Below are 57,671 nucleotides of genomic sequence, written 5' to 3' on the forward strand. Positions count from 1 at the left end.
CGGAGAGCCTGTCGGCTCTTGAGTTGGCCTGTCGGCCAACTACGGACCTGACGGTCCGTAAGGTGACGCGTCGTCATGCCTGACGGCATGACTGTGTGTTGACTGGGCTGGCCCTGACGGGCCAACAGACAAACGAGGCGGGGCCTGGCGGCCCCGCTGTCATGTGCTCTGAAGGTGTCATGCCTGACGGCATGACAGTGGGGTTCGGAGTGGGTTGAGGTTCCCTGCCCTGCCGGGCAGGGATTGGGCACGTGTCGGCGCCTACGGCGCCGTGATGTCGTAAGGGTTTGTTAGACATTTATCCGGTTCCCCTCCCCTCCCCCAGGGCTTTGGCCCTGACGGGCCAACAAGACGGAGTGAGGCGGGGCCTGGTGGCCCCCGCAGCATGCCTGCCGACATGTCCTGTTTCTTGTGGTGCCCCGCTGTCGCGGGGCCCATCTTCGTTGCTTTTCGAGGACGTTGTCAGACCCGGCGTGTAGGTTCCGGGAGTTGTTGGCCCGTCTGGAATGGCCCCGAATACCGCTGGTGGGGCGTGGAGGGGTGATGAGCTGTGCCTGAAAGCCAACATGTTGTCGCTCGGAGGATCATTACCGCTGCTCTGCGAGCCGGTGCAGCGTGGATCAACCGGGTTGAGGAGCCTCGTGCGTGGCGGGAGCTGTCGCGTATGCATGGGGTGCTCTTGTCGAGTCTGCCGGTGGGGGCCGGTCCTTCGACGCCTGCCGAGATGACCGACTTGCTGCCGGTGCGCCTGCGGGAGTGGGTTCCTTTGGCGTGGGACGAACTGCCTTCTGCGATGGGGGATTTGGTTGTCCTGACGGACAACGGTGAGCTGACGGAGGAGGCTCACGAGGCGGGGATGAATTATCTGGAGGCCCTGTATGGGGACGACGGGTACTTCGATCTCGGTGGGACGTGGCTTCCGGCGTGGGTTCGACAGACGGCTGAGCAGACGGAGCGGGCTGCCTTTCGGCATATCCGCTCCGGCGGACAGGCCGGCTATGTGGCGGCGCGGACGATGCTGACCGAGGTGCCGTACGGGGCCGAGCGGGCGTTGGTCGAGGAGTACTCACGGCGTGGCGCGGCGCGGATGGACGTGTATTGGCCCCTTCCCTCGGACCGGGTGTGGGTGGGGGCGTCGTCGTGGTTGTGGCCGTGTCCTCAGTGCCGGTATCCGATGGTGCTGCGGGGTGGGCAGTTGCGGTGTGAGTATCCGCCGCATCAGAGCCGGTTCGGTCTGGTCGCGAACGGTGGCAAGCGCGATGAGCCGCCTGTACTGACGGGTGGGCGGGGCCGGTTGGTGACGGCTGCGGAGCCAGCGGAGGGCGTGTTGTGCCTGGACTGGGGGGTGTGGCGGTACATCACCTGTCCCGGGCTGAGTGAGGTGGGCCTGATGCAGTGGCTGGAGAAGCAGGAGGGGGTGCGGGTCGAGCGCTGGGAGAACCTGGACGAGTGGGATATCGGCGTCTACCTCGCGGACGGGCACTGCTGGCGAGTGGACGTCAAGGACCACCAGGACCCACAGACGATCATCGACCGGCCGCCTGCCGGGGAGACGGTGGTCGTCCCCAACTACCGGCGCAGCCAGGTACATCAGCTGCAGTCCGGGCTCGATGCGCTGCGGACTGCTGACGGACAGCGCTACAGCGTGTTCACGGTCAGCCGTTTCAAGGCGGCCGTGACGAAGCGGCTGAAGGGGGTGGGGGCATGACGTCGCCGAAGAACGCGAGGTACTCCGTCAGCGTGCCGCTGACGCTGCGGGCGGCGATCCTGCTGGCCGCGCGGGTGTTCCCCAACCGGGCGCCGCAGGAGCAGGCGGCCTGGCGGCGTGTGGTGGATCTTGCTGACGCGCACTTCCTGGCCACGGGGCAGATGCATCTGTGGGACGGCTGGCCTGTGCTGGCTCTGGCCGATCAGGTGCGGATCACGCGGATGCTGCGGCAACGGCCGGCGGTGCTGGCCTCCCATGCGGTGTTTGTCATGGAGACGGCAGCGGTCCTGGAGGGCGGTGAGGCGGTCGAGTTCGCCCCAGGCGACGGGGAGGAGCAGGTGCTGATACTCCCTTCAGGCGACGAGGAAGCCCTCATCGATGCCGTGCTGGACGAGCTCGAGGACAACGCGGCCAAGGGGCAGTCTCAGCCCAAGCCTGCGCCGCCCGGCTCCTACGTCAGCGACCTGCGGATCAGGGATCCGCTCAGCCCGTCGGGCCGGGTGGTGGACGTCTTCTACGACCTCGACTACCAAGGGGCCCCTGCTCCCAGCGTGGTGCAGGAACTGGGTGAGGCCCCGGTCGCGGACGAGGTGGAGATTCCCTTCGCCGACCTGGACGAGATCGCGGGCCGGCTCGATGCGCTGCGCGGGCAGGACTACCGGCGCAAGGCGGTCGCCGACATCCAGCAGCACGCCCGCGGCCGTGACGGCACCAGGGTGGGCGAGTTCCTGCGCGTTGAGGCAGGGCCGCTGCGGGTCTTCCACGCCCCCACCGGCATGGGCAAGAACGTCCTGAGTGAACTCGTCGCGGTGTGGTGCGCCCAGCAGGGCCGAGTGATCTCGCTGGTCGTTCCGCAGAGCGCGCAGGTCCTGGCCACGGTGTACCGGCTGGAGCAGGACCTGGCCGCCCTGGATATCTCCGCACAGGTCACGCCGGTCGTCTCCCCCGCCTCCATGATGGAGCTGGCCGAGCAGACGGCCGGCAACCCTCAGGACGACGCGGACTTCCGGACCTGGGTGTACCGGGAGATGTCCTACAGCTGCCCCCTGACCGGGCACGCCACCACCTCTTCCGAAGCGGTGGATACCTGGACGCCAGGCCAGGAGCCGTGCGACCAGCTCAAGCCCAACGGGCCCGCAGCGGACAAGACCCTGGCCTGCCCGTGGCGCGGCGGCTGCGGGAAGTTCCGCCACCACCGGGCCGCAGGTTCGGCGGACATCCTCGTCACCAACCATGCGAACTTCCTCACCGGGCACATCCACGCGCCGGTGGCGGGCCGGCCCGCCCCGGGGCGGCGCATGACGACCGAGCAGCTCCTGCTGCACCGCAGCCATCTGGTCATCATCGACGAGGCCGATGCACTGCAGGCGCAGGCCTTCGACCGGGCGGCCCGTCAGGTGCTGCTGGCCCAGGACGGTGCGGAGCACACCCCGGTACGCGATCTCGACAGCCAGTTCCGGCGCCACTGCCACCGGCTGCCGATGAGCCTCGAACAGCATCTGCGGCCGCTGATCAACCATCTGATGTGGCTGGCCGAGTCCTACGTGTCCCACCTCGTCGGCGGTGTCATCCAGCCCGACCGGGAACGGCGCAACATGGTTGTCCCGCGGCGCTGGGACGCCATGTTCGCCTCCCGGATCTTCCACCTGGAGGCGGGTGAACGGCCCACCGCTCAGCAGATGCAGGCGGTCAACCAGCTCTACAAGCGGGAGGGGCCGCTGGAGTTTGCCGATGAGATCGAGGGGCTGGCCGGGCTGAGGGAGCTGCTGTCCTCGGTCACGGACCTGGCCGGCGGGCAGGACCGGCTCACCCACGCCACCTTGCAGCGCATCGGGGAAGCCTTTGCGGGGATCACCGGTGAGAGCGGCGACAAGCGGCTGTCCTCACTGGCGCTGCTGGCGGCCCGGCGGGCGTATCTGGAGGAGATGGCCAGCATCCTGCACCGCATCGTCGGGGTCGCGGCGCCGCTGCAGGGAGCGGGGATCTCCGCCGGCAACAGCCTGGTGGACGCGCTGGCTTCGCACGTGCCGTGGCGGGCCGCCCCCTACGGCCCTTTGGGGCGTGCGCTGTTCGCGTTCTCCGAGACGTTCGACCCGGCCGACCGGCACCAGACAGCGCTGCGGCTGAAGTCCTATGTCGGGGATCCGCACACCCACCTGGCCTACCTTGGCGAGGTGACCGCGCTCGCCCATACCGGCACCCGCCGGGCGGTGATCGGGATGTCCGCCACGGCGTTCATGCCGTACGCGCCGCGTCATCACCTCCTGCCGGAGCCGGCCTGGTACGTGCCGGACGACGTCAACGGAAGCCTCACCGTCGAGCTGCAGCCCGGCCAGGACGACGGGGCGGGCATCGTGGTGTCCGGCACCGAGGGAACCAACCGTCACCGCGCCTACACGGCCATGGGGCGCAGTGTCGGCAAGGACCTTCCCGCGCAGCTCGACACGGTGGCCGCCGATCCGGCCACCGTGCACCGGGCGTATGCGCTGCTCGCGCCGACCGCCTACAACGCCGGCCCCGCGCTCGCCCGCGGCATGATTGACGCAGGGGTCGCGGCATCCGAGATCTGCGTGGCGGTGCGGCCGCAGGAGATGGCGGCGCTGGAGCGGATGCCGCCCGGCTGGGTGCCCATCCCCAGCAACCGGCTCGAGCAGTTCCCCCACGCCGTGGGCCACGGCCGGTGCCGGTACCTGATCGCCCCCATGGCCCGGGTCGAGCGCGGCCTGAACATCGTCGACCATGACGGGCGCTCCCTGCTGCATGTGGCCTGCCTGGTCAACCGGCCCATCCCGGTGATGGAAGATCCCCCGGTGCTGCTGTCCCTGGTCAACTCCCTCGCCTACCGTCGGCGGCGGCCCGGTCCGAATCCTGCGGCAGAGCTGGAGCGGCTGCGGATCGCGGCGGGCCAGATCTTCGACGACATCCGCAGCGGCCAGGGCTACTTCAAGACCTTGGGCGAGGACATCAAGCTCGCCGTCGTCGCGGAGATCCTGACCCGGCTGATCCAGCTGGGCGGCCGCACCCGCCGCGGCGGCGACCCGGGGCGGCTGCGGTTGCTGGACGCCGCCTTCACCCACACCGCCGCCGACTCCACGCTGCCCGCCCTTCTGAAGCAGCTGCGCGGGAAATGGCAGGACGAGGCCCACATGCCGCTGATCGATGCCGTCTACCGCAGCACCATGACCGACGCCCTGCTGGGCCTGGCGGTGCACTCCCCCAGCGGATACGCGAACGAGATCGAAGATGAGATCGAGGATGAGGAGTTGGGCGAATGGTGAGTGACGACCGCGGCCGCCTGTTCACCCTGTCCTTCCCGCTGGATGACCGGCTGCTGGGCACCGTGCACGTGTACCCGCAGGACGAGGCGTTCGCGCCGTCCTGGCGGCGGCTGCCCCGGCCTCGGGGCAGGGACGCCGTGCAGCCGATCGCGTCCCTGCAGACGGCGGCGCGCGCCGTGACCGGTGAGCGGCTGGTGTTCACCAACCCCGACCGGCCCGCCAGGACCGGCCGCTGGGCCGGGCGGAGCGTGATCGTCACGCCCGGGCCGCTGGACGAGGCCGTGGTGCGCACCCTAATGCGGGAGTGGGAGACGCGGCTGGACGGGCATGATGGCTGCGACACCCTCGCCGCCCTGCTGCAGCTGTCCGACGACGGGCCCCAGCCGCTCAGTTCGCTGCTGCACCGCGACACCCTGGGGCGGATCACCGGTCCCCGCTGGGCGTTTCGGGTGGCCGGGTGGCGGCTGGCGAGCATGCTGGCCGCCCAGCCTCTCCCCCTCGACGAGACCCTGCCCGCGCTGCGGTTCCACCTCGACAGCGAGGGCGACCTGCTGGCGTGGCAGGCCCCGCTGGTCCACGAGCGGACGTGGATCGACGAGGAGAGCGGCAAACGCCGGCGCATCGCCGGCTACGCCATGGAACGCATCCACATCGAGGTCGAACCCGCCCCCGGCGGACAGATGCTGATCGCGCATCTGTCGGCGCGGATCTCGCGCGTCGCCACCCACTACAAGGGCATCCGCAACGTCCTGCTGCGCCATCCCGTCAACCCGGACATCATCCTCAAGGCCCCGATCACCACCCGGTGGGAGAAGGGCCCGGACGGGTTCATGCAGCCCAAGGACGTCTCCTACCGCGGGGCGGCGGCCCAGATCGTCGAGGCCTGCGGCGTCGGCCGGCTGCCCCAGCCGCCCCTGACGGGCCTGGACGAACTGACAGAGGTGCGCGGGGTGCACCGCACGGGCAAGCACCCGATCGACAAGGGCGCCGGGGCGATGTTCCACGCCCGGCTCGAGGAACACGCCGCACGCGTCCTGGGCCAGGAGCCCGTCGTCTACACGGGGACCTCCATCAAGATCAGCAAGCCGGTCGGGGGTCTGCCGCCCTACGTGCCGGCCGGCAAGATGGCCGACGCCATGGCCTCCGCCCGCCTCGATGCGGTGCGCACTGTCGTGCTGTATGAGTCGGCCGCGTGGCACACGCGGGTGATGGGGCAGCTGGCCCGCGACTACGCGCGGCCCGAGCTGGCCGATCTGCCCGACGAGCAGCCGGTGGCCCTGGCGCCCGGCTACGAACTCGTCGCGGTGCGGCTGCCCGAACTGGTGCGCCACGGCAGCCACGACCGCGGCCTGATCCTCAACACCCTGCCCTGGTTCAAGCCCGGTGCCGGGCGGGCCTTGGTCACCGCCCTGTGCGAAACCCGCTACCCCAGCGAGCAGGAGAAGGAGGCAGGGGTGACGGATGCCAAGCACGCCCTCAAGGGGCTCTTCGCCGAGCGCGGCATCCCCTCGCAGTTCATCACCATGGACTCCGATCCGGGCGATCCCTACCGGCTGAACACACCCGAGAAAGTCGCGCGGGCCAAGGCCCGCAACGCCGGTCTGCCGGAGCCGGACATCGCCTACAAGGACGACCACGCGGTACAGATCGGCCTCGGCAGCCTGCACTCCGACTCCGGGATCATCGACAACCGGCTGGCCGCCACCGCCTTCCACCGCAACGCGCGGGACACCGCCCTGGACCGGGAGGCCGTCGCGGTGGGGCTGTGGACCCGCTCCCACCGCTTCGCCGAACGCCCCGGCCGCCCCCGCAAACCGGCCGTGCTGGCCATCACCCTGGTCGCCATGCGCATCCCGCTCGGCGAGGACGCCTACTGGCCCACCCTCATGTACAGCGACCGGGGCTGGCTCCCCCTGGCCCAGGCCCGGGCCCTGCACCATGCCGGGGCCATCGGCAAAAGAGGTCATCACCTGCGGGATGACCACGAGGGCCCGGACAACGTGCGCACCTACGTGGACGGGGCGCTGGCCGCGCTCAGGAACCAGTTTCCGATCATCGTGTTCGCCGAGGAGCGGGAGCGGATCTGGCCCGGGCTGTGCAACGACCGGCTCGGGGACGGCCATGTGCCCGGGCAGAGCCTGATCGCCCAGGGGTGGGATGTGGCGGTCGTCCGGGTCGGCAACGGGCAGGGCACACCCCAGCCGTCCCGGCGTACCGGCGGCGTGGGAAAGCTGCCGGCCAACCCACTGCAGCCGGTCATGCCGGAGAAGATCCTCTACCGTCACGACCACGAAGGTGTGGTGTCCTGGCTGTTTTCCGGGCAGTCCCGCCAGCACGCGGGCGGCCAGCGCACTGGCACCCAGTACACGCGCCGCACCCTGCCCGGCGGTCAACTGGCCCAGATGGGCGCCCCGTTCCACGCCATGACCCGCACCGAGTATGTAGTCGCCCACTGTGGTGGCTGGCGTGAGGAGCAGTTGGTCGGTCTTGCTGCCCGGGTCTCGGAGCAGGCGGCGATGTGGGATGGGCGGACCAATCTGCCTGCGCCGCTGCACCTGGCCAAGAGCGCTGATGAGAAGCATCCCGGCTTCGTCGACCAGGAAGGGCTGAGCGAGTAGCTGCAGTGACGGCGGGCGCGGCGGCTACAGACTCGGTGCCGGCGCAGCTGATGGGCTGTCGGCTGCTGCCGTGCCCCGCCCGGGCGGGGCCGGTGGCCTGTGTCGCTCCCCTCACCTGTCGCGATCCGAGCGGACTGCCCACCTGGGGCTTGTGGTTGGTTACTTGGAGTACGTCTGTTTCCAGCGTGCTCGGTGGCGGGCTTCTCCCTGCCCGCGTCCGTTGACGTCGGCCAGAGACAGCAACGGTGTCCCCTTGTTCCACAGGCCGAAGAAGTCACGGTGCAGGGTGAGGATGTGGTGCTCGACCGCGAACGCCTCGGCTTGGGGGCTGAAGCGTGTGGTGGCGACGAAGATGGCAACATCCGCAGCGAAATGCACCTTCGCTCCCAGGAGATCACGCACTTCGCGACTGGCGATGGTCCGGTGGGGTGCGTACCGCTTGCACTGGATCACCATGCTTCGGCCATCGGGCAGCTGGCCGAGCACGTCGGCTCCGTTGTCCCCGCTCCCGCCCACTCGGCGTACCTGGGTGCAGCCGTCACGGCGGCATAACTCGGCGACTACTTCCTCGAACTCGGTGCCGGACATCGCGTCGATGGCAGTCAGCGTCCGTTGTCCCGCTGCGATCTGTTCCTGTCGCCTCCAGGCGTCGTCCTTGTTGCGCAGCAGCCGGTCGGTTCGCCACAGCCGCCACACCATCCAGCCGATTCCCGCAGCGGCAAGCAGGGCGCCGAGGTACAGCAACAACATCGGCCGCAGCAGGCCTAGCAGGACCAGCGCGGCAAGCGCTCCTGCTGCTGCTTTGTTCCGGGCGGTGCGTCGTCTGCGCATCGCCTTGCCCTTGCGTTTGGCCGCCATTTCTGCCCCCTCTTGCACCGGCCGGGATGGATTCCTCCCTGCTGTGCAGTGTGGGCATGCCGTACGGGTCCGCCAGGGCGCAGTCAGGCCATTGGCTTGAATCTCTCTCGGCTCTGTCGGCTGGCTCAGCCGACCCCGTCGATGGGGGCTCGCCTGCCTACAGGCCGAGTTCGGCCAGCGCCTCCTGTCTGTTCGGGCTGAGCGCCGTACGGCGGCGGCGCAGGTTGCTAAGCCACTGCCCCAGACGGACCGAGTCTCCTTCAACCTCCTCGATATGCCGCTGGGGGACGTCGAGATGGCCTTCCCGTTCGCGGAACGCCCGGGCGGCGGCCAGCCCGCGCTGGAAGGTGCGCTCGCGCGCCGGCAGGCGGTTCCCCTCCGCCGGTACGGCGGGCGCGTCGGGCAGTTCGACGGATCCCAACTCCTTGAGCAGGCCTCTTTGTTCAGGCTGCAGGCGGTCGAAGCGCGCGCGCTGGGCTTCGAGCCATGCCTGTGCCTGGGAGGCCCTGTCGTTGTCTACCAGGCTCTGGCGAGCGGCGTGGTAGGCGCGTTGCCAGGTGATCGGCCAGGGCGGGTTCCACCACCGGTCCAGGGCGGTGAGGGCAGCGGCGCGCTGGGCGGTGAGGGTCTCGGCGCGGGTGCGCTGGGTGGCCAGCCAGCGGCCGAGGGCGAATCCGTCGTGGATCTCGTCGACGGGGGCGGCGAGGTGGCCGTAGCGGGCGGCGTAGGCGGCAGCGTGGGCCAGTGCGCGGTCGAAGGCCTGCTGGCGAGGGTCCCAGATGATGCCGAGGCGTTCGAGGGCCTGGACACGTACGGCGTCGAGCGTGCCCTTGGTGTGCAGGTGGCGTTGCCAGGTCAGCCAGCGTCCCAGGGGGTAGCCGGTGGGGTCTTCGTAGGTCTGCGGGACGTCGAGGTGGTGGTGGGTGTGGCGGAAGCGGCGGGCCGCGGCGAGGCCGCGGCGCCATTCGGCGCTCTTGGGGGCCAGAACGCGCAGGGACAGGGCGAGGGCGATCTCGTCGGCCTGGGTGGGGCGGTCGAAATGCAGCCAGGCTTCGGGGTCTTCGGGGGGCATGGTGGGGCGGTGGGTGCGCGGGTCGGACAGCCGGGCGTCGAGGCGGTCGTCGTGGGCGCGCAGAGCCTGGATGGTGCGCCACAGCGGGGTGTAGGCGTCGGCGCCGAGGAGGTCGTCGGGGTCTTCGTCGGGGGTGAGGTAGACGGGGACGACGAGGGTGGCCTTCTTGCCGGCGCCGGGGTGCTGGCGCAGGGCGCGGCCGACGGCCTGGACGGTGTCAACGGGGCTGTTCTTGGGGTCGACGAAGACCACCGCGTCGATGTCGGGCACGTCGATGCCCTCCCCCAGCACGCGGGCGTTGGACAGGACGGCCGGTGCGTCGGGGCTGGTGTGGGAGGTGAATTCGAGCAGGAGGCGGCGGCGGATCTGCGGGGTGTGGCTGCCGCTGACCCAATCCGCCCACAGTCCCCGGGGGCGCAGGAGGTCGGGAAGGGCGGCGGCCGTCTCCGTGAGGGTGGTGGCGAAGGCGCGGGCGTCGGCGACGCGGTGATGGAAGGTGAGGATGCGGCGCAGTTTGTGGTCGTGGATGGCGCGCAGGGCGGCGACCTGGCGGCCGGCCAGGTGCAGGCCGTCGACGCCCGCGCCGGCTCCGGTGGCGAGCCAGTCGCGCAGGTCGGTGTCGGTGACGACGGGGACGAGGATCTGGTAGTCGGCGAGCAGCCCGAGATCGATGGCGTCGGAGAGGTTGAGGTGGTAGGCGACGGGGCCGAAAAGGGTCTCGTCGTCCATGGAGGCCACTGTCTCTGTCCCGTCGCCGTCCGGGGCATCTTCGGGGTCCCAGATGCGGGGGGTGGCGGTCAGGTAGAGGCGGCGGGCGGCGGGGACCTGGTCGTCGTGGTGGACGGCTGCCCAGGCCTTGCCCAGGCGGCCCGCGGTGCGGTGGGCCTCGTCGACAACCACCAGGTCCCAGGAGGGCAGGCGGTGGTCGCGGTGGGCGGCGATGACGGCGGGCAGGGAGGCGTAGGTGGCGTAGACGGTGACCGGACCGGAACTGAACTGCGCTGCCAGGGCGGCCAGTTCGGCGGGGTTCGTGGTGAGGGGAACGTCGGCGCCGAGCGGTTCATGGTCGAGGGCCTGGCGTTGTGAGCACACGGCGATGGTGGTGCCCTTGCGGCCGGCCAGGCGCCAGGAGCGGATCGTCTGGGACAGCAGATCCAGTGTCGGCAGCAGCACCAGCACCTGTCCGCGTGGGGCGATGCGGGCGGTGGTGCGGGCGGCGATGAGGGTCTTGCCGGTGCCGCAGGCCGCGATCACGCTCGCGCGGGTGTGATTGCCGAGGATGCGGGTGGTCGCCGAGACGGCTTCCCTTTGGTGGGGGCGCAGTTCGAGGGCTGTGGTGGCCATGAGGGGTGCCGCTCCGGGGCGTGAGCTGGTGAGGCGGTCATGGGTGTTGCAGGGGTGTTCTGCTCGGTGGTGTTGCGGGCGGGTGTGGGCGTTCAGCTTACCGATGCCACGCGTAGGGCGCGGCTGAGCAGGATGGGGTTGCCCAGGTGGCGGCGTAGTTCTCTCTCCAGTCCGGCGACCGGCACCAGGTTCTGCGGAGCCCGGGTGTCTTTGTACTCGATGCTGGCGTATCGCGGCAGGAGGGCCTGGGAGAGGTTGGCCAGCTCGATCGCTGCGGCTGCGGGGATGTTGGCGGCACATTCCAGTCGCACGATCCCGGCCCATGGGGCGCCGGGGGTACACGGGAGCCGCAGGTACCAGGCGTGGCGGTCCCAGGAGGTGCCCATCAAGAACACCGGGCTGCGTTCGCCGGGGGCGAGTGTGGCGATCATGGCGTGCAGGTTGGGTGGCAGGTAGGCGGTGCGGTGGGACTTGATGAATCCCAGGGCGCGCGGCAGGTGGGTGCGGCCGCGCAGTGGGCCGTCCACGACCAAGAGGTCCGAGCCTTCGGGGATGCCGTGGCCGGTCAGGGCGGTGCGGGCGTGGGTGGCGACGAGGACCTCGAGGTCGGTGAGTTGGCGTTGCAGTGCCGTGGAAAGGAGCACGGCGAGATTCTGGTCCTCGTCGTCAGGGGTGACGGTGGCTCTGTAGGTGCCGGCGGTGGTGGGCACGTCGGCGGCGTTGGTGGCGGTGGTGAACAGGCCGCGCCGGTAGTCGATGCTCAGCAGGTGTGCGCCGCGGTCGGGGCAGCAGCAGACGGTGCCTGCCGCGTAGGAGGCGCACAGGGCCATCTGGGCGTCCCTGACGGTGTTGCCGGGGCTGGTGGCCGGTTCGGCGGAGGGTGGCTGTTCGATCCAGATGCGGGCTTCGACGCGGCGGACGCCGTCGACGAACAGGACCGCGCCTGGTGCGGATACCTGGGAGGGCGAGATGGGTTTCCAGTCGGCCGACGCGAGTTCGGTGTGGGGGGTGACCTTGGCGGTGGAGTCGGCGATGCCGTGTTCGGCGTTTTCGACGCTGGAGCCGTAGGTGGGGTCCCAGCCGTCGACGTGGAACCGCATGCGGGATGCCTGTGCTGCGATGGTCATGTGCCCTGCCGGGTGACGGTGGAGGTGCGGGTGTCGCGCTGGACGTGAAACTGGACCGGGATCTGTTCGGCGAGTGCGGTGACGTGGGTGATCACTCCGACCATCCGCTCTCCCTGCGCGAGGTTTTCCAGGGTGTCGGCGACGGTCTGGAGCGAATCGGCGTCGAGGGTGCCGAACCCCTCGTCGAGGAAGATGGATTCCAGTTTCGTGGCGCCTCCCAGGCCGGCCAGTTGGTCGGAGAGGGCCAGTGCGAGGGCCAGGCTGGCCTGGAAGGTTTCGCCGCCGGACAGGGTGCGCACCGAGCGTGCGGAGTCGGCGTCGAAGTGGTCGATGACGTAGAACTCGCCCTTTTGGTGGCTGAGGTCGAAGCGGTCGCCTGACAGTTGGCGCAGTGACAGGGAGGCGCCGGCGACCAAGGTGTCGAGGGCTGAGTTGGCGAGCCACTGGGGGAACTTGTTGGACCGCATCAGCCGGGCCAGTTCGGCGGCCACCTGTTGCTTGGTGCGGGCGGTCTCGATCCTTTCTTGTATCACGGCGGCTTCGGCACGGCTGCGTTGGATCGTTTCGACCTGGCCGCGGGCGCGTTCGGCGGCGACCGCGACGATCCGCGGGGCCTGTGCGGCCCGCCCTGGAGTGCCGCCGAGGTCGTGGGGATCCAGGTCGTTGTCGCGCAGGAGTGTCTCCAGGCGGGCCAGGAGCTGGTCGGCTTCGGCGTGGGCGCTCTGGGCGTCGGATTCTGCGCGCGCGGTGGCGGCCTGCCGGTCGCTGACCGACCGGCAGGCCCAGCCGGTCAGGGCGGCCCAAGCGGCGTCGAGGTCATCGGTGTCCAGGCTCGGTGGATTCAGCGCCGCCACCGTATCCCGGCTGGTGGTCAAAACGGATCGGGCTTTCGCGGTGCGGTCTTGCCACTGTGCCTGCTCGGCCGCCGCTGCCTTGGCTGTCTTTCGTGTGTCGCCGGCGTCAGCGGTGGCTGTCTTCACGGCCGCCTCGAGGCGGGCGCATTCCTCGAACAGGGCCGTCAGTTCGTCTTCCGGCGGCGCCTGGTCCAGGAGCGTATCGAGTTCGCTCAGGCGGCCGATCAGCTTCGTCTTTTCGAGGTCGGCGGTTGCGGCGTCCCGGACAGCTTCGGTGTGCGCGGTCTGGGCGTCGGCCTGCGCACGGTCGGCTTCCTCCCGCGCAAGGGTCGCGTCCGCGTGAGCCTTTTCGGCGTCGGTGGTTGCGGCTGCGGCGGCTTCGAGATCGCGTTCTGCGGTGGTGCTCTGGGCGCGGGCCCAGGCCTCCAGGCCGGCCCAGTTAGTGGTGAGGTCGTCGGTGTCGGCTGGCGGCGGATCGAGGGCGGCCACCGTGCCCAGCGTCGAATGCAGGGCGTTGCGGGCCTGGTCGAGTTCGCGCTGCAGCGCGGCCACGGCCGCCGTGGCGGAATCGTGCGCGGTTTGAGCCGTCTGCAACGCGTCGCGGGCCTGCTGCTCATCAGCAGTCAACTGGTCGCGGGATGCGGTGAGTTTGTCGAGTTGGGCGCGGTCGGCGGTGCAGTCACGGTCGGTGCCGGCGAGGCGGCCGGGCAGCAGCGTGGCCAGCCTCGTGTCGAGCAGGGAGCGCTGGGTGGTGAGTTGGTCGACGGTTCGCTGTTTGTCGGCGGCCTTCGATTTGGTGTCTTCGTGTTGGGCCAGCAGGTCACGGTGCTCTTTCGCGGCCGCCGCCTGCGCCTCCTTGGCTGCGCTCAGCGCGGGGTCGGACAGCGGCGGCGGGAGGGTGGTGACGTTCTGCTCGCAGACCGGGCAGTCGTGGCCCACCTGAAGCTGGGGGCGCAACTGGGCGGCACCGGCAAGGGCTTGAGCCTGCTCGAGTGTGGACGTGGCCGTGTTCAGGCGCGCCTGTGCGCCGGCCACCGCCTCCGCGGTCCGGCTGGTCGTCTCGGCGCAGGCGTCCCGTTCGCCGGTGGCGTCGGTGAGCTTGCCGATGACGTCGATGAGTTGGTCGAGGGTCTGGCGCGCGTCCGTGAGGCGGCTGCCGTCGCCAGCGGCGGTCAGTGCACGGGAGGCCTGCTCGTGCGCGTCCCGGGCCGCGGTCAGCTGCCCGGCGGCGGCTTCAACCTCGTCGGCATGGGCGGCCGCGCGGCTGGTCAGGTCGGTGACGCCGTCCGGAGTGCGGACGCCAGCGAGCAGTTGCCGGCGATGCTGAACTTTCTCGTGCGTCTGCCGGGCGTGGTCGCGGCGCTCACGGGTCTCCTCGGCGACGTGGCGTGCCTCTTCGACGGCGTCCTTCGACACCTTCAGCTGTTCTTCGCGCTGCGTCACCTCCCCCTGAGCGCGCTCCGCATCGGCAACGACGCCGTCGCGGCGCCCCACCAGGGCCGCCTTCTCGGTGTACCAGTCGCGGGTGCGGGTCAGGTCGGTGCGCTGGGGGCCAGCCTGGGCCTCCTTGGTGGCATCGGAGAGGGTCTGAGCGGCCGTGTCGGCGGCCTCACGGGCCTGCCGGGCCGCTGTCTGTGCCTGGGTGGCCTGACGTTGCAGCTCTTCGATGCCGTCGGGGGTGCGGAGGGAGGTCAACAGCGTGGTCTCGCCGCGCAGCGTGTCGGCTCGGGCGTCGGCCTCGTGTGCGCGGGCGTGTGCCTCGGTGATCTGGGGCACGAGTTGGTCGACGGTGACGGCCAGTTGCTCCAGCGCCTCGACACGCGCCTGGGCGGCGGCCTCGGCTTCGGGGGTGGCGTCGGCGTGCCGGCTCAGCTGATCGCTCAGGATCTCGACTTCGTTGGCTGCCTTGTCGGCCTGGGCGCCGGCGCGTTTGCCGATGCCTTCGTACTGGGCGGCACCGAGGAGTTTGAGGAGGATCTGCTGCCGTGCGCCGGCGTTGGCGGACAGGAAGCGGGCGAATTCGCCTTGGGGCAGGACGACGCACTGGCAGAAGTCGTCGAAGGACAGGCCGAGCAACTGCTCGATGGCGGCGTTGAGTTCCTTGATGTCCCCGGCCAGTACTTCCGGCTGCGGCCCGTCTGCCTCGACCTCGGTGGCGGTGGGGTCGGTGAACTGCACCAGGCTGACGGACTTCTGCTGGATCTGCTGGCCGGTGCGGCGGACCTCGCGGGCGACCTGGTAGCGCTGCGAGCCGACGTCGAAGGTGAGCGAGACGGTGCACCGGTTGCTCGTGGGGGCGAGTGCGTAGGCGATGGCGTTGCTGCGTCCCCATCGGTAGGCCGAGCCGTACAGGGCGAACGTCAGCGCGTCGAGGAGGGTGGACTTGCCCGAACCGGTGGGGCCGACGAGGGCGAAGTAGTCGGTGTCGGTGAAGTCGACCACGGTGGGTGCGCGGAAGCCGGCGAAGCCGTTGAGCTCCAGGCGAACGGGACGCATCTGTGGGATTCCTTTGAGCGGGCGGAGGCAGGCCTCTGGGGTCAGGAGCGGGCGGTCGAGCGGGTCAGGTCGTCGTGCAGCTGGTTGAACAGATCCGTGACCCGGTCGTCTTTGACACCGACGCTGTCGCAGTAGTCGGCAAACAGCTGCGCAGGCGTCCTGACCGGCTGGTGGACGCCGATCCCCGCCGTGGCGCCGGTGCTCGCGTGATCGGGGTGGATGAGGATCTGCAGGGCGTTGGGGAGGGCTTCGTACAGGTCGTCGCGCATGCCGGCGTAGGCGGGCTGGGTGACCACGAGCCGGAGGTAGTCCTCGCCGTAGCCGGCGGGGTCGGCGGTCAGCTGGGCGACGGTTCCCTCGAGGGTGCGCAGTCTGCGGCCGGCCGTGACGGGGATGTCGGTGATCTGGGCGGGGGTGCCGGGGGTGGCCTCGACGAGGCAGACGACGTTGATGTTGTTCTGCTCGCCGAAGTCGATGGCGTAGGGAGAGCCGCTGTAGTGCACCGGGCAGGCGGCGGGGATGTGCTGTCGGCGGTGCAGGTGTCCCAGGGCCACGTAGTGGGCGTCGACGGGGAAGATGGCGGCCGGCACGTGGTATTCCATGATGGATTGGGCGGGTCGCTCGCCGCCGCCGAAGGTGCCGCCGGTGCAGGTCAGGTGGGCCATGATGATGTTGACGGCGTCCGGGGTGAACGCTCCGGTCAGGTTGGCCAGGACGTCACGGACGAGCTGGTCGTAGGCGCCGACGTTCTGCGACGGGGTGTTGGCGATGATCTCCGCGGCGCGGACGGCGTAGCGCTGGGAGAGGAACGGCAGGACGGCGACGTTGACGGGCTCGTCGGTGGACTTGGCGCGGAAGGTGTGCACGCCGCCCTTGGAGGCCGCTCTGGCCTGGCCGTAGACGTGGATGCCGGCGACGTTCATCAGCGGCCGGTAGGCCTCGAACGTGGCGCCGTGGTCGTGGTTGCCGGCGATAACGATGACCTCGATGCCCTGCTTGGCCAGGCGCAGCAGGGTGCGCACGACCAGTCTCTGGGCCTCCGCGGTCGGTGCGGCGTTTTCGTAGAGGTCGCCGGCGATGAGAACGGCGTCGACGTCGTGGCCGATCGCGATCTGGGTGATCTCTTGCAGGACGCCTGTCTGCTCCTCGAGCCGGTTGCGGCCCTTGAGGGTTTTACCGATGTGCCAGTCGGAGGTGTGAAGGAACTTCACGGGGCTGGGTCCTTTTCGGGTGGCTGAGGCAGAGCAGCGGGGCGCGTGGGTGCGCCGGGGAGGGCGGCGGCCGGACGGTCAGTAGGGCGGCTCGTCGATGGCGCCGTCGTCGGTGTCGTCGGGCCACGGATCGCTCTCTGCCTGGGGCAGCCTGCTGAACGGGTCCGGTCGCGTCACGCCGCCGGTGGCCTGGCTGGCTGCGCGGATGCCGGTGGAGAAGGTGGGGCTGGCGACCTCGGAGAGCCGGGTGGCCCAGGCGGGGAAGGGGAATTCGACGGCCAGCGGCACAGGGATCTCCGGCTGGGAGACGAACATGGTGCCGGGCCTGGCGAGCGTGGCGCGCTGGCGCTGCGAGGCGGGCAGGAAGCCGTACTCGGGGCGGCCGGCCTCGGCGGCGTCGAGCCGTCCGACGATTTTGATCGAGGAGTTCGACACGATGCGCCGTTCCACCTCGGAGGCGGTCTGCTGGGCTCCGATGAGGATGATGCCGAGTGAGCGGCCGCGTTCGGCGATGTCCAGCAGTACCTCCTTGATCGGGGAGGATCCCTCGCGGGGGGCGTACTTGTTGAGCTCGTCGACCATCGTGAACAGCAGGCCGCCCGGGCCGGCTTGCTCCTTGCGGGCGGTCTCCGCGGCCAGCACGACACCGACGACGAACCGCTGGGCCCGTTCCGGCAAGTTGTGCAGGTCCACCACGGTGACCTGCTGCTGCGAGGTGTCGATGGAGTGCGACACGGGGTGGTCGGTGACCGTGCTCAGGTCGCCGCGCAGCAGGGGCCCGAGCGGCCGCTGGGACGACCGCAGCCGCCGCACGAACGCGTTCACCGTGCCCAGGCCGATGGCCGGGCCCGCCCAGTCCGCGCGGGTGACGTCGTCGGTGACCTTGTTGCAGATGAAGTCGACCAGCTCCCGCCAGGTGCGGAGGATGGTTCCGTCGATTGTGACCGCGCCGTCGTTGCCTGCGGGCTGGGCCTCGCGGCTCAGCCGGCTGGTGACCTGGTGCACGACGATCGTGTACTGGTTCTTCTCGTCCTCGACGTCCGCGAACACATACGGCAGCAGCTCGCGTTCGCAGAACTCATGCAGGGTCCACCAGAACGCGGTGACGCCGCTGGTCCTGCCGGCGACGTGGGGGCGGCCGGTGGTGTCACCGGGCAGCGGCGGGGCGTAGAAGCCGGCCGAGGCGAAGGGCCGGGCGGGCAGGCCGAGTTGGGCGTACGCGGCGCTCAGCTCCCCGTCGAGGCGGGTGTTGGGCTGGTCGACGAACAGCAGGTCCTCGCCCTTGACCGAGAAGATCAGGGCCTTGGCGTTGACCGCGCGGGCACCCAGGGCGCCAGAGGTGAACAGCGAGTGCAGCAAGAACAGCGCGAAGCTGGTCTTGGTGGCCACTCCGGAGATACCCGAGATCGACACGTGGGCGCCACGGGTGCCGTCGAGGAACTCGAGGTTGAGATAGATCGGTTCGCCGTCGCGGCCGATGCCGGCGGGAACACGCGCGTCCATCCGATCGAAGTAGAGCGCGGCGTCCCGGGCCGCGCCCGAGGCCCGGATGGCGGCCTCGCCGGGGCGGGGCGGGACATAGCACTCGGGGTCGACGCGGGTGGTGGTGACTTCGGCAATCTCCTGCACGGTCGCCGGCAGGATCCCGTCGGCGATGAGGAACACGTCCGAGCCGAACGCGGCCCCCTCGTGGCGGGCGACCACCTCGGTCACCACACCGGAGGTGACGACCGTGCCCCGTCCCGGGATCTCCCGGCGGGTACTGACCACATCGTCGAGCTGCAGATACGCGTCCGGGGAAAGAGCCACGTGGAACTTCAACGGCGTGGAGTCCTCGGTACCCGCTACCTTCCCCACCTCCTCTTCGGCATCGCCACTGGCGAGGAGATCCGCCGGTGACTGCCGACTGCTCGCAGGTGCGGAGATACGGCCGTAGACGGCGCTGCGGGGCTCAGAGTCGGTCATCTGCTGTTCCCTGTATCGGTCTTGCGGTGTCGGGTACTGCCGACTGCGGTGGATATCTGTCGGAGCACCGAACATCGGGTGCTATCTGCAAGTACAGACCGTAACTAACGGGATGCCTGCTGCGAGGGGTTTTGTCGAGAGCAGGGAGAAATCAAGGCAGGCCCGAGGGCGGTGCGCTGATACAAAGCAGGAGCGCCTGGGCGCGGCAGCATACCCCTGGCTCGGGAGCCATATAGGCCAACGAACCCGCCGGATCAGGCAGGCCCGAGACACTGGCGCTGGCGGACGGCTTCCGCTAGCCCACAGGCCGACGCTCTGTCAAAAACCGATCATTTTCGGTCCTTACTGATCGATTGCCGGGAAGTGGATGCTTCCGGCCCTAATCTGATCATCGGTACCTTCCTGGCCCCTTGCGGCCCGGAGCCAGAGGGGGGACGGGAGCGGAGGAAGGCTACTTCGGGGGCGAAGACGAGTTAGCCGAGCGGCGCGATCTCTTCAGGTATGTGACGGTCCACAATGCAACCGAATACCTCGCCATCATGGACCAGTTCACGCAGACGCTGCTGACCGACCTGTCCGCCGCGGAGGTCAGCGAGGCCCTGGCGAAACGCGGTATCGCCCTGTCCCCGGAGGATGCGAAGGCCCGCTGCGCCAGCCTGGTCCGCTGGAAGAACCTCATGCCGTCCGCACGCGACCCCCGTGTCCCCACAGTCACCGCGCTGCGCCACACCCTGGCCCGTTTCCAGGTCACCCGGCTCGGCGGCACGGTCCACCAACAGGTCACCAAGGTCCTGCAGATGCGCGACAGCACGCGGGAGGTGGCACGCGAACTGCTCGGCAGCATGGCCGCGTTGCTGTCGAAGATCCTCAGCCGGGCAACGTCCGCGATGCGCGGGCACCGCTCCGCATCGCCCTGATCAACGCCGTGCCCGTCACGGTGTTCCTGCTGGTGCTGTTCATCTACCCGATCATCGGGGTGCTCTCCCTGAGTCTGAAGGGTGACAACGGTGCCTTCACACTCCACTGGTACACAGACGCCCTCAGCGGCGCCAACCTCTCCGTACTGATGTCGACGATCAGAATCTCGGCGGAGACAGCCCTGCTGAGTCTGCTGGTCGGTTTCGTGCCGGCATACGCCATCGCCCGCATGTGGCCGGTCTTCGCCGCCCTGGGCATGCTGAGCGTGGTCGTGCCGCACTTCATCAGTGCCCTGGTGGGCACTTACGGGTGGATCATCATGCTCGGTGAAATCTGGTCACCTCGGCGGCGGTCTTCGCCCGGACCTCCTCCGCCGTGACTCCGGGGGCGGTCTCCACCAGGATCAGGCCGTCCTCGGTGACGTCGAGGACGCCCAAGTCGGTGATGGCGCGGTTGACGCATGCTCTGCCGGTGAGTGGCAGCGAACACTCGCCGACGATCTTCGGGCTGCCGTCCTTGGCGGTGTGAGTCATGACGACGATGACCCGCCGGGCCCCGTGCACCAGGTCCATGGCCCCGCCTATGCCCGTGACCATGGCGCCTGGAACGGCCCAGTTGGCCAGGTCACCGCGGGCAGAGACCTGCATGGCTCCGAGGACGGCGGTGTCGATGTGTCCGCCGCGGATCATGCCGAACGACAAGGCGGAGTCGAAGAACGAGGCTCCGGGCAGGACGGTGACGGTCTCCTTGCCCGCGTTGATCAGGTCCGGGTCGGCCTCGTACTCGTACGGGAAGGGGCCGGTGCCGAGGATGCCGTTCTCCGATTCGAGCACGACGTGGACACCCTGGGGAAGGTGGTTGGGGATCAGCGTGGGCAGCCCGATGCCGAGGTTGACGTACTCGCCGTCGCGCAGTTCCCGGGCCGCGCGGGCGGCCATCTGGTCGCGTGTCCAGGCCATCAGGCCCGCACCTCCCGGGCCGTGACAGTGAGCTTCTCGATCTTCTTGTCGGCGGTCTGCTCGGGGGTGAGCGCCACCACGCGCTGGACGAAGATGCCCGGCAGATGAATCTGATCGGGGTCGATCGCACCCGGCTCGACCAGCTCCTCGACCTCGGCGACGGCGATCCGGCCCGCCATGGCCGCCAGCGGGTTGAAGTTGCGGGCGGACTTGTTGAAGACCAGGTTCCCGTGCCGGTCGCCCCTGGCGGCCCGCACCAAGGCGAAGTCGGTGGTGATGGCGCGTTCCAGGACGTACTCGACGCCGTCGAACTCACGGATTTCCCCGGACGGCGAGGACATGGCCACCGCGCCGTCGCTGCCGTAGCGCCAGGGCAGGCCGCCCTCGGCGACCTGGGTGCCGACGCCGGCCGGTGTGTAGAAGGCCGGGATGCCGCAGCCACCGGCCCGCAGCCGTTCGGCCAGCGAGCCCTGCGGGATCAGTTCAAGCTCCAGTTCGCCACCGAGGTACTGGCGGGCGAACTCCTTGTTCCCGCCGATGTAGCTGGCAGTGATGCGGGTGATGCGACCCGCGGAGAGCAGGACCGCAAGGCCCGACTCCAGGGCGCCGCAGTTGTTGGACACGACGCCGAGGCCACCGACGCCCCTGTCGTATACCGCCTGGATCAGTGTGTTCGGCACGCCACTGAGGCCGAAGCCGCCGACCGCGATCGACGCCCCGTCACGGATATCCGCCACGGCCTCGTCAGCCGTGGTGACCACCTTGTCCATGCACTCACCTTGTATTCGTGTGGCGAACCAATCGCCAACCCGGCAACGCCGTCCCGAAAACCGACACGGGCATCGCCCCTGTGCCTGCCGCGTTGAGAAGGACCACTTGTCAGAGAGTGCGGCCGAACAGGTCCAGCAGGCCGGCCCAGTGACGCTCGTCCGCGGCCTTGTCATACAGCGGCAGCAGATCGGCCGCGGAGAAGCCGTGTTGGGCGCCGGCGTACATCTCACTGTGGTAGCGGACGCCGGCCGCGGAGAGGATCTCGTTGAAGCGCTCGATCTCCTCGTACGTCATGATCGTGTCCTTGTCACCGTTGGCGAAGAAGACCTCACCCCTGATGCGGTCAGCCACCATATGCGGGCTGTCCGGGGCCTCGGTGATCAAGTGCGAGCCGTGGATGATGGCCGCGGCGGCGACCCTGTCCGGGTAGCCGCCGGCCGTGCGGAGGCACAGCATGCCGCCGTAGCAGTAGCCGGTGACGCCGACGGGACCGTCGCTGGTGTGCGGGCTGGCCTCCAACCAGTCGAGCCAGCCCACGGCGTCGCGCATGGCGTCTGTCGGGGTCAGCGCCTGCACCAGCGGCCCCGTCTTGTCGAGGATGCTCCAGAGTGCGTCCTCCGTGACAGACTCCGGCATTTCCACGACAGGTGCTGGCGTGCTGCGGTAGAAGACGTTGGGAACCAGAACCGCGTAGCCGGCCGAGGCGAGTCGATCTGCCCGCTCCTTCACGCTGGGTCGCACGCCCATGACATCCGTGTAGAAGAGGACGGAGGAGTGCGGCACGGAGTCGTCAGGCCGGACGAAGTACGCATCCGCCGCACCGTCCTGGGTCCGCACGGACAGGTCCATTCCCTCGACTGCTGTCATGGAGGGCTCCTCTCATCAGGCGGCGCCTGCCCCGGCCCCGTCGCTGCGGAAGACGGTGTCGCAGGTCCAGGCGCTCGGTATGTATGTGCAGTTGCCGCGACGAGCTTGTACGAGCGGGCCAAAATCGCGGCGAAAATCACTGCCCTCGCACGCCACGATCTGCGTGGGCGCGGCGAGGCCCCGGGGCGGACGCACCCACGCCGGCGCATGCTCCGGGCCGCCGGGGATCAGCTCTCCGGGCGGCGGCTCGCGCGGTTGCGGCATGCACCGACGACCCGACCGGCGAGATCAGCGCCGCGGGTGCGGTCAAGGAGCGCCTGCGGATACCTCTGGTCGAGACAGCCCCGGACCGGATCCGGCACCCGCTTCTGGCAACCGCCCGAGGACCTGCACCCGCTGAGCAGCATCACGGGGCCGCCCTGCCGGCAACGCGGCTCTGCTCCAACCCGGGTCCGTCGGCGCACGTGCAGGTAGCTCGTACAGTCCCCTCGCCATGGGGCTGATTTCCCATCCATTTTGCGGGGTGCCCAACACTGAGTGTGGATCGGGGACTTGATCCGAAGCGGTGAGGCCTTGTTCGGATCCCGAGCCTGTGAGAGGGCCCCAGGGGTCCCGAGGGCGAAGGGATCAAGGAAATGCCCTGCCTCAGGGTGCCCGGAGGCGAACGGGAGGCAGGGCTTGAGCGAGCGGAGTACAGACCATGAGTAAGGCGGAAGGGCCGCATCCCAGGGATCTCGGTTTGACCGAGGCTCGTGCTCTGGTGCGGCGCGCGGTGGACAAGGCCGAGCAGGTAGGAGTGAGCGGGGCGATCGCCGTCGTAGGGGCGAGCGGGGTACTGATCACAGCGTCCCGGATGGACGGCGGAGGAGCCGGCGGGATGAAACGCGCATGGTCGAAGGCGTGGATCTCCGCGGTGGAACAGTCCCCGAGCTCGGAACACCTGCACCACATGGCAACGGTTCCCGCGGCACTCTCCGCCGGGTTCGCCCAGGCCTGTCCTCAGGCGGTGTTCCCCGGCGCGGGCGCGATGCCGATATCCGTCGACGGTGTGGTCGTGGCCGGCCTCGCGGCCTCGGGCGCGAGGATCAGCCCGTACTTTCCCGCCGACGTGGACCCGCGCTTCGTCACCGTGGATGGCGAGCCGGCCAATCCCGAGGACCTGGTGAGCGCCTACGCGGTCGACGGTCCCTACATCGGGCATCACGGGGACGACTACCCACGCTGGAAAGAGCGTTTCGGTGACCTTGTCATCGACCGGGCCGACAGCCTCGGCATGACACCCGCACCCCAGGCGAGCCAGCAGGCTCAACTCGACTGGGCGAAGACGCTCTGTGACGCCGCCATCAAGGAGGCGTCGCGCCGGGGTCTCCGGGTGGCGGTGGCCGTCGTGGACCGCGGTGGTGACCCGATCCAGCAGGACCTGATGGACGGCGGGTCGGCCGGCGGCGTGGCCGTCGCGCAGGCGGTAGCCGGCGCCGCGGCACTCTTCGATTGCGACAGCGAGTCTCTCGACTCCCGGTACGGCCGGGCCGAGACCCTTGCGCCGCTGGTGATACCCCCGGTTCTGAGTGTCCCCGGCGGCCTGCCTGTCCGCGACGGCGCAGGAGTGGTCGCCGGTCTCGGCATCGGCGGCGGCGACCCAGCCGTCTGCGCGGAGATCGCGCGGACCGTTCTGTCCGCTTCATGACCAGGGCCTGGTTCAAGGGCCGGCCCGGTGACCGGCTACGGCTCGATAAGGCGCTTCCATGCCTGGGGCAGCACGGCCCTGTCGCCCTGGGCGACCCGTCTCTCGGCGGCTGTGCCTCCGGCAGACGGCGGGCAGACATCCACGCACGCGTCACGGCTGTATGGCGGCCAAATGGCGGCCAGGGCAACGGCCTCGGGGAGCGTACGCCAGCGCACTCCAACCTCTGATGAATGTTATTGACAAACTTTCATCAGAGGCACAGGATGGCAACCAAGATCGGCGGAATTATGCGTTCCGCACTGACAAGGAGAACGTCATGACTGAACCCTCCACCGTGGACACCGGAACCGGTTATGGCCGCAAGGCGCCGTCGCACAACGCACGTCTGACCGAGGTCGGCCCGGGCACGCCGATGGGCGAGGCGATGCGCCGGTACTGGCACCCGATCGCTTCGTCAGCAGGTCTCACCTCCGACGCACCGCACCGGACGCGCGTCCTGGGCGAGAACCTGGTCGTCTTCCGTGACGGCCAGGGACGCCCCGGCGTCGTCTTCGAGCGCTGCGCGCACCGGGGCAGCAGCCTGTTCTACGGCCGCGTCGAGGAGGACGGCATCCGCTGCTGCTATCACGGCTGGAAGTTCGACGTGCAGGGCCACTGCCTGGAGCAGGTACTCGAGCCCGACAAGGGTCTGCGTCGCGACGTCGCGCGCCAGCCGTGGTACCCCGTCGAGGAGCGGTACGGCCTGGTGTTCGTCTACATGGGCCCGCCCGACCGCAAGCCCGCCCTGCCCCGCTACGACTGTCTGGAGCCGCTGGAAGACGGCGAGCAGTACTACGCCGACATGCCTGCCCCCGGACTGCCGCCGACCGGCCTGGTGGCCGACTTCAACTGGCTGCAGCTGTGGGAGAACACGATCGACCCGGGGCACGTCGCCTGGCTGCACTCCCAGCACAGCGGCCAGCAGATGCAGGGGGTGGGCACCACCGGCACCCCAGACAACTTCTACGACCCCGATCTGTTCCCCGCCAACATCTCCTACGCGAAAACCGAGTACGGGACGAGGTACGAGTACCGCTACCTGGACAAACGGGAGACCGGCACCGGGAACGAGCTGGTCTACATCATGGAGCAGCACCTGCCGAACGTCTTCACGCTGCCGGACTTCGTGAAGGTCACCCCCGATGCGCGGCCCGACCTGGTGCTGTGGGTCGTCCCGAGCGACGACACCCACCACCGGATGTTCTTCTCTCTCCGTACCAGCGACCCCGATCGGCTGGGACGGTTCGCCTTCGGCATCCTGCAGAACGGCAAGATGCCGTGGGAGATGACCGAACAGGAGCGCCAGCAGTTCCCCGGCGACGGCGAGGCGCAGGAGTCCCAGGGCCCGATCACGCTGCACTCCGAGGAGACCCTGGCGACCAGCGACCGCGGTGTGGTGATGCTGCGCCGCCTGCTGAACACCATGGTCGACGACGTGGAGGCCGGCCGTGACCCGCTCGGCGTGAGCAGGGTCGACGAGCAGCCGCGCCACATCCAGGGCGGCATATTCACCGCAGCCACGGCGGACCGGGCCCCGGCGGCTGCGCCGACGACCGAAGCCTGAGAGGGGTCTGGCCGTGACGTGGACGGAGGTGGTGGTCGTGTCCCACTCCGCCGTGACCGAGGACATCGTGGTACTCGACCTCGCCTCCCCCGGCGCGGCCGAGCTCCCGGCCTACAGCGCCGGCGCACACATCGACGTCATGATCTCGGGACTGGTCCGTCAGTACTCTCTGTGCGGACCACCCGACACCGGGCACTACCGCCTGGCCGTGCTGAACGCGCCCTCCTCACGGGGCGGGTCGAAGGCGATGCACGCGCTGAAGGCGGGTGACCGGCTGCAAATCTCGGCACCGCGCAACCGCTTCCCACTCGCCAATGCCCGACGGCATCTGCTGTTCGCTGGCGGGATCGGCATCACTCCCCTGCTGGCGATGGCGAGGCACCTCGATCAGGAGGGCGGCGACTACGCACTGCACTACTCCGCGCGAAGTCGCACCAGTGCCGCGTTCGTGTCGGAACTGGCCAGCGATCCCCGCGTCACCTTTCACTTCGATGACGGAGAGCCGGGCCAACTGCTCGACATCGCCCGTGACCTCGGTGATCCACAGCCGGACACGGCGGTCTACGTCTGCGGTCCGGGTGGGTTCATGGACTTCGTGCTGGGCAAGGCCGAGGCGCTGGCCTGGCCGGTGGAGGCCCTGCACAAGGAACGGTTCAGCAACGACCTCGCCGCCGCGGAACCGAGCCAAGCCGGACAGCAGGACTTCACCGTGCGCCTGGCCTCCACGGGCACCGAGTACCTGGTACCGCAAGGGCGCAGTGTGCTGGACGTGCTGCTGGAGAACGGTGTTGACGCGCCGTACTCATGCCAGCTGGGCATCTGCGGCGAATGCGTCGTGCGCGTGCTCGCGGGCAACCCCGACCACCGCGACGACGTACTCACCGATGACGAGCACGCCAAGGGCATGTTCACCACCTGCTGGTCCCGGGCGCTCTCACCCCACCTGGAGCTCGACCTCTGACCACGTGCCGCCATCCTCGCCCGCCCCGTCGAAGGCACCACGGTGGAACTGGCAGAGGCGGCCTGGCTCGATGCCGTGCGCGCGCCATGTAATTGCCCCACCGCCTTGTCGCAGATGCCGCAGTGGGGCATTTCGTGGCGCGGAGGACTTCCTTCAGCACACCGACCGCCGGCGCGAGATCACCCGGATCGAGGCGTCTGACGTCTCCGCTGAGGGTCCGGCGGGGTGTGCTCGTCAGCTGACTGCAAAGACGTACAGCCGACACGTCGTCAGCTGTCGGGCTGATACTCATCCGGCGTCTCGGGGGTGTCCTCGGGAGGAGTCATCCGGCCCACGGCCGCTCCTCCCGCAGGGGCTTCGGCGAGTGCGTACACAACGCGCGCCAACTGATCGGCGTAGTGGTCGATGAACTCGGGGGAGGCCGGATCCGCGCCGGTGACGGTGGCCGCCAGCTGGGGCAGCAGCTCCGGCGCCATGCTCGCGGCGAAGAAGGCCAGCGTCAGCACGCCGGCATCAAGGTCGCTCCGGAGCTCCCCCCTGGCCTGCCTCTTCCTCGTTTCCTCGACAATGCCGAGGAGCCGGGCCGCCCCCTCGTCGGTAGGAGACCGCCTGCCGTCGAGCTCGGCACGAACCAGCGTGCGAACAACGGCCACCTTGTCGTCGTGAGCCCAGCGCACGAAATCCCGGACTATCTCGGCGTACGGCTCGGTGACACTGACCATGTTCGCGCTCTTGGCGGTCCAACGCTCACTGAGGGCGTCGTAAAGACCCTGCTTGCCGCCGAAATGATAGGTGATCAGCTGGTGGTTCACACCGGCAGCGGCAGCGATCCGCACCACACGCGCCCCGTCGAACCCGTGTCTACCGAACTCGATGTTCGCCGCATCCAGGATGGCCTGACGGGTGTGTTCCGGGTCGTGCCGACGACGAGGATTGCCCGAGCGCCGACGGCGCTGTTGCTGTCCTTTGGAGCTACTGGTTCGCTGCTCGAAATCATCGGTCACTTTTCGAATATAACAAGTCTTCCGCTCTGCATCCGAATCAGCACATAAAGTACGGACAAGTCAGCAGAACTCAACTGGCGCGGCCCCGTTGCACGCAGGGCAGTGTGCCGCTACCGCCCGGAAGCGGACACCGTCCACCTGCGGACCTTGGACGTTCCCGCCCGACCCGGGTGCGGCGGGGGCCTTCGCGCCCTCAACCGCGACTCGCTCGAAACAAGCGCACGCACGAGATCCAGGTCGAGAAGGCCAGACCTGTCGGCTGCGGATATCGCGGCACGAACAAGGCCTCCCCGCCAAGGCCGAAGGGCCAGTTTTCCGCTTCTTTCGCCGGCCTTCGCCAGACTCGGCCACTGAGCCAAAGTCGGCAGATCGCGCACGGCATCTCGATCATTGCTCGTCGCTACGAGGGAGGACCAGGTACCCGAGACCACGCTGGTCAACGACCTGGTCCTTCACCGCTCCGACGAGTCGCGTCCAATTACCGTCGCACCGTGCATCACCGAGGAGTGAGGATGAGCCAGAATTCGAAGGTTCTGATTGTGGGGTCTGGAGGCAACGCGATCGCAATTGCCGCCCGCCTGCAGCAGGAAGGGATAGATTACAGAATCATCACCGCACACTCCGAATTCGGTGGGACTTGGTTTATCAATCGATATCCAGGATGTGGAGTTGACACTCCGGCAGCAATTTATCAATTCGGGTTCGCACTGAACGCCAATTGGAGCCATACATATCCAGCACAATCGGAGGTGTATGAGTATCTGTGCAGCTTGGCCAAGGATTACAGGCTGTACGAGAAAACCGACTTCAACACCGAGATGACGGCGTGCTCGTGGGATTCGGAGGCGCAGTCATGGGCGGTTGACACCACCTCCAACGGGAGGTATTTCGCGCAGCACCTCGTGCTGGCAACCGGCTTCCTGGACGTCCCGATCGACGGCAGGATTCCGGGCAGGGACGTCTTCACGGGTCGGATCTTTCACTCCCAGCAGTGGCCGGAAGGGTATACCGGCCAGGGGGACCGGATGGCCGTGGTGGGGTCGGGTTCTTCCGCGCTGCAGATCGTACCGGCCATGCAAGCCGTGGCAGCGTCGGTCAAGGTATTCCAGCGGACGCCGACGTGGGTCATGCCGATGAACAATCACACCTTCTCGGAAGATGAACGGCAGCAGTTCGCGGCGAATCAGGATCTACTGCTGCAGGCACGTACCGAGGAAGACGCGAGGAGGTCTTCGTTCTTCCGGACGTTGAACGGCAGCGGTCCGGAGCGGGATGCCCAGCTCGAGATCATGACGGCGAAGGCGTTGCAGTACCTCGAGGAGCAGGTGCCTGATCCAGAACTCCGGAAGCTCCTCACCCCCGACCACAACCTCGGCTGCAAACGGCCCGGCCACAGCGACAAGTGGTACCAAGCGCTTCAGCAGCCGAACGTCGAACTCGTCCCCGAAGCAGCGGCGGAGATCACGGAGAGGGAGATCATTTCTCTCAGCGGTCGGAGCTTCGAGGTCGACACGATCGTCCTTGCTACCGGCTTTCATTGGGGTACACACATTCTCAATCGTGTCCACCGGCGCGATGGCCAGTCGGTCGCAGACGCCCAGGCGGGGCACCCCCGGGCTTACAAGGGACTCATGGTCAGCCAATGCCCGAACCTCTATCTGGTCGGTGGGTCCGGACCCAACTGCCGAACCGCCGGCAATGGACTGCGGACGGGTGAGATCACCAGCAGCTACGTCGTCAAGTCCATCGAATACATGGACAAGATCGGAGTGCGCGCCCTGGAAGTCCGCGAGGAAGCGGAGACCGCGTGGAAACGCCGCGCAGACGAGGTGAACGCCACAGGCGTGTCCTCAACGGGTGAGTGCACCAACTACGTCAGCGACAAGTTCGGCAACAACATGGCCGACTGGCCAGGGGATGAAAGGGATCAGACCGCCGCGATGAACCAGTTCGTCGCCGGCGACTATCAAGAGCCCGTATAGACGGGAGACCGATTTCCCGTGTGTGCCTTGATGGTCAACGGCAGGTGTCCCCTGACCGAGTCCCTGACTGGCGGAACGCCGGTCAGGGAGGTCTACGACACCACCGGCTCGACGCACGCTCGTCGACCGCGTTGTCGGCGAGCAGATCGCGTAACCGCTGTGCCGCTGCACCAGCGGCTTGGCACGGTCCGGGTACGGCCAGCACCGGTCAGGTGTGGCCCCTTTGCTGCAACTCCTCTACTCGGCGAAGAAGTCAAGGTGTCGGCCCCGGATGGCGACCAAGGCGTCGACGCGACAGACGACGCCACGGGACTGGTCCCATCTCGCACTAGATCATCTGAAAGTCACTCTTATTCACCGAAACATGAGGAGTTACCGTGGGATGGTTGGGTCTGGAAGGCCGCCGGGCACTCGTCCTGGGAGCAGGCGGGCTGGGCGCCGCCTGCGTCCGGGGCCTGGCAGAGGCCGGGGCGCACCCGGCCGTGGTGGACGTGGACGAGTCGCGGCTCAGGGCACTGCGCGACGACCCGACGCTCGCCGACTCCGATGTGCAGGTTTTCCCAGCCGATGTGACGACTTCCGCCAAGTGCGAGAAGGCCGTCACGGCGGTGGCCGACGAGCTGGGCGGGCTGGATGTAGTAGTGCACGCGGTGGGCACGAACGACCGCCGCCCGGTGGTGGACACCCCCGACGAGGTGTGGGAGCGGATTCTCACGCTGAATCTGTCGAGCGCTTTCTACGCGGGGCGGGCGGCCGGGCGAGTAATGCGAAAGTCCGGCGGGGGCAGCATGGTGTTCTTCTCCTCGGTCTCCTCCCGACTCGCGCACAAGCACCATGCTCCCTACGCGGCGACCAAAGGCGGCCTCGACCAGCTGGTAAGGGTGATGGCCCGGGAGTGGGCGGCCGACGGCGTGACCGTCAACGCGGTCGCCCCGGGCTATACGGAGACCGAGCTGACCAGGGAATACCTGGACCGGCCGGGGATGCGCGAGGAGATGGTGGGCCTGGTCCCGGCCGGGCGCCTGGGCACTCCTGAGGACGTGGTCGGTGCTGTGCTCTTCCTCGCCTCGCGGCAGGCGTCGTTCGTCACCGGGCAGGTGCTGTACGTGGACGGCGGCCGCACACTGGTCTGACCGCACCGATCATGATGAGCAGGCCTCGAAGTCAGTTCCGCCGAGCAGTCGCGTGATCTCCTGGCAGGCGTCCAGCAAAGGGAGGCGCAGCTCGTCGAGCAGACAGCCGACCGGGAACTCCATCGCGGGAACAGCCACGTTGACGGCGGCCACCACCGCCCCAGACACATCCCGCCCGGAGGCGGCCACCGAGCGCAGCCCGTAGGCGAGTTCCTCGTCCTGCACCGCCCAGCCCTGCTTGCGGACCGCCGTCAGGTCCGACCTCAGCTCGGCTGGCGACCGCCTCGCGTCGGGGCCGGTCGGCCCGGTGAAGGACGTCTCAGTCAGTGCTGCTCCAGCTCCGTGTCGTCATGACCAGCCGGCAGCACCCTGCCGATGGACGGACCGACCGCCGGAAGCCGGGAGCCGACCTGGACGTCGGCGGTCACCAGGCCGTTGTTGCGCAGCCGGACGAGATACAGCACCCGGTCATCGAACAGGGTGCCGGGGTTGACCGTCCAGCCGGTTGTTCGCGGCCCGGCGCAGTAGTGGCCCGTCGGCCGGTTCCACCAGGTCCGTGCCGCGCAGGTCGGAGGAGCCGAGCGTCAGGACCCTTGGGGCGGGGCGGTGGGCGCCGTCCGGGCAACTGCTTCAGGAATCCGGAGGCCCGTTCATTTCCATGTACGGACGTCGCTGTCGCGAAGACGCTACGCAACGAGGAGGACCATGCAAGCACGACTGGCCGGGCTGCCGCCCGCAGAGCTGAACGAGCGACAGGCGGAGGTCTATCGGGCCATCACCGGCGGTCCGCGCGCGACCGGGCAGCAGGCTTTCGCACTGACCGATCCGGACGGGCGGCTGCTCGGCCCGTTCAACGCCATGCTTCTCAGTCCGCCCGTGGGCCTCGCGGTGCAGGCCCTCGGTGCGGCCGTGCGCTACGGCTCCGCGCTGGGTGACAGGGTGCGGGAGATGGCGATCCTCGCCGTGGCCGCACATTGGAACAGCGCCTTCGAACGCGATGCCCATGAGGCCATGGGCCGGGCCGTCGGCCTGACCGCCGAGGAGTTGGCCGCCCTGCGCACCGGCACGGCGCCAGAACTCACCGACCCGGTCGAGCTGGCCGCCCTGCGGGCGACTTCCGCGCTGCTGCAGCGCGGCGGGCTGAACGACGAGGAGTACGCCGACGCCGTGTCCGCGCTGGACGAGCGGGGCCTGTTCGAACTGACGACCCTGGTCGGCTACTACTCCACCCTCGCCCTGCAGCTTCGAGTTTTCGCAGGTGAGTGACCTTGAACTGCCCTAACGGTCCATCAATACCCAAACAGCGTTCATCTGGTGAATATCACTTTCACCCAACGAAAGAAGGACTCTCGTGAAACTGATCACCTTCGACGACGGCCGGGTCGGCAGGTTGGAACTGGAGGAGCGGCTGGTGCTCCCGCTGGAGGTGCGAAGCACCCAGGAGTACTTCGAGCGCGAGGGCAAGATCGCGGAGACCGGGGAGCGCCTGTCGCTGGATGACGTGAAACTGCGGGCGCCGATCGTGCCGAAGAAGTTCTTCCACACCTCCGGCAACTTCCGTGAGCACGAGGACGAGTCGAAGCACGTCGACTGGTCCCACCCCATGCACAAGGGCATCGTCTTCTTCCAGAACGTGGACGCCATCGTGGGTCCCGACGAGCCGGTCATCTACCCGGAGCACCTGACCAGCGAGCTGGACTACGAGCTGGAGATCGCCGTGGTCATCGGCAGGCCGGGCAAGTTCTTCGGCGTGGACGACGCCCCCGACCACATCGCCGGCTACGTCGTCTTCAACGACATCACCGCCCGCGACATCCAGCGCCGCGAGATGGAGTCCGGCGTCTTCTCCTTCTGCAAGGCCATCGACACCTTCTGCCCGCTCGGCCCGTACATCGTCACCGCCGACGAAATCCCCGACCCGCAGAACCTCGACATGGAACTGCGCGTCAACGGCGTGGTGAGGCAGAAGTCCAACACGAACCGCATGTCGGTCTCCATCCCGCACCTGGTCGCCTACCACTCACCGCAGACCTACAGCACGGGTGACCTGGTCACCACCGGCACCGTCCAGGGTGTGGCCGGCTTCAGCGGCGACCCGGACATGTACCTCAGGCCGGGCGACGTCGTCGAGGCCGAGGTCGAACGCCTGGGCGTCCTGCGCACCCCGATCGTCAGCTGGCAGGAGGGGCACGGCACCCCCGTACCGGAGAAGGTGGACTGGTGAGGCTCGGTGTCCTGGACGGCCGGGCCGTCGTGGTCAACGGCGACTGGGCCTGCGACATCGCCTCCGCCTCCCGGGGGCTGCTGTCCCGCGACCCGATGACCCTGCTGGAGGACTGGCTCCGGGTACGCGACTGGGCGGCCGGCCTGCCCGAGAAGGTGTACGACATCCCGGTCGACCCCAACGCGCTCGGTGCGCCGGTCCCCCGTCCCCGCCAGGTGTTCGCCGTGGCGCTCAACTACCCGCCGCACGCGGCGGAGGCCGGCTTCACCCCGCCCGAAGAGCCTCTCGTCTTCACCAAGTTCCCGTCCTGCATCACCGGCCCCCACACCACCGTCGCCCTGCCCGACGGCAAGGTCGACTGGGAGGTCGAACTCGTCGCGGTCATCGGACGCGAGACGTACCGGGTGAGCGAGGACCGCGCCTGGGAGGCGGTGGCCGGCCTGACCGTGGGCCAGGACATCTCCGAACGCGTGACCCAACTCCAGGGAAAACCGGCCCAGTTCAGCATCGGCAAATCCTTCCCCGGCTTCGGGCCCACCGGCCCGGTGCTCGTCACCGCCGACGAGTTCGACAACCCCGACGACCTGGAGATCACCGGGCTCCTCAACGGCCGCGCCGTCCAGCACGACCGCACCAAGTCCATGGTCTTCCCCGTGCCGGAGCTCATCGCCCGTCTCTCCGCCGTACTGCCGCTGTCCCCCGGCGACCTGGTGTTCACCGGCACCCCCGCCGGCGTAGGCAACCGGATGAACCCGCCCCGCTACCTCACAGCCGAGGACGACCTCGTCAGCCGCATCCAGGGCATCGGCGAGATCCACCAGCGCTTCACGGCCCCCGAAGACATCCACCCCGCATAGACAAGGACCAACATGCCCGAGCACACCACACCACCCTCCATGCCCATGCCCCGCCGCTTCGAGGGACGGACCGTCCTGGTCACAGGTGCCGGTACTGGTTACGGCGCCGAGATCGCGGTGCGCGCAGCCCAGGAGGGCGCCCGTGTAGCCGTCCACTACCGAAGCTCCGTGGCCGGGGCCGACCGGACCGTCGCCCGGATCAAGGACATCGGGGGCGAGGCTTTCACCGTGCAGGCCGACATCTCCGTGCACGCCGACGTGATCCGCATGGCGAGCGAGGTCTTCGACCGCTTCGGCGGCCTGGACGTGCTCGTCAACAACGTCGGTGACGTGGCCGGCGACCAGATGTCCTGGCGAAACCTCACCGAGGAGTCCGTCGATCACCTGCTCGCCGTGGACGTCAAGGGGACCATGCTCTGCGTCCACGAGATCGGCTCCCGCATGCTGGACCAGGGTCACGGCGCGATCGTCAACATCGGCTCCACCGTGATCGTGCGCGGCAGCATGCGGGCCCCGCAGTACGCCGCCGCCAAGTACGGCGTCCTCGGCATCACCAAGTCCTACGCACAGGCCTTCGCGCCCTTCGTCCGCGTCAACACCTTCGCCCCCGGCTTCATCGAGACCGAAACCCTCCTCAACCGGGAGGACTGGAAGTCGGGCCGCCGCGAGGACCTGATCGCCAAGACCCCCATGGGCCGTATCCCCGGCCCGTCCGAGCTCGCCGGCACCGCCCTCTTCCTCGCCACCGACGACGCCTCCCACATGACCGGCGTCTACCTCAACGCCGACGGCGGATACAACATGATCGGCGCCTGACGCGGGGGCGTCCGTTCAGCTCCGGGGGCGCGGTGGCCTGCCCTGCCCTGACTCCCCACCGTGCCCCCGGTCTCTCCCCGGTCAGTAGAGGTCCCCGACCTGAGTCCACGTGGTTCCCCGCCGGGGCCCGCCCCGGGAACACACCGGAAGAACCCCTCGCGGACAGGGTCCAGGTCAGTTCCGGTGTCTCCGAGGCCGCCGACGACCCCCGACAGCGTGTCGGGGGCCGTCGGCGGCCTCGGCCTGAATTTCGGAGTCTGATCCGGGCGGGGCGCGACGGAACCTGACCGGTCGGACAACCGCGGCATGCACGGGCAGGGTCGGGGAGTTCCGTCCGCCGGCCGCCGCCCGAAATCCTCTGGGGCCACGGGCTCGTACGTCGGCGGGCGTTCGCCCGCCCATCCGTCCGGCGGGGCACAGCTCGCGCCCGTCCCCGACAGCACCCTCGCCGGACGCCGCGGGCAGGCGGGGCTGGAAGCCAGGACGGGTGAGGGGATTGCGGGGCATGGCATGGCACAACGATCGAATCGAGGAGTCGGGTGCACAGCAGCGGATCCCCCGCTAGGTCACTGCGCGGAGGCGGCGAACTGCCGGATCTTCCGGACCGGCATCACGTGGTTCACGGTCGCAGCCGCCCCCGCCGACCAGCGCAGAAGCATCGACCTGCCGTCGACTTCGACCAGGTCCGGTTCGCCCAGTCCGGCTGGTTCGCCGGCGATCTTCACGTCGACGCCGAACTGGCTGGTCCAGAAGTAGGACGGAAGCCCTGACCCGGCCGCATCCTCCCCGAGCAACGCCTGCGCTGCCACCCGCGCCTGCTCCACCGCGTTGGTCCAGTGAGGTCGGCGGCGGGTACCGCGGACCACCGCCACATCCCCTGCCGCCACGATGCCGTCGGCGACGCGGCCACGGGAGTCGGTGACCACACCGCCGTCGAGTGTCAGGCCTGAACCGGTGAGCCAGTCGACGGCCGGCACGTCCCCTGCCGCGGACACGATCACGTCAGCCGTGAGGATGTCGCCGCCAGCATCGACGCCTGAAAGTGTGTGCGATCCGACCAGTCGGACGCCGCTGGGTACCCTCCGCATCTCCACGCCCTGCTCGTGTGCGGCACTCGTCACCACCTCCGCGAGCACCGGCCCGAGCACCCGGGACAGGGGCGGATCCCGGTCGACGACCGTGACCGTCAGGCCGAGGGTGCGGCACGTCGACGCTATCTCCATGCCGAGCAGCCCGGCTCCGACGACCAGGACGCTGCGAGCGTGTGTCAGGTCCTCGCGCAGGGCCGCACAGTCGGCGAGCGTGCGCAGCACCCGCTCTCCCGACATACCGGGAGGACTCAGCCGCCGGGCCCGACCCCCTGTCGCGATCACCAGACCGTCGTAGGGCACCGGCTCGCCGCTCTCCAGGATCACCCGGCGTGCCCTGGTGTCCAACGAGGCGGCTCGCGCCCCGAGTCGCAGTTCGACGCTGCCGTCGAGGGGCGGTAGTGCGGTGGAGGCGTCCGTCGCCTGGCCGGACAGCACGGTCTTGGACAGGGGAACCCGGGTGTAGGGCGGCTCCGTCTCCGCGCTCAGGAGCGTGACCGTCCCGTCGAAGCCCCGCACTCGCAGCCAGCTCGCGGCGGTCACCGCCGCGATCGAGCCGCCTACGACGACGATTCGCTTCACGACGTCGCCCGCAGCGCCGCGACAGGGCAGGAACGCACCGCCGCGAGGGCGAGTTCGCCGTCGTGGTCAGCGCCGAGAATCAGCTGCACCATTCCGTCGTCGTCCACCTGGAACACCTCCGGCGCGATGGCCTCGCAGACAGCGTGCCCCTCACAACGGCCGGGAACGAGTTCGATGCTCACGGTCACACCCTTCGCGTGGTGACGGTGACCGGCAGGCTGTCCAGCCCGCGGATCACATTGTTCAGGTGTCGACGCGGCGAGCCTGCGAGCTCGACGCGGTCGACACGGTCGAGCAGGGCGGAAAAGATCGCTTGCGCCTCGATGCGAGCCAGGCCCTGGCCGGCGCAGCCGTGCACGCCGTATCCGAACCCGACGTGGTCCATTGGCGCCCGGTCGAGCTTGAAGCGTTCGGGATCGGTCCACTTGCCGGGATCCCGGTTCGCCGACCCGAAGAGCAGAGCTACGCGTGCCTGCTCCGGGATCACCGCCTCCTCGTACTCGACGGGGCAGGTGGTCCTGCGGAAGAACATCTGAACGGGCGATTCGTAGCGCAGGATCTCTTCGAACACCAACGGCACGAGGCTCCGGTCTTCTCGCAGCGCCTGCCAGGCTTCGGGCCGCTCCGCGAGCAGCCACAGACCGCTGCCGATCGCGTTGATGGTGGTGTCCATGCTCGCCACGAGGTACGCGCGCAGCAACGGCACGACCTGGTGCTCGCCGATCACCCCTTGGTCAGCGGCGCGGTAGACGGCTTCGCCCCAGCCGCCCGGTTCGAGGTTGTCCCGGCTCATCATCGTGGTGAGTCGGTCGAACAGGGCGTCAGCGACCGGCAAGGATTCCTTGGTGCGGTCGTTGAGCGGGCCGAAGGTGTTGAAGAAGGCGTCGGCGAAGCGCAGAACCTCCTCCCGCGCGGCCAGGGGCATCCCGACCAGGTCGGCGACGACGCTCACGGGGAACACCCGGGCCAGGTCCCGGACCACGTCGAAGGTTCCGCGCTCCACGAGCGGGGCGACGAGGTCCTCGGCCCGGCGGCCGATGTCCGTCCGCAGTCTGGCGAGGGCGCGGGGCGCGAGGCTCTCGGACAGGACGCCGCGCAACACGTCGTGTTCCGGCGGGTCCGACGCGAGGACCCCGCCGCTGCGCCGCTCGTTCAGAGCCGGTTCGAGGCCGACACTGCCGACCGAGGAGAACCGCCCGTGATGGCCCAACGCCGCACGTACCTGCGCGTACCGCGGCAGCGCCCAGCAGTCGTGCCGCGACAGGTAGACCGCCGTCCCGAGACCGCGCAGGTCTTCGTAGGCGGAGTACGGGTCGGTGAGGACCTCGTCACTGAATATGTCCACGTCGGAGACCGGTGCGTGGGTCGAAATCATCCTTGATTCCTGTCTGCTGTGTGGTCAGCGCGCCGGCCGCAGGCCTTCCACCCAGGCCAGCGCGTCTTCGGACCAGTGGATCTCCGCCCGGGTGCGGGAGATGTTTTCCTGTACCGCCAGGACCTTGAGCCCGGTGATCAGCTCGTGGCTGCTCCGCGGCCGGTTCGCCAGCCGCTACACCAGGCGGGGGAGGTGTCGAGGAACATCAGTCTGACGTGGGCGGGGCGCTGTCCTGGCCGCCCTGGTCGGCGGGGACGAGCACGAAGTCGAATTCGCAGAGCCATTGGTGCGTCCCCTCGCCGCCGTCTGCCTTCTCGTAGTGGGCGATCAGAGAGGGCTTCACCCCGAACACCGCGTCCGAGGCGAGGTACGGGTCACCGGCGACGAAGGTGTGTGTCACCAACTTCTGGAAACCGGGGGCACTGAGCATGAAGTGCATGTGCGCCGGCCGGTAGGGATGCCGCCCGAGGCGTCGCAGCAATTGCCCGACGGGGCCGTCGTCAGGAACGGGATAGGACGTGGGTTTGATGCCGCGGAACGCGTACGTGCCGTCGTCGCCGGTGGAGAAGCGGCCCCGGTTGTTCCACTTGGGCTGCACGTGCGGCTGCTGGACGTCGTAGTAGCCCTCGGCGTTGTCGGACCACACGTCGAGGCAGGCACCCTCGATGGGGCGCCCGGTCAGGTCGAGCACGCGGCCACGGAACAGGCAGCTGTCTCCCTTGCCGTCGAGGCAGATGTCCTCAGCCATCTCACGGTTCGGGGCACCCTCGACGTAGAAGGGGCCGAGCACGGTGCTCTCCGTGGCGCCGGAGGGCCGTCGGTGGTTGAGGGCGTCGACGAGCATCGAGAGTCCGAGCACGTCGGAGAGCAGGATGAACTCCTGTCGCTCCTCGGAGCACAGCTGACCGCTGCGGGTGAGGAACGAGATCGCCTCCTCCCACTCCCGGGGGGTGAGCGCGACGTCCTTGGCGAACTGGTGGAGGTGCTCCACGAGGCTGGACATCACTTCGAGCAGCCGCGTGTCGGCGGTGGGATCGTTACGGCCGAGAACGGTGTCCACGGAACGTTCTTCGGTGAGGTACGTCATCGCGCTTCCTCGTGTGTCGTGGGGGTGGTCATGGTCGTGCAGGATGGTCATGAGGGTCGCTTCCCGGCCCACGCGTCGTGCAGGACGCTGCGGATGCCCTGGTGTTCCAGCGGCCGGGGGGACCAGTACGGCTTGGCGAGCGCCAGGTCGGTCACGGTGTCCAGGTCGGACTCCGCCACGCCGAGGTCACGCAGCCGCTGGGGTGCCCGCAGTGACGAGGCGAAGTCGAACAGCGCCGCACCCAGCGGGTCGTCGAATATGTCGACGGCGGGGATCAGAGCGTCGGCGGCCGCCTCGGCGACGTAGCCGATGGTGTGGGGCAACAGGACGGCGTGGGTTTCGGCGTGGGGCAGATCCAGGCTGCCGCCGAGGGTGTGACAGATCTTGTGGTGGATCGACATCCCGACTCCGCCGAGCACGGTGCCGCACATCCACGCCCCGTAGAGCGCCAGGTCCCGCGCGTCCTGGTCTCCCGGGTGATCCAGCAGGGCCGGCAGTGCGTCGTGAAAGGCGCGCAACCCCTGCTCGGCGAACGCTGAGAACACCGGGCTGCCATCGCGGGCGTAGAGCCCCTCCAGCGCGTGGGCCATGGCGTTCAGGCCGCTGGTGACGCTCAGCGGAACCGGCAGTCCGTCGGTCAGGTCCGGGTCGTAGATCACGGTGTCCGGGAGGATCTCCGGGCCGCTCCGCGTCGTTTTGACCCCGCCTTCGGTCTCTCCCAGGATCGGAGTCACCTCCGAGCCCGCGTAGGTGGTGGGCACCACGACCTGCGGGACGCCGGTACGGCTGGCGACGGCCTTCCCCAGGCCGGTGGTCGAGCCACCGCCGAACGCAACGACACAGTCGGCGTCGAGCTCGGCCAGACGCACGGTGGCCTCTTCGGTGACGGCCACGGGAGTGTGCATGGTCGCGCCGTCGAAGGCCCCTGCCGCGAGAGATCCGAGGGCCGCGACGAGCTCGATGCCCTGCTCTCGCTGCTGGGGAGTGGTCAGTACCAGAGCGCGACGGCAGCCGAGTCGCTCGACCTCGTCGCCGATTCGGGCCAGGGCGCCCCGTCCGAAGACGATCCTGGTCGGTGCGGCGGTGTGCGTGAACGGCTCCAGCCGTGGGCGCACGACGGTCACCGTGCCGTCCGTCATCGGTCCAGGCCGAACAGCTTGACGGCGTTGGTGCGCCCGATCTTGGCCCGGTCGGCCTCGGAGATCGATGCCGAGTCGAACCAGTTCGCCGCGTGGTCGATGTTCTCGAAGGGCCAGTCGGTGGAGAACATGATCCGCTCCGACCCGATCTCAAGGATCGCGTCCACCAGGGTCTGGGTGCGGAAGTTGCCGGAGGTGGTGATGTGGAAGTTCTCGGTGAAGTAGTCGACGAGGCGTCGCTGTGCCGGGTAGGCCGGCGGCTGCTCGACCCAGCCGTTGCGGTTGTCGATGCGCCACAGCATGGCGGGGATTCCCTCCCCCATGTGACCGATCACGATCTGCAGCGAGGGGTGCTCGTCGAACAACCCTGAGGCCATCAGCCTCAGCGCGTGGACCGCGGTCTCATGGGCGAACGCCCAGGTGGGGCCGAGCAGCCACGGGTGGCCGTCGTATATGTGAGCGTCGCGTGGCAGCGGGTTGCGCGGGTGGAGGTAGAACGGGACGTCGAGGTCGGCGACTTCGGCCCAGAACGCGCGGTACTGCGGAAGGTCGTAGTAGAGGGGCAGCTCGCCGTCGCCCTGGGCCGCGTCCTGCGAGAAGCCGTTGACGAGCGCGCCGACGAATCCGAGTTCGGTCACGCAGCGACGCAGCTCCGCCGCGGCCGCGTCCGGGTCCTGCATCGGCAGCGCCGCGAAAGCGCGGAACCGGTCGGGGCGTTGGGCGCACTGCTCGGCGAGAGCGTCGTTGGCACGTCGGGCGATCTCCACGGCACGCGCCCGGTCCGCGATCGCCTGCACGGCGGGCGCGTTGAGGGAGAGGATCATGGTCTCGATGCCGTGCTGGTCCATCAGCTTGAGCCGGCGGCCTTGGATGTCGACCAGTCGGGCCTGCAGTTCCTCCCAGTGGGTGCTCGGCACGAAGCCGGCCGAGTCCTGCAGCGTCTCGGGAATCGCCCAGTGCTCTTCGAGCGCGATCTTGCCGTCCATGGGGTGTGCTCTCTTTCGCTGGTTGTTGGGTGGCCTCAACGCTTCACGCGGACTGTGCGATCAGGCGGAAACGGCGAGCAGGTCGAGCAGTTCCTTGGTCAGGGCCGCCAGCTCCTGGGGGTCGCGGGCCTGGCCGAAGATGTAACCGTCGGGCCGGACGATGGCCGCGGCGCAGCCGCTGGCGGCGAACCACCGGGTGTACACGCCTCCGGTGTCGGAGAGGTCGGCGCGTTCGTTCATGCTGGCGATCCCGAACGCCACAGCACGCCCGCCGGTCGCGGCGAAGGCCCGGCGTGCCTGCTCGGGAACGGCGTCCAACGTCGCGCGCCCGTCGGCGACGATCAGCCAGCCGGTGCCGGCGATGTCGTCGAAGAGCGCGGTGCGCTCCGGCGACGAGACGAGCCCCTGGGGGAAGATCTCGCCGGAGTTGGAGATCAGCCCGCCGCGCAGGGCCGGGTAGACCAGCTTGTCCGGCTTCTCGTTGGCACGCCGTGCGGCGATCATGCGGGCGTCGCGGCGCGCGGCCTCCTCGACGTCACGCATGGTCTGCACGCGTCCGAGCTCGATGGCCTTCTCGGTGATGAACCGGACGTGCGGCTCGCGCTCCTGCTGGTAGCTGTCGAGCAGGCCGGCGGGGTGGCCGGCGAGCACCATGCCGAGTTTCCAGGCGAGGTTGCGGGCGTCCCGGATGCCCGAGACCATGCCCTGCGCCAGGAACGGCGGCATCTGGTGTGCGGCGTCCCCCGCGAGCAGGATCCGCCTGTCGCGCCACCGCTGCGCGACGCAGGACCGGAACGTGTAGTTGGCCACGCGGACCAGGTCGGCGTCCTCCTCGGTGAGGTACTCCCCCACCCGGGCCCAGACCCGCTCCGGCCGCACCGCCTCCTCACGTGTGGTGTGCGCCTCCAGCCGGAAGGAGAAGCGGTGGTACCCGGGGCCGATGTTGACGATGGCGATCGGCTCCGCGGGGTTGCACACCTGCCGGAACGTCGGCAGGCCGGGCACCTCACGGCGGAGCCGGAGGTCGCATACCAACCAGTTCTCGAAGAAGCCGTAGTCGTCGAGCACCGCCCCGAGCACGTCACGGACGAAGCTGTTCCCACCGTCGCAGCCCACCAGGTAGCGGCCGCTGACCCGCACCGCCTCCCCGTTGGCCGGGGCGGCCGTCGCGGTGACGCCGTGGGGGTCCTGCTCCAGGTGCTGCACGGTGACCCCGTGCAGCACCCGCACGTTCGGCATCGACGAGACGAGCTCGTCGAGCACGGTCTCCACATGTGGCTGATGCATCATGTACTGCGCGGGCCAGCCGCACCGGCCCGGGTTGTCGTACTCGATGTCGAGCAGCACGTCGTCGTGGCCGTTGACCCAGACATAGCCGCTTTGCACGTTGGTACCGGGCAGCATCTTCTCGGCGACCCCGAGCTTCTGGAACGTGCGCATCGTCTCGTCGTCGAACGCCGCCGCCCGCGGGAGGTTGTAGAGGCCCTCATAGCGTTCCAGGACCACGACGTCGAGCCCCTGCTGTCCCAGCAGGGCGGCCAGGGTCATCCCGGTCGGGCCGTAGCCCACGACGAGGACATCGGCCTGGCCGACGTGGCCGTCGCCCGGTGCATCGAACGGTGTGATCGGTTCAGTCATCAACAGCTCCTGGCTCGATGAGTTGACGGTTGGTGGACAGGGGTCGTGGCCTATGCGGTGCGGGCGGCCTGTTCCGGCACACGGGGCGACGCACCGGTGCGGGCGGGCACGGCTGGCACCAGGGACGCGAGCAGCGCACCCGCCACTCCGGGGATCGCGAAGAAGTAGAAGTTCCACGACACGCTCAGGGACGAGGCCAAGATGGCGCCGCCCATGCTGGGACCGACGATGGCACCGATCCGTCCTACCGAAAGGGCCCACCCGATGGCCGGCCCACGCAGTTCGTCGGGGTAACACGTCACGACGAAGGCATTGGTCAGCACCTGAGAGCCGATGAAACCCAGGCCGCTGACGAACATGGCCACGAACAGGACGAACAAGGGCGGTCGGCCGCTCATGACCAGCAGCGCGACGGAGCCGGCCAGGAACGCGGCGACGACAACGGTCTTGATGCCGAGCCGGCTGGCGAGCCTGCCGCCGGCCACCATGCCGACGCCGGCACCACCCCACATCGCGACGGACTGGAGCAGCGCGGACCCCAGCGAATACCCGGAGGCCTGCATGATGGTGGGCAGCCAGGTGCTGATGCCGAAGGCCAGCAGCAGACCGCAGAACGACACGGCCCAGAACAGCAGGGTGGCCACCCGGACGTCGGGCGCGAGCAGCGAGAGCAGCCCGCCCAGGTCGCCGCGCTCGCCACCGGTATCCTTCGACGGAGTGAACGGGCTCTCGGGTAGCGAGCGGGCCGCGAGCGGCACCAGCACCAGCGCGGGAAGGGCACCGACGGCGTAGATCCACCGCCAGGACTGCCCAGGAATCAGCGCGCTGGCGAGCACCGCGGCCATCAGCGCGCCCCCGGCGTACCCGGCCATCATGACGGCGACGTTGCGACTCCGTCGGCTCGGTTTCGACAGGTCGGCGACGTAGGCCGTCAGAGTGGGAAGCACGATGCCGAGCCCCACGCCCACGACCGAGCGAGCCACGGCGAACAGGTCGAACTCCGTCGCGAGGGCGCATCCGAGCGTGCCGGCCGAGAACAGCCCGACCCCGGCCAGCAGGAGCCTGCGGCTACCCACGCGCCGAATGAGAACGGCGCACAAGCCGGCCCCCACCAGCATCCCGATCGCGAGCAGTGAGCCGACGTGACCGGCTGAGTTCTTCGTGACATGCAGGTCGGACCGCAGCAACGAGGGAACGGTGAGGCCGTACGAGGCCAGGTCATACCCCTCCAGGGCGGCGAACCCGCCTGCGATGACGAGAAGCGCCCGCTCACGGGCCCTTCCGGCTGCCGCGGCAATGGCAATAGACATGTTGTGACTCCCGACAGTCGTGTTGGCAGCGACCCGGGTCGCGCTTTCGGACCGGACAGGCCGGCGGCTCAGCCGAGCCATGCCCTCACCAGGGCCGCCACATGACACTGTTCGCGGACGGCCCGAGGCCGACAGCGCGGGCGCACGCGTGATCTACCTCTTCGCTCCGGCCGACCGGGCCTACAGGTCTTCCCATCCGAGTTGCCAGAAGTCACTGTCGACGATGTGCCCTGGGTCCATCCGGGACAGTCGGCCGCCGCAGAACACCAGCGGCCTCGCGGGACCCGCTGTGCGCAATGCGAGCACGTCATGGACGACGAACACGTGGTCTCCCGCATCGGTAGCACCCACGGGACGGGCGAAAACCGTCAGCGGCGCGCGGGTCAGCACCGGCACCTGGAATTCCGTGTCGAGTTCCCAGGCGACGCCGTCGAACCGGGACGCCGGCGGCCGTGCGAAGGCTTTGACGACGTCCAGATCGGATTCGTGCAGCACGCTGCAGCTGACCTGATCTGCTGCCCGCAGCAGGGAGGCGGTGCTGGAGCCGAGCGCACCGAGATAGCCGACGAGCGGCGGCTCGAGCGAGACGGAGGTGAAGGTTCCCACCACCATGCCGATCGGCCGGTCGGCATGCATGGCGGTTACGACCACGACGCTGGTCGGCAGCCTCGACAGCGCACGGCGGAAGGCTTTCTGATCGGGAGCGACGACGCTCGGCGAGTGATTCAACGTGTGCACCTCGTTCGGAGGTCGTCGCGGCCTCTCATCCGAGCCGGACGCAGAACGACGGAATTCGGTCCCGGCCCGACGCGGAACCTCCGATACGTTCCAAGGACACTGCTGGAGCGCTGTACGGCGTGCGTCGCCGGCGCCCGAGTGTCGCGGGGGCAGCGCTGGACCGGCACCATGTGCCGGACCGCGGCAGCGCACCTGGCCTCGAACAGGAACGTCGCGTACCGCCACGCCGGCGAGCGCACCGGGACGAGCCGCACGGTGGGGGCGGCACTGCCGCGCTGCGGCTCCGTGTCGCGAGCGTGTTCCCGGAGCGTGCTCACCATCGCGTCGACTCGTGCCCTGACGTCGTCGACAGTGCTCACGTTGCCGAGGGCAACCGTGGCTGGGTGCATGGGATTTCCTTCGATGGGGTTAGGGTCACCATGACTCTGCCGCGAGCCTTCAAATACCGGCGAAATCCGGGCCGGAGCGGCGTCATGCACGAGGCCTCACCACATGTTTTCGCGTTCGTTTGCACCACGCGTGGCGTGATGTGGCAGGCACCACACCCAGGTAGCGAACAGCAGACGGGCATGGGATGAGCGCGAGGAACACGTTTCTCATCGAGGCGAAGGTTCGGGCGCCACAGGTCCGCGAGACGGCCATCGCCCGGCCCAGGGTGTCGCAGCTGGTCCGGTCTCACCTGGCGGACGTGGACGTGCTGTGGGTGACGGCGACCGCGGGCGCGGGAAAGACAACCGCCGTGGTCCACGCCTTGGCCGGCATCTCGCACCCGGTCGCCTGGATGCGCCTGGACAGTGGTGAGGTGATGCCGGGCCGGTTTCTCGTGTACCTCGAACAGGCGCTGCTGCGCGCGCTGCCGGAGAAGAAGCCCGTCGTCGAGTCTGCGCTCGAACAGGGAATCTCCCACCGGGAGTGCGCGGCGCTCTTGGCGCAGTCGATCGACGAAGCCGAGGTCGTGCTGGTCCTCGACGAGGTGGAGCGGATCGAGGAGGCACCCGCCGTCCAGCAGGCACTGTCGTCGTTGCTCACCTACGCCGCCACCGGCACCAAGACGATCCTCGTCTCCCGGCGCGAGGTGGAACTCGGGCTCGCCCGCGCCCAATTGGACGGGCACGTCGGTTACCTCGGTGAAGCCGACCTTGCGTTCTCCGTGGCGGAAGCCGGCGAGGCCCTGGCTCGCCTGTCGCTGGCCGATGTCGACGCACAGACGGCAGTCGACGCGACCGGTGGCTGGGTGACCGGCGTGTTGTTCGAGTCCTGGCGCTCGGCGGAACACGTACACGGCGCCGGCGGTGAGGTCGATCCGTTGAGCAGCTACCTGTCCTCAGAGATCATGGGCTCGCTCGACCCCGATCTCCGCGGCTTCCTCGTCACCACCGCAGTCCTCGATGTCGTCACCCCCGACGCCGCCTGTCACCTCGGGATCGCCGGCGCCGGGGAGCTGATGAGCCGGCTCCGCACGGCGCATCTGCCGGTCGTGTTCGAGGGCCCGCTGGCGATGCGCTGCCACACTCGGTTTCGCGAGTACCTGCTGGACCGGTGGCAGGAGCTACGCCCGTCGGTGCGCGCCGACATCCACCTGCGGCACGGTCATCTTCTGGCCGAGCAGCGGCGATGGGAGGACGCGGTTGGGGAGTTCATCGCCGCTGGTGACATCGCCCAGGCCGAGGACACCGCCGAGCGGGTGATCATCGCCATCGCACGCCGGCTGGACTTCGAACTCGTCGAGCGGTGGCTGGGCTCGTTCCGGGCGTGGCGCGTGGAATGCTCGCCCGTGCTCACCGCTGCCGAGTTGTTGGTCGCCTTCGACCGGGAACAGTACGGCCGCGCCTCACGGGCCGCGGACCGCCTGGTCGAGTGCGAGGACAAGGAAGCGGTCTCCGATCCGCGGCTTCTCGGCGCCATGGCATGGATCTACTTCGCCAACTGCCGGATCGACGACGCCTACCGCGTGCTGGACGACGCGCCGGACGACGCGCACACCAGGGCCATCCGGTTCTGCATCGGTGTCGAGATGGCCGACGACGACACCCACTACCGCGACCGGCCGCCGAACACGCACACCGAGCTCGACGGCCCGCTCGCCCGGGTGGACGTCGTCCACGGTCGGTTCGCCGAGCTGCTCAGCCGTGAGGACAACCCTCAGGAGGCGGTCCGGCTGGCGCGGGCCGGGGCCATGGCCGGGCTGGGCCGGCTGGAGGAGGCATGGTCCCAACTGTCCTTCGCGAGCTCCGGATGGACCGGGATCCGCACGCGCGCCGAACTGCTCGCCGCGTCGGGGCGGCCGGAAGAGGCATGGTCGGAGCTCATCGCCGGCCGCGAGCGGCTCAGCCGCTCGGAGTCACCCCTGTACCGGATGTTCGCGCTCCTCACCGAGGCCATGCTGGCACTGCGGTTCCGGCGTGACACCGCGCAGGCGCGAGCCGCGCTGCGTGCCGTCCTCCGGGAACCGACTGCCCAGCGGTGGATCCGGGTGCGGGAGCAGGGCGCCCTGTGGCAGGGACTCATCGCCCTGTTCGAGGACGACACCGAGGAGGCTGTGCTGCAGCTCCGGGAGGCCGTCACGCTGATGACGAAGTGGGATCGGCGCCCGCTCCTGCCGACGGCGGCCGTATACCTCGCCGAGGCCGAGTGGCGAGCGGGCAACGAGGAGCGTTCCGACCGTGCGGCCGACCTCGCGCTGAGCACCGCGAGCGCGATGAGATCCGCGCACGCACTGGGCCGGGCCCTGGAGGACTTCCCGGCCGTGCTGTCGCGCCGGCTGGACATCGAACGCGATCCGGACGGCCGCTGGCACATCCTCGGCCGTACTTTGATCGTGCACGCCGAGTCCCCCGAAGTCGTCGTGTCGCGCCCTTCGGTCTCCGTCGACGAGCTGGAGCGTCCGGCGATCCTGATCGGCGAGCGCCGGCACGAGCCCAAACTCACCAAGACGGTCGAACTGCTGAGCTATCTCGCCGTCGAGGGCCCGGAGGTCAGCCGCGCCGATCTCATCACGGCGCTGTTCGACAGCAAGAACGACAAGTCGGCCAACGCATACCTGCGCATGGCGGCCGGCGCCGTCCGCCAGCTCACCGGTGACCCCGACTGCATACTCAGCGACGGCTCGCGAATCCGATGGAACCAGGGCACCCTGAGCAGCACGTTCGTCGACACCCGGACGAGGCACCAGAGGATGCGGCTCGTCACCGGCCACGACCGGCTACAGATGGCCCTCGACACGCTGCACCGCGTCGCCGGCATGGAAATGCTGCCGGGTGCCCGGTCGCCGTGGGTCACCGAGCACCGGGAACGGTGGGCGACGTTGATCCGCGACATCCGGCACACCGCCGCCGAAGCAGCGTACGAGACCGCCGACTACGGCATCGCGCACCGGCTGGTCCAGCAGGTGCTGGCCGAGGACCCGTACCGGGAGCGCGCGTGGCGACTGGCGATGAAAGTCGCCTCCGCTGTCGGTGACACGGACAGGGTGATCGCTGCCTACCGTGGCTGTGCGACAGCGATGCGGGAGCTCCGAGCCGATCCCTCGTCGGCCACCCGCGCGCTGTTCGACCGACTGCGAACCTGATCCCGCTCACGCGTCACGGCGCAGGCGCGATGCGGGCAACCGGCCACTGGCGCGATCGGGGTCCATGACCGCCCTGGCATCCGACGGCTCGGCTGCGCGCCGCGCTGCCGAGCATCGGCCCGGACGGAATTTCTCTGTCATTTCCCTCCCGGGCACAGACTTTATTCTGCGGTCGCGCCCACAGTTCACAGGAGAACCCGCCGATTCTCTGAGGGATCCCCATTGCTATCGCTACACCCGGATTCCGGTCAATCAGAGCGACGGCGGTCGACGCCGTGACGGTTGGTTTCGTTTTTCCCTGATTCGGCCACACCCGGACCACCTCGTTATTGGATTCGCGGCTATCGGCGGCACATACGTTTTCGGAACGAATACCACGCACGAGACCAGGAGTTCCTCATGAGACAGCCAACGGGACGCAGCCTCGACCCGACGCCGACCGCCGAACTGCGACGCCGCTGGGCCGCGGTTCGGCGCATCGGCGCCGAGCGATCCGTAGACGCGCTCGTCGTGCAGAACTCACAGGACTACCTGGGAGGATACGTTCGCTGGCTCACCGGAACGCCGGCCTACCACGGCTATCCGAGGACCGTGCTCCTCTTCCCCGATGAGCGCATGGTGGTGGTCGAGCAGGGGGAACGCGATGTCGTGCGCACACCTTCCTCGCATGAAACCGCCTACCGCGGGGTCGACCGCGTCCTGACCACGTCCAGTTTCGTCTCCGCTCGCTACACCGCAGGCTACGACGCCGGCCTGGCCGCCGACGAGCTTGCCGCCCGTGGCGCCAGGCGCGTCGGCTGGATCAGCCCGACCAGCGCCTACCACGGATTCGGTCAGGCTCTGCGCGAGTTCCTCCCCAACGTCGAGTTCGTGGACGTCACCGAGGAGATCGACAGCGTCAAGGCGATCAAAAGCCCGGCAGAACAAGACCTCATCCGCCAGACCACCGCGCTGCAGGACCAAGTGATCGCCGAGATCACCCAGTTCCTCAAGCCCGGCCTGCGGGACTTCGAGATCACCGCCTACGCCCGCTATGCCGCCCAGCGCCTGGGCAGCGATCAGGACATTCTGCTCGCCTCGTCGAGTGCGCCCGGGGAGCCCGCAGCGTTCCGCTGGCCCCACGATCAGGGCCGTACCCTCGAGCACGGCGACGTGTTCACACTGCTCGTCGAGACCAACGGACGCGGCGGTATGTGGACCGAGCTCTCCCGCACCTTCGTCATCGGCCGGGCCCCGGGCGAACTGCGGAAGGCGTTCCAACTCGCCCGCTCCGCCCAGGACGCGATAGTGGACACGCTGGTCCCAGGACTACCAGCCGCTGAGATCGAACACGCGCACAACGACCGGATGACGCTCGACGGGTTGCCGCCCGAGCATCGACTGCTCGCCCACGGACAGGGCCTCGACGTCGTCGAGCGGCCGCTGGTGCGCGCGGACGAGCCGTTCTCTGTGAGCGAAGGGCACAACCTGGCCGTGCACCCGGGGTTCGTGGTGAACGGCGCCTTCGGGTTCATCTGCGACAACTACCTCGTCGGTGCGGACGGTCCGGAGCGGCTGCACCGCACCGCACGTGACCTGATCGAGGTGTGAGCGGATGGATCGGCGATCTGAGTGACACGGTCGTCGGCGAACGCGCACCCGGAACAGACCGGGACGCGCGAACCGCGGTATCCCGAGCCGATGCTTGCTAACGCTAAATTCAGGTACTGACCGGCATCGCCGAATAACCCGGGGAGGCATGATTCCATTCGGCCAGCACCGGACGGGTCAGTACACGAGGCCGGCCGTGCTCGACGACGAAGACGTCCTGCTCGCCGCAGGATTAGGAAAGATTAGAACTCGTTGAAATACGAATGGAGCACGGAGTGTCATCAAATGAAGAAGAAGTGACGCAGCTCGTGTTGCGTATGCAGCACTACCGGGACCGGGGGCGGTTCGACGAGGCTGCGGAGTGCTTCACTGCGGACTCCGAGTTGGACCTCAGTTGGTTCACCGGCAATGGTGCCGAGTGGTGCGCGGCCTCCAAACGGATGAGTTCTGCGGATGGGTGGGGCGGGCAGGGCCTGTACCACCGGCTGTGGCCACCGATGGTCCGGGTTGGGGGGGATCGGGCGCTGGCCGAGGTTCTGGTGGCGATCGAGTCCCGTATCAGCATCGGTGGGGTGGAGGCGGATCTGATTTCGTATGCCCGGTCCCAGTTCCGGGTGCAGCGGAAAGCCGGGCAGTGGCTTATCGCGCGGTTCGTTTCGATCTACGAGCGGGACACGCTGGCCGCGACCATACCCGGAACCCGGCTGGAGATCGACCCGGCGGAGTTCGCCGGCCACCGGCCCTCGCACCGTTTCCTTGCCTGGTATCTGAGTAAGCGCGGCATCCAGTTGCGGCCGGACGTGCTGGGCTTCGACCAGCCCGAGGCCGTGGCACGTGTATTCGAATCCGACGAGGCATGGCTATCCGCTTCCAAGTAGCCCGGCCGACCACCGCCACGTCCACATGAACGTACACGCCTGGGGTGGTCTCCGGGTCATGAGCGGGAACGTGGAAGTGCCCTCCGGAAAAGGGTGATGAGGCTTGTCGAGGGTCTCTGTCAGCCCAGCCTGAGGGCACTTCCACGTACGGGTGTGAGGTGTGCCGGCTGCGCGGGAGTGGCTGACTACTGAACTTGAACTCGTGAATGCCGGTCGGCTGGTGTGGATACCACTCACAGCGCCACCGCGAGTATTTGTTCCCGCAGCCACCGGTGACCGGGGTCGGCGTCGCGTCGGCTGTGCCAGTACGCGCATTCGCGTAGTGGGGGCAGCGAGAACCCGGGTTCCACCAGGGTGATGTCGGCCGCGGCGGCGAGCCGCGTGGCGAGCCGCTCCGGGATGAGTGTGATCAGGTCGGTGCCAGCGAGGAGGAAGGGCATCGTGACGAGGCTGACCGCGGTGGCCTCCAGACGGCAGGTGATCCCGGCCCTGTGCAGGTCTTCGTCCACGATGCTGAAGCCGGTCGGCGGTCTGAACGCCAGATAGGGGTACTCGGCGAGTGCCCCGGGCGGAAGTGGCCGTCCTGCCAACGGATGTTTCGACCACACGGCACCCACGTACCTGTCCCTGACGACCGGAGCGTAGGAGCAGCTGTCGAGAGGCCAGGTCTCGGCCAGGACGTCGGGCATGATGACGAGGTCCACCTCGTCACGTTCGATCATGCGCAGACCATTGGCCGACGGCGCACCCAGCTCCAGTCGCAGGTTCAGAGCCAGACCGTTCACCCGCTCCAGCAGAGGGCGGATCAGCACGACACCCGTGTAGTCACTCGCGACGAGGCTGAAGGCCCTCTGATCGTGCGCGGGATCGAAGCTCGGGGGCGCGACGATGCGCTGTTCGATCGTCGCCAGCACGTCCCGCACCGGCTCGATGAGCGCCTCGGCACGGGCGGTCAGCTGCAGATTACGACCCCGCTTGACGAGCAGCGGGTCGTCGAGGGTCTTCCGCAACCGCGCCAGGGCCGTGCTCGTCGCGGGTTGAGAGAGGTGCAACCGCTCGGCGGCGCGGGTGACGTTCTGGTCCCTCAGCAACGCGTCCAGGACGACCAGCAGATTGAGATCGAGCTGTCGCAGCTTCATCCAGTCACCCATCTCGTGCACCGTTGCCACCACGATCCTACGGATCATTCATGAACCGAATACCAGCGAGCAGCACTGTGCATTTCCGGCGGGGCGGCACGCCTGGCTAGCATCGTCGAAGATCACGAAGTGGCATGACGCCATCCGTCCGGCCTGCCTGGACAGCCGGCGACGACCGCGATCCGCTACCCGCACACATCCTCCCGGGTCACCAACTCGCGTCGCCACGCAGAGCGCCACCACCTCCCCTTCCACCTCCTTCTGCGAAGGACGGCTTCCATGCCCCTGCCAACGACCAGCGCCATCACCTTGACCATCAACGGCGAGAAACACATGCTGTCCGTCGACCACCGCACCACCCTGCTCGATGCCCTGCGTGAGCGCCTCGATCTGACCGGCACCAAGAAGGGCTGTGATCAGGGGCAGTGCGGTGCCTGCACCGTCCTGATCGACGGGCGGCGGGCCGTGGCCTGTCTTCAGCTCGCGGTAGCGGCCGAGGGGCGGGAGGTCACCACCATCGAGGGAGTGGCGGAAGACGGCGCACTACATCCCGTGCAGCAGGCGTTCCTCGATCTTGACGGCTACCAGTGCGGCTACTGCACACCGGGCCAGATCTGTTCGGCCATCGCGGTCATCGAGGAACATGCGGCGGGCTGGCCCAGTGCCGTCACCGACGACGTACGGCCAGAAGCGGGGCGGCCCCAACTGACGGCCGAAGAGATCCGGGAGCGGATGAGTGGCAACCTGTGCCGCTGCGCCGCGTACGTGTCGATCGTTCAGGCCGTCGCCCGTGCGGCCGGCGTCGAGGAGGCGGCGGCATGAGGGAGTTCGGCTACCAGCGGGCCTGCGACGTCTCCGGCGCGGTCGCGCTGCTCGACGCCGATCCGGACGCCCGCTTCCTCGGCGGCGGCACCAACCTCGTCGACCTGATGAAGACCGGCGTCGAACGGCCGGGCCGGCTCGTCGACGTCCGTGACCTGCCCCTGGACCACATCGAGGCGACCCAGGACGGCGGCCTGCGCATCGGCGCCACCGTCACCAACAGCGACCTCGCCGCCCACCCCGACGTCCGCCGCCGCTACCCTGCGCTGACCCAGGCGGTACTGGCCGGAGCCTCCGGACAGCTGCGCAACATGGCCACCGTCGGCGGAAACCTTCTCCAGCGCACCCGCTGCAGCTACTTCACCGACGTGACCAGGCCCTGTAACAAGCGGACCCCCGGCAGCGGCTGCCCGGCCATCGAGGGCGAGCACCACAACCACGCCATCCTGGGCGCCTCCGAGCACTGCGTGGCCACCCACCCCTCCGACATGGGCGTGGCCCTGGCCGCCTTCGACGCCGTTGTGTCGTACGAAACCGCCGACGGGACGGGCACACTGCCGTTCGCCGACCTCTATCTGCCCGTGCGCGACACCCCGCACCGCGAGACCGCGCTCCCGCCGGGTGCCCTGATCACCGGCGTCACCCTGCCACCGGCACCTGTCGCCGCCCACTCCCGCTACCGCAAGGTCCGCGAGCGTGCCTCCTACGCCTTCGCCATCGGCTCGATCGCCGCCGCGCTGGACATCGCCGACGGCGTCGTACGGGATGTGCGCCTGGCCTTCGGAGCGGTCGCGTCCCGGCCGTGGCGGGCCCGGGAGGCCGAACGCCTGTTGATCGGAGCGCCCGCCGACGCCCAGACCTTCGCCACTGCGGCGGGCGCCGAACTGGCCGCCGCGAAGCCGCTGCCTCACAACGCCTACAAGGTGCCACTGATGCACAACCTGGTGGTGGCCGTGCTGACCGAACTCGCCGAGGAGGCCGCCCGATGACCACCACCGCAGCACCTGGCGAGAAGGCCGTCGGAACCGCACACACCCGCATCGAGGGACGCGACAAGGTCACCGGGGCGGCCCGCTACGCGGGCGAGGTCCCCTTCGCCGACCTCGCCCACGGCTGGCTCGTGCTGTCCCCCATCGCTCACGGCCGCGTCCGCTCGGTCCAGAGCGCTCCCGTCCTCGGCATGCCGGGCGTGCTCGCGGTCCTGCACCACGGCAACGCCATGGCGGTCGACGCCGACTTCGTCGTCCCCGGGCTGGGCTTCAAACCGGACCCGACGATCGCCCTCTTCCAGACCGACCGGGTGCCGTACATGGGCTGGCCGGTCGCTCTGGTCGTGGCCGAGACGTCCGAGCAGGCCAGGGAGGCCGCCGAGGCACTCGTGGTCCACTACGAGCAGGAGTCGCACGACATCGCGTTCTCCGCAGACCGCCCGGACGCGTACCCGGCTCACAGCGTGACCGGGCCAGGGGTGACGGAGAAGGGGGACATGGAGTCCGAACTCGCCGCCTCCGCCGTCGTCGTGGACGCCGAGTACACCACCCCGCAGGAACACCACAACCCGATGGAGCCCCATGCGGCGACAGCCCGCTGGGACGACGGTCGGCTTGAGGTCATCGACTCCAACCAGAGCAGCACCCTCGTCGCAGGCCTGCTCGCGAGCCTGTTCTCACTCGACGCGGCCTCGGTGCGGGTACGGACCGAGAACGTCGGCGGCGCCTTCGGCAGCAAGGCCTTTCTGGGTGTTCACCACGTGGCCGCCGTGATGGCCGCGACGCTCCTGCGGCGCACCGTACGGGTGGTGCTGACCCGGCGCCAGATGTTCTCGCTCACCGGTTACCGCAGCCGCACCAGCCAGCGGATCAGGCTCGGTGCGGACGCCGACGGCAGGCTGCGCGCTCTGGACCACCGCGCCCTGAGCATGACCTCCACGCTGTTCCAGTACGTCGAGCCGGCCACCATCGTCTCGCGGGTGATGTACGACGCCGACGCCCACCGCACGGCCAACGAGGTGGTCCGGCTCGACGTGCCGACCCCGTCGTTCCTGCGCGCACCCGGTGAGGCACCGGGCTCGTTCGCCCTGGAGACGGCTCTCGACGAACTCGCCGAGAAGCTCGGGATCGACCCGATCGAGCTGCGCATACGCAACGATCCCGAACGGGGACCGGTGTCCGGGCATCCGTTCAGCAGCCGCAACGTGGTCGCCTGTCTCCGGGAAGGCGCCCGCAAGTTCGGCTGGGCGGACCGCGACCCACGGCCCGGCGTACGCCGTGACGGTCGCTGGCTGCTCGGCACCGGCGTCGCGGCGGGCGCTTACCACGTGGCAGCCGCACCGTCCACGTGCACGGTGACGGCACAGGCCGACGGCCACTTCACCGTGCGCATCGCCGCCTCCGATCTCGGCACCGGGGCACGGACCGCACTCACTCAGATCGCCGCGGACGCGCTGCGGGTGGCGCCGGAGCAGGTCCGGGTCCATATCGGGGACAGCGACTTCGGACCGGCCTCGATCAGCGCCAGCTCGATGGGCACCCGCTCCTGGGCATGGGCCATCCGGACCGCCGCCGGGGAGTTGCTGGAGCAGCTCCACCCCGGCACCGTCATCCCGCCGGAGGGCATCACCGTACGGTCCGACACCACCGCGGCCGTCATCGCCCTCGCGCAGCAGGAGCCGAAGGAACGGCACGCCTTCGTGGCGCAGTTCACCGAGGTCGCCGTGGACCCCGCCACCGGCGAGGTGCGGGTGCGGCGCATGCTCGGCGTCTTCGCGGCTGGCCAGATCGTCAATCCGCTCACCGCACGAGGTCAGTTCATCGGCGCGATGACCTGGGGCCTGTCCATGGCCCTGCACGAGGAAGCCGTGCAGGACCAGGCCACCGGCGGCCTGGTCGGCGCCGACCTGGCGGGCTATCACTTCGCCGCGAACGCCGACGTACCCGCCATCGAGGCGTGTTGGGTGGACGACCCGGACCCCGACGACCCGGTCGGGATCAAGGGCATCGGTGAGATCGGGAACGTGGGTTCCGCAGCGGCCATCGCCAACGCAGTCTGGCACGCGACCGGCGTCCGCCAGCGCCACCTGCCCATCCGGCCCGACCGGGTGCTGAACGCCGGGGTGCCGGGTGCTTGACATCGCCGGGGACCTGAGCCGATGGATCGATGAGGGACGGGAGTTCGCGGTGGCCACCGTCGTGGGCGTGAGCGGCAGCGCCCCGCGGGCCCCCGGCGCCGCGCTCGCCGTCGACAGCGACGGTGAGGCCGTGGGGTCGGTTTCCGGCGGCTGTGTGGAAGGTGCCGTCTACGATCTGTGCCGCCAGGCGATGAAGGACGGTGAGCCGCTCGTCGAGCGGTTCGGCTACAGCGACGAGGACGCGTTCACGGTCGGACTGACATGCGGCGGGATCATCGACATCCTGGTGACGCCGGTCAGCGCCGACCGGTCGGTGCCCATGGCCGCTCTCTCGGCCGTCGTCCGAGGTGAGCCGGCGGCCCTCGCGCGGGTGGCCCGGGGCCCGTCCGGACTCCTCGGCAGCGCCTTGCTGGTCCGCCCCGACGGCTCGTGGGAGGGAGGTCTCGGCGGGCCCGCGGAGCTGGACCGTACGGCGGCGGGTGAGGCCAGGGCCCTGTTGGAGGCCGGCCGCACCGGCACGGTCGAGTTCTCCGAGGACGGCTCGCGCTGTCCCGGCGGCCTCACCCTGCTCGTGGAGTCGAACGTGCCACCGCCCCGCATGATCATCTTCGGGGCGATCGACTTCGCCGCGGCACTCGTGCGCGTGGGCAAGTTGATCGGCTACCACGTGACCGTGTGCGACGCTCGACCCGTCTTTGCCACGCGGGCCCGTTTCCCCGAGGCCGACGAGATCGTCGTCGACTGGCCGCACCGCTACCTGCGGAGCACCGAGACCGACGGGCGTACGGTCCTGTGCGTGCTCACCCACGACGCCAAGTTCGACGTACCCCTGCTGACGGAGGCCCTGCGCCTGCCGGTCGCGTACACCGGCGCGATGGGCTCCCGCCGCACCCACGCGGACCGCGACCGCCACCTGCGCGAGGCTGGCCTGACCGACCGGGATCTGTCCCGCCTCAGATCTCCGATCGGCCTCGACCTGGGGGCCCGAACCTCCGAGGAGACCGCGCTCTCCATCGCAGCGGAGATCATCGCAACCCGCCGCGGAGGCACGGGCGCGTCCCTGACGGGGTCGGGAACGCCGATCCACCGCGATGGGGGGACTATTAGCTAGCGGAGGCATCGCCGCCGCGGCGGTGCCGTCGGGTTTTCCGCTCCCGCGGCTCGGGCTCCCCCGAGGCCGGTCCTGCTCGCCGAGGGTGTTGGCCAGCGTGCCGAGTGGTCGACCTTGAGATCGACGCGGTCGCCGGGCGCGAGCCTCTTGTCGATCTCCAATGTGGACCGTCCGTTCCAGGTCCGGTGCCCAGCAGCGCGCCGGGGCGGAGCTGTCCGCCCTGCGAGGCCCAGGCGACGATGCGTCGCGCCGGATCGGATGCAGCCGGATGAGCGGGCGGCCGTAGCGGATGGCGTTGGTGACGAGTTCGCTGCCCAGCAGTTGCGCCGTGAACTGCAGCTCCTCCATCGCCAGCCGACGGGTTGACCCGTGGCGAGGTCGCGTGCATCGGCCACGGCGGCCGTGTCGCAGGCCAGATCCCAGGATGCGATCTGGCCTGCGTCCAGGCCGTGGTCTCCACCGCCGCGCTGTTGGGGTTGACGGTGATGACCGGGATGGCGCAGGCGACCCGGAACTATGCGTCGATCACGAGATCTTCCGTCGGTTTCGAGCAGCAGAGCAGGATCTTGTTCTGGGCGATCTCGCGTGGTCGGATACCTCCGTTGTGCCGCATGTCGACGGAGCCGGAGATCAGGGTCGTCTTGCAGGTGCCGCACATGCCCTGGGCGCAGGAGGCCGGCAGGCTCAGCCCGGCTCGGGAGGCGGCGGCGAGGAGTGCGGTGTCGGCGTCGCATGAGATCGTGCGGCCGCTGCGAGTGAACTCGACCTTGAAGCCGTCGCCTGTTGCGGCTGCGGGGAAGGCGTCGGCCGGTGCAGTTGCTGCCTCGAAGGTGAAGCTCTCCTGGTGGTAGTGGTCCATGTCGAGGCCTGCGCCCGAGAGCATGCTCCGCACGGCGGCCATGTAGGGGGCGGGTCCGCAGGTGAAGACCTCCCGTTCGAGGAAGTCGGGGGAGATCTGCCGCAGCGTCTCGATGCTCAGGCGGCCGCGGTATCCGCCCCAGGGGTCGTACGGGCGGTCCTCCTCGCAGATGTGGACCACCCGGATGTTCGGCGCGGTCGCGGCGATGAGGTCGAGTTCGTGGCGGAAGACGATGTCGCGCGGCGTGCGGGCGCTGTGCACGAACACCACGTCGGCCGGGTCGGCCAGGTCGTACAGCGTCCTGGTCATCGACATCGACGG

General features: G+C 69.0%; 44 protein-coding genes (1 of these 44 running past the window's edge). 21 read left to right on the forward strand and 23 right to left on the reverse strand.

The features are described 5' to 3' along the window. Positions 1-550: 550 nt before the first annotated feature. The 3 genes from ACLZOT_RS29300 to ACLZOT_RS29310 are packed head-to-tail and all read left to right on the forward strand — an operon-like array spanning position 551 to position 7,604. Positions 551-1,708 (forward strand): hypothetical protein, encoded by a 1,158-nt coding sequence (locus ACLZOT_RS29300; RefSeq protein ID WP_416972120.1) that lies wholly within the window; start codon positions 551-553, stop codon positions 1,706-1,708. A 32-nt stretch (positions 1,709-1,740) separates the two neighbouring features. After that, positions 1,741-4,986 (forward strand): hypothetical protein, encoded by a 3,246-nt coding sequence (locus ACLZOT_RS29305; RefSeq protein WP_416972121.1) that lies wholly within the window; start codon positions 1,741-1,743, stop codon positions 4,984-4,986. Further along, a complete protein-coding gene (locus tag ACLZOT_RS29310) occupies positions 4,980-7,604 on the forward strand; it encodes an RNaseH domain-containing protein (RefSeq protein ID WP_416972122.1) in 2,625 nt (874 codons plus the stop codon). The genes ACLZOT_RS29305 and ACLZOT_RS29310 overlap by 7 nt, the downstream gene beginning before the upstream one ends. 159 nt (positions 7,605-7,763) lie before the next feature. Here ACLZOT_RS29310 and ACLZOT_RS29315 read toward each other — a convergent pair whose 3' ends face one another. The 6 genes from ACLZOT_RS29315 to ACLZOT_RS29340 all read right to left on the reverse strand — a co-directional run bounded on the left by ACLZOT_RS29315 (position 7,764) and on the right by ACLZOT_RS29340 (position 18,531). Next, positions 7,764-8,462, reverse strand: a complete 699-nt coding sequence (locus tag ACLZOT_RS29315) for a restriction endonuclease (protein ID WP_416972123.1) — start codon at positions 8,460-8,462, stop codon at positions 7,764-7,766. A 157-nt stretch (positions 8,463-8,619) separates the two neighbouring features. Beyond that, a complete protein-coding gene (locus ACLZOT_RS29320; protein ID WP_416972124.1) occupies positions 8,620-10,878 on the reverse strand; it encodes a Helicase associated domain protein in 2,259 nt (752 codons plus the stop codon). A 92-nt stretch (positions 10,879-10,970) separates the two neighbouring features. Continuing rightward, positions 10,971-12,005 carry a hypothetical protein gene (locus ACLZOT_RS29325; protein ID WP_416972125.1) on the reverse strand — a complete coding sequence of 345 codons (1,035 nt, stop codon included), beginning with the start codon at positions 12,003-12,005 and terminating at the stop codon, positions 10,971-10,973. Next, on the reverse strand, positions 12,002-15,355 hold the full coding sequence (locus ACLZOT_RS29330) for an AAA family ATPase (RefSeq protein WP_416972126.1): 3,354 nt from the start codon (positions 15,353-15,355) through the stop codon (positions 12,002-12,004). The genes ACLZOT_RS29325 and ACLZOT_RS29330 overlap by 4 nt, the downstream gene beginning before the upstream one ends. 41 nt (positions 15,356-15,396) lie before the next feature. Then, on the reverse strand, positions 15,397-16,566 hold the full coding sequence (locus tag ACLZOT_RS29335; protein ID WP_416972127.1) for an exonuclease SbcCD subunit D: 1,170 nt from the start codon (positions 16,564-16,566) through the stop codon (positions 15,397-15,399). 78 nt (positions 16,567-16,644) lie between these two features. Continuing rightward, entirely contained in the window at positions 16,645-18,531 is a 1,887-nt protein-coding gene (locus ACLZOT_RS29340) for an ATP-binding protein (protein WP_416972128.1), read from the reverse strand. Between the two features lie 503 nt (positions 18,532-19,034). On the opposite strand from ACLZOT_RS29340, the gene ACLZOT_RS29345 reads away from it, so the two are divergent. Both ACLZOT_RS29345 and ACLZOT_RS29350 read left to right on the forward strand, forming a co-directional pair. Then, positions 19,035-19,448, forward strand: a complete 414-nt coding sequence (locus ACLZOT_RS29345) for a DUF2397 family protein (protein ID WP_416972129.1) — start codon at positions 19,035-19,037, stop codon at positions 19,446-19,448. Between the two features lie 8 nt (positions 19,449-19,456). Then, on the forward strand, positions 19,457-19,828 hold the full coding sequence (locus tag ACLZOT_RS29350) for a hypothetical protein (RefSeq protein ID WP_416972130.1): 372 nt from the start codon (positions 19,457-19,459) through the stop codon (positions 19,826-19,828). On the opposite strand, the gene ACLZOT_RS29355 is transcribed toward ACLZOT_RS29350, so the two are convergent. The 3 genes from ACLZOT_RS29355 to ACLZOT_RS29365 all read right to left on the reverse strand — a co-directional run bounded on the left by ACLZOT_RS29355 (position 19,767) and on the right by ACLZOT_RS29365 (position 22,046). Next, complete coding sequence (locus ACLZOT_RS29355; protein ID WP_416972131.1) at positions 19,767-20,408, reverse strand: CoA transferase subunit B; 642 nt, start codon at positions 20,406-20,408, stop codon at positions 19,767-19,769. The genes ACLZOT_RS29350 and ACLZOT_RS29355 overlap by 62 nt on opposite strands. Next, positions 20,408-21,178, reverse strand: coding sequence for a CoA transferase subunit A (locus ACLZOT_RS29360; protein WP_416972132.1), 771 nt, complete (start codon positions 21,176-21,178; stop codon positions 20,408-20,410). The genes ACLZOT_RS29355 and ACLZOT_RS29360 overlap by 1 nt, the downstream gene beginning before the upstream one ends. Positions 21,179-21,287: 109 nt before the next feature. Beyond that, positions 21,288-22,046, reverse strand: a complete 759-nt coding sequence (locus ACLZOT_RS29365; RefSeq protein WP_416972133.1) for a dienelactone hydrolase family protein — start codon at positions 22,044-22,046, stop codon at positions 21,288-21,290. Between the two features lie 700 nt (positions 22,047-22,746). Here ACLZOT_RS29365 and ACLZOT_RS29370 point away from each other — a divergent pair. From ACLZOT_RS29370 to ACLZOT_RS29380, 3 genes are all read left to right on the forward strand, one after another. After that, on the forward strand, positions 22,747-23,733 hold the full coding sequence (locus ACLZOT_RS29370; protein WP_416972134.1) for a heme-binding protein: 987 nt from the start codon (positions 22,747-22,749) through the stop codon (positions 23,731-23,733). A 316-nt stretch (positions 23,734-24,049) separates the two neighbouring features. After that, on the forward strand, positions 24,050-25,336 hold the full coding sequence (locus tag ACLZOT_RS29375) for a Rieske 2Fe-2S domain-containing protein (protein ID WP_416972135.1): 1,287 nt from the start codon (positions 24,050-24,052) through the stop codon (positions 25,334-25,336). Positions 25,337-25,373: 37 nt separating this feature from the next. Then, positions 25,374-26,297 carry a PDR/VanB family oxidoreductase gene (locus ACLZOT_RS29380; protein WP_416972279.1) on the forward strand — a complete coding sequence of 308 codons (924 nt, stop codon included), beginning with the start codon at positions 25,374-25,376 and terminating at the stop codon, positions 26,295-26,297. A gap of 269 nt (positions 26,298-26,566) precedes the next feature. Here ACLZOT_RS29380 and ACLZOT_RS29385 read toward each other — a convergent pair whose 3' ends face one another. After that, on the reverse strand, positions 26,567-27,301 hold the full coding sequence (locus ACLZOT_RS29385) for a TetR/AcrR family transcriptional regulator (RefSeq protein WP_416972136.1): 735 nt from the start codon (positions 27,299-27,301) through the stop codon (positions 26,567-26,569). 512 nt (positions 27,302-27,813) lie between these two features. Between ACLZOT_RS29385 and ACLZOT_RS29390 the strand changes: the two genes are divergently transcribed. Continuing rightward, on the forward strand, positions 27,814-29,283 hold the full coding sequence (locus ACLZOT_RS29390) for a flavin-containing monooxygenase (RefSeq protein WP_416972137.1): 1,470 nt from the start codon (positions 27,814-27,816) through the stop codon (positions 29,281-29,283). A gap of 377 nt (positions 29,284-29,660) precedes the next feature. Then, positions 29,661-30,416, forward strand: a complete 756-nt coding sequence (locus ACLZOT_RS29395; protein ID WP_416972138.1) for an SDR family NAD(P)-dependent oxidoreductase — start codon at positions 29,661-29,663, stop codon at positions 30,414-30,416. Positions 30,417-30,425: 9 nt separating this feature from the next. Here ACLZOT_RS29395 and ACLZOT_RS29400 read toward each other — a convergent pair whose 3' ends face one another. Together ACLZOT_RS29400 and ACLZOT_RS29405 are read right to left on the reverse strand one after the other, a co-directional pair. Continuing rightward, complete coding sequence (locus tag ACLZOT_RS29400; RefSeq protein WP_416972280.1) at positions 30,426-30,743, reverse strand: IclR family transcriptional regulator domain-containing protein; 318 nt, start codon at positions 30,741-30,743, stop codon at positions 30,426-30,428. Continuing rightward, a complete protein-coding gene (locus ACLZOT_RS29405) occupies positions 30,740-30,880 on the reverse strand; it encodes a hypothetical protein (RefSeq protein WP_416972139.1) in 141 nt (46 codons plus the stop codon). Before ACLZOT_RS29405 ends, ACLZOT_RS29400 begins: the two co-directional genes overlap by 4 nt. A gap of 241 nt (positions 30,881-31,121) precedes the next feature. Here ACLZOT_RS29405 and ACLZOT_RS29410 point away from each other — a divergent pair, with 241 nt between their 5' ends. The 4 genes from ACLZOT_RS29410 to ACLZOT_RS29425 all read left to right on the forward strand — a co-directional run bounded on the left by ACLZOT_RS29410 (position 31,122) and on the right by ACLZOT_RS29425 (position 34,313). After that, positions 31,122-31,682, forward strand: coding sequence for a carboxymuconolactone decarboxylase family protein (locus ACLZOT_RS29410; RefSeq protein ID WP_416972140.1), 561 nt, complete (start codon positions 31,122-31,124; stop codon positions 31,680-31,682). An 85-nt stretch (positions 31,683-31,767) separates the two neighbouring features. Beyond that, on the forward strand, positions 31,768-32,640 hold the full coding sequence (locus ACLZOT_RS29415; protein ID WP_416972141.1) for a fumarylacetoacetate hydrolase family protein: 873 nt from the start codon (positions 31,768-31,770) through the stop codon (positions 32,638-32,640). Beyond that, complete coding sequence (locus ACLZOT_RS29420; protein WP_416972142.1) at positions 32,637-33,497, forward strand: fumarylacetoacetate hydrolase family protein; 861 nt, start codon at positions 32,637-32,639, stop codon at positions 33,495-33,497. Before ACLZOT_RS29415 ends, ACLZOT_RS29420 begins: the two co-directional genes overlap by 4 nt. 39 nt (positions 33,498-33,536) lie before the next feature. Further along, entirely contained in the window at positions 33,537-34,313 is a 777-nt protein-coding gene (locus tag ACLZOT_RS29425) for an SDR family NAD(P)-dependent oxidoreductase (RefSeq protein WP_416972281.1), read from the forward strand. A 566-nt stretch (positions 34,314-34,879) separates the two neighbouring features. On the opposite strand, the gene ACLZOT_RS29430 is transcribed toward ACLZOT_RS29425, so the two are convergent. The 9 genes from ACLZOT_RS29430 to ACLZOT_RS29470 form a co-directional block, all read right to left on the reverse strand. Next, positions 34,880-35,983 carry an NAD(P)/FAD-dependent oxidoreductase gene (locus tag ACLZOT_RS29430; RefSeq protein ID WP_416972143.1) on the reverse strand — a complete coding sequence of 368 codons (1,104 nt, stop codon included), beginning with the start codon at positions 35,981-35,983 and terminating at the stop codon, positions 34,880-34,882. Further along, positions 35,980-36,165, reverse strand: coding sequence for a ferredoxin (locus ACLZOT_RS29435; protein ID WP_416972144.1), 186 nt, complete (start codon positions 36,163-36,165; stop codon positions 35,980-35,982). The genes ACLZOT_RS29430 and ACLZOT_RS29435 overlap by 4 nt, the downstream gene beginning before the upstream one ends. 2 nt (positions 36,166-36,167) lie before the next feature. Next, complete coding sequence (locus ACLZOT_RS29440; protein ID WP_416972145.1) at positions 36,168-37,358, reverse strand: cytochrome P450; 1,191 nt, start codon at positions 37,356-37,358, stop codon at positions 36,168-36,170. Positions 37,359-37,563: 205 nt separating this feature from the next. Further along, positions 37,564-38,496 (reverse strand): dioxygenase, encoded by a 933-nt coding sequence (locus ACLZOT_RS29445; protein WP_416972146.1) that lies wholly within the window; start codon positions 38,494-38,496, stop codon positions 37,564-37,566. Further along, entirely contained in the window at positions 38,493-39,584 is a 1,092-nt protein-coding gene (locus ACLZOT_RS29450) for a maleylacetate reductase (RefSeq protein ID WP_416972147.1), read from the reverse strand. The genes ACLZOT_RS29445 and ACLZOT_RS29450 overlap by 4 nt, the downstream gene beginning before the upstream one ends. Then, entirely contained in the window at positions 39,581-40,570 is a 990-nt protein-coding gene (gene tsdA, locus ACLZOT_RS29455; RefSeq protein WP_416972148.1) for a gamma-resorcylate decarboxylase, read from the reverse strand. Before tsdA ends, ACLZOT_RS29450 begins: the two co-directional genes overlap by 4 nt. A 60-nt stretch (positions 40,571-40,630) precedes the next feature. Beyond that, positions 40,631-42,208, reverse strand: coding sequence for a bifunctional 3-(3-hydroxy-phenyl)propionate/3-hydroxycinnamic acid hydroxylase (locus ACLZOT_RS29460; protein ID WP_416972149.1), 1,578 nt, complete (start codon positions 42,206-42,208; stop codon positions 40,631-40,633). 50 nt (positions 42,209-42,258) lie between these two features. Continuing rightward, positions 42,259-43,518 (reverse strand): MFS transporter, encoded by a 1,260-nt coding sequence (locus ACLZOT_RS29465; protein ID WP_416972150.1) that lies wholly within the window; start codon positions 43,516-43,518, stop codon positions 42,259-42,261. 180 nt (positions 43,519-43,698) lie between these two features. Continuing rightward, entirely contained in the window at positions 43,699-44,247 is a 549-nt protein-coding gene (locus ACLZOT_RS29470; RefSeq protein ID WP_416972151.1) for a flavin reductase family protein, read from the reverse strand. A 583-nt stretch (positions 44,248-44,830) separates the two neighbouring features. Between ACLZOT_RS29470 and ACLZOT_RS29475 the strand changes: the two genes are divergently transcribed. The 3 genes from ACLZOT_RS29475 to ACLZOT_RS29485 all read left to right on the forward strand — a co-directional run bounded on the left by ACLZOT_RS29475 (position 44,831) and on the right by ACLZOT_RS29485 (position 50,292). Beyond that, positions 44,831-47,824 (forward strand): BTAD domain-containing putative transcriptional regulator, encoded by a 2,994-nt coding sequence (locus ACLZOT_RS29475; RefSeq protein WP_416972152.1) that lies wholly within the window; start codon positions 44,831-44,833, stop codon positions 47,822-47,824. Between the two features lie 399 nt (positions 47,825-48,223). Beyond that, a complete protein-coding gene (locus ACLZOT_RS29480; protein ID WP_416972153.1) occupies positions 48,224-49,414 on the forward strand; it encodes a M24 family metallopeptidase in 1,191 nt (396 codons plus the stop codon). Positions 49,415-49,710: 296 nt separating this feature from the next. Next, entirely contained in the window at positions 49,711-50,292 is a 582-nt protein-coding gene (locus ACLZOT_RS29485; protein WP_416972154.1) for a nuclear transport factor 2 family protein, read from the forward strand. A gap of 233 nt (positions 50,293-50,525) precedes the next feature. On the opposite strand, the gene ACLZOT_RS29490 is transcribed toward ACLZOT_RS29485, so the two are convergent. Further along, the gene (locus ACLZOT_RS29490; RefSeq protein WP_416972155.1) at positions 50,526-51,479 is read right to left on the reverse strand and encodes a LysR family transcriptional regulator; all 954 of its coding nucleotides are present in this window, start codon (positions 51,477-51,479) and stop codon (positions 50,526-50,528) included. A 231-nt stretch (positions 51,480-51,710) separates the two neighbouring features. On the opposite strand from ACLZOT_RS29490, the gene ACLZOT_RS29495 reads away from it, so the two are divergent. From ACLZOT_RS29495 to ACLZOT_RS29510, 4 genes are read left to right on the forward strand one after another with little or no spacing between them, the layout of a single operon-like run. Then, positions 51,711-52,253: a (2Fe-2S)-binding protein gene (locus ACLZOT_RS29495; RefSeq protein WP_416972156.1), complete on the forward strand. Its 543-nt coding sequence runs from the start codon at positions 51,711-51,713 to the stop codon at positions 52,251-52,253. Continuing rightward, on the forward strand, positions 52,250-53,242 hold the full coding sequence (locus ACLZOT_RS29500; protein ID WP_416972157.1) for an FAD binding domain-containing protein: 993 nt from the start codon (positions 52,250-52,252) through the stop codon (positions 53,240-53,242). The genes ACLZOT_RS29495 and ACLZOT_RS29500 overlap by 4 nt, the downstream gene beginning before the upstream one ends. Next, positions 53,239-55,380, forward strand: coding sequence for a xanthine dehydrogenase family protein molybdopterin-binding subunit (locus tag ACLZOT_RS29505; protein ID WP_416972158.1), 2,142 nt, complete (start codon positions 53,239-53,241; stop codon positions 55,378-55,380). The genes ACLZOT_RS29500 and ACLZOT_RS29505 overlap by 4 nt, the downstream gene beginning before the upstream one ends. Next, positions 55,373-56,491 (forward strand): XdhC family protein, encoded by a 1,119-nt coding sequence (locus ACLZOT_RS29510; RefSeq protein ID WP_416972159.1) that lies wholly within the window; start codon positions 55,373-55,375, stop codon positions 56,489-56,491. The genes ACLZOT_RS29505 and ACLZOT_RS29510 overlap by 8 nt, the downstream gene beginning before the upstream one ends. Positions 56,492-57,005: 514 nt before the next feature. On the opposite strand, the gene ACLZOT_RS29515 is transcribed toward ACLZOT_RS29510, so the two are convergent. Further along, positions 57,006-57,671, reverse strand: partial view of a 2Fe-2S iron-sulfur cluster-binding protein gene (locus ACLZOT_RS29515; protein ID WP_416972160.1) — the 3' portion only. Its footprint extends 369 nt past the window's final position; only the last 666 of its 1,035 coding nucleotides appear in the window; its start codon lies beyond the right edge, outside the window; it ends in the stop codon at positions 57,006-57,008.

Origin of the sequence: Streptomyces sp. 4F14 (assembly GCF_048159485.1) — a bacterium.
Classification (GTDB): domain Bacteria; phylum Actinomycetota; class Actinomycetes; order Streptomycetales; family Streptomycetaceae; genus Streptomyces.

Coding starts and splice junctions, on each gene's coding strand:
- ACLZOT_RS29410 (WP_416972140.1), top strand. CDS start 31,122: ATGCAAGCACGACTGGCCGGGCTGCCGCCCGCAGAGCTGAACGAGCGA.
- ACLZOT_RS29375 (WP_416972135.1), top strand. CDS start 24,050: ATGACTGAACCCTCCACCGTGGACACCGGAACCGGTTATGGCCGCAAG.
- ACLZOT_RS29355 (WP_416972131.1), bottom strand. CDS start 20,408: ATGGCCTGGACACGCGACCAGATGGCCGCCCGCGCGGCCCGGGAACTG.
- ACLZOT_RS29310 (WP_416972122.1), top strand. CDS start 4,980: ATGGTGAGTGACGACCGCGGCCGCCTGTTCACCCTGTCCTTCCCGCTG.
- ACLZOT_RS29390 (WP_416972137.1), top strand. CDS start 27,814: ATGAGCCAGAATTCGAAGGTTCTGATTGTGGGGTCTGGAGGCAACGCG.
- ACLZOT_RS29490 (WP_416972155.1), bottom strand. CDS start 51,479: ATGATCCGTAGGATCGTGGTGGCAACGGTGCACGAGATGGGTGACTGG.
- ACLZOT_RS29315 (WP_416972123.1), bottom strand. CDS start 8,462: ATGGCGGCCAAACGCAAGGGCAAGGCGATGCGCAGACGACGCACCGCC.
- ACLZOT_RS29465 (WP_416972150.1), bottom strand. CDS start 43,518: ATGTCTATTGCCATTGCCGCGGCAGCCGGAAGGGCCCGTGAGCGGGCG.
- ACLZOT_RS29340 (WP_416972128.1), bottom strand. CDS start 18,531: ATGACCGACTCTGAGCCCCGCAGCGCCGTCTACGGCCGTATCTCCGCA.
- ACLZOT_RS29495 (WP_416972156.1), top strand. CDS start 51,711: ATGCCCCTGCCAACGACCAGCGCCATCACCTTGACCATCAACGGCGAG.
- ACLZOT_RS29365 (WP_416972133.1), bottom strand. CDS start 22,046: ATGACAGCAGTCGAGGGAATGGACCTGTCCGTGCGGACCCAGGACGGT.
- ACLZOT_RS29425 (WP_416972281.1), top strand. CDS start 33,537: ATGCCCATGCCCCGCCGCTTCGAGGGACGGACCGTCCTGGTCACAGGT.
- ACLZOT_RS29480 (WP_416972153.1), top strand. CDS start 48,224: ATGAGACAGCCAACGGGACGCAGCCTCGACCCGACGCCGACCGCCGAA.
- ACLZOT_RS29360 (WP_416972132.1), bottom strand. CDS start 21,178: ATGGACAAGGTGGTCACCACGGCTGACGAGGCCGTGGCGGATATCCGT.
- ACLZOT_RS29450 (WP_416972147.1), bottom strand. CDS start 39,584: ATGACGGACGGCACGGTGACCGTCGTGCGCCCACGGCTGGAGCCGTTC.
- ACLZOT_RS29370 (WP_416972134.1), top strand. CDS start 22,747: ATGAGTAAGGCGGAAGGGCCGCATCCCAGGGATCTCGGTTTGACCGAG.
- ACLZOT_RS29325 (WP_416972125.1), bottom strand. CDS start 12,005: ATGACCATCGCAGCACAGGCATCCCGCATGCGGTTCCACGTCGACGGC.
- ACLZOT_RS29445 (WP_416972146.1), bottom strand. CDS start 38,496: ATGACCATCCTGCACGACCATGACCACCCCCACGACACACGAGGAAGC.
- ACLZOT_RS29460 (WP_416972149.1), bottom strand. CDS start 42,208: ATGACTGAACCGATCACACCGTTCGATGCACCGGGCGACGGCCACGTC.
- ACLZOT_RS29475 (WP_416972152.1), top strand. CDS start 44,831: ATGAGCGCGAGGAACACGTTTCTCATCGAGGCGAAGGTTCGGGCGCCA.
- tsdA (WP_416972148.1), bottom strand. CDS start 40,570: ATGGACGGCAAGATCGCGCTCGAAGAGCACTGGGCGATTCCCGAGACG.
- ACLZOT_RS29320 (WP_416972124.1), bottom strand. CDS start 10,878: ATGGCCACCACAGCCCTCGAACTGCGCCCCCACCAAAGGGAAGCCGTC.
- ACLZOT_RS29500 (WP_416972157.1), top strand. CDS start 52,250: ATGAGGGAGTTCGGCTACCAGCGGGCCTGCGACGTCTCCGGCGCGGTC.
- ACLZOT_RS29330 (WP_416972126.1), bottom strand. CDS start 15,355: ATGCGTCCCGTTCGCCTGGAGCTCAACGGCTTCGCCGGCTTCCGCGCA.
- ACLZOT_RS29505 (WP_416972158.1), top strand. CDS start 53,239: ATGACCACCACCGCAGCACCTGGCGAGAAGGCCGTCGGAACCGCACAC.
- ACLZOT_RS29440 (WP_416972145.1), bottom strand. CDS start 37,358: ATGATTTCGACCCACGCACCGGTCTCCGACGTGGACATATTCAGTGAC.